Here is a 53,807-nt window from a genome sequence, read left to right as displayed (position 1 = left end):
CTAAGACCATTTAAATCAATGTTTCAACTTAAAAAGGCATTTATTTTGCTCAAATCATCACATTTTTGTAGCACATTTGCCTATTGATTTTTTCTATTTTGAAGATTTTCAATGGTCGATTTTTGGTAAAATTTCAAGACAAAAGTAACGTACACCTTTGCCAAGAAGGAGCCACCTTATATAAATGAAAGCGCCACGAGCGGTGAGCTTATTTTTTCCCCTAAATTGCACCAAAAAAGCAAATAAATGCGTATATTTGTAGAAATATTTTAGAAGGTAAAGCTATAAAAAATAAATTACAATGAAATTAAACGGACGCAGAGAAAGCAATAATGTGGAAGACCGAAGAGGAATGAGTACAAGAACCAAGGCTGGTATTGGAGGTATCGGAGGTATTGTGTTAATCGCTTTATTCACCCTTATGCAGGGTGGTGGCATTGGTGACATTGTGGGAAATGTGATTCAACAAGGTGGACTCAATACCCTTCGCGAAGAAGTTGCTCCACAACAGAGAGAATTTACTGCTGAGGAGGAAGAGCTGGCAAAGTTTTCAAGACAAATCTTGGCAAGTACCGAGGATGTTTGGAGTAAAGTGTTTCAGGAAATGGGACGTACCTATACCCCACCGACATTGGTGCTTTTCACCGACAGAGTGAATAGTGCGTGCGGTTCAGCCTCTTCTGCTGCCGGTCCATTTTATTGCTCGGGCGACCAAAAGTTATACATCGACCTATCTTTCTTTACCAGTATGAAGCGGCAACTCGGTGCCAGTGGAGATTTTGCTTATGCTTACGTCATTGCGCATGAGGTTGGACATCATGTAGAATATTTGTTGGGGACGCTTGGCGAGGCACATCAACAAATGAGTCGCTCGAATAAGGTTGATGCCAATCGTATCAGTGTACGACTGGAACTGTTGGCAGATTACTATGCTGGTGTGTGGGCGCATCACGATGATGCCGAATATAATTCGTTAGAAGATGGGGATATTGAAGAGGCGATCAATTGTGCCGAAAAGATTGGGGACAACTACCTGCAAAAGAAAGCACAAGGATATGTCCAACCAGAATCGTTCACGCATGGCACAAGTGCTCAACGGATGAAGTGGCTAAAATTGGGATTAGAAAAAGGAGATATGAACATCAGCACGTTTAATGTGCCCGAAAGCGAATTATAAATAAAAGCTTAAAAAGAAGTACACCTTATATATATATCCCTTGAAGCATTGCGTGAGGATGGATAATTCACAGTTATAAGACTGTTGACACAAGGAAATAGCACCATATATCCACAAAAACAACACCATCAAGCAGCGAACTTGCACAAAAAAATCGTTGATATAACGCTAAAATGAGTAGAGACAAACAAAAGAAATAAATATTTAACATATTTTTACTCGCTGCAAGTAATTGGTAGATAGCATATTACAAAAAAGTTACAGTTAAAAAGAAAAAAAATCACAAAAAGCTATATCACGTATCAAAAAAAACCTTACCTTTGCAATGTTTTAATAAACAAATGATTGTTTTACAGATTAAAAAAGCAAAGAAATGAAGAAATTAGTTTTAATGTTCGTAGCTGTAGCAGCTATCTCATTCGCATCTTGTGGTAACAAAACAAGTCAAACAGACGCTGCTGTTGACTCTTTGGAAGCAACAGCTGACTCTGTAGTAGACTCTGCTATGGTAGCAGCTGACTCTGCTGCTGCAGCAACTGTTGACTCAGTTACAGGTGCTGTTGATTCAGTAGCTAACGCTCAGTAATCAATACGAACAAAAATTGAGAGAACAACCATTACTCTTTCGGGAGTAATGGTTTTTTTGTGTCCTTACTTGAACAGTCAAGATGCTAAGCAAGAGTTGCTTATCGCAGGACTGCCGAATCATATTCAGTAGAGTTCAACAAATGAGAGGATGTAGATGATGGACAACAACACGGTGTCATCCATTCAGTCTACATCCTCTCATCGCAACATTATCGAATGGTCGCTTCGAACAATTCGATGTTTACGCAGTGCATTTATTTATATTCGTCCCAAGCTTTGATATCAATATCATCCAAGCTGAGTGTGCAAAAGGCTGAAATAAAAGCACTTGCCAATCGACTATTGGTAATCAAAGGAACATTTAAGTCGATAGCAGCTCGGCGAATTTTATAACCATTGGTCAACTCGCGAGGCGACAAGTCCTTGGGGATATTCACCACCATATCAATTTTCTTCTCATGAAGTAGCGAAAGTGCTTGCGGCTCCTTTCCCTCTTCACTGGGCCAATACACTGTGGTGTTTTCAATACCGTTATCACTTAGATACTGACTTGTGCCACCTGTGGCATACAACTCATAGCCATGAGCCTTCAACATCTTGGCAGCATCCAGCATTTCCGCTTTCTGTTTGGCGCCTCCTGTCGACAACAATACGGAATGTTGAGGGATGCGATGTCCCACACTCAACATACTTTTCAGCAGTGCTTGATTGGTATCATCGCCCAAACAACCCACCTCGCCGGTAGAAGACATATCGACACCCAAGACAGGGTCCGCCTTTTGCAAGCGATTAAATGAGAATTGAGAAGCCTTGATACCTACATAATCTAAATCAAACAGATTCTTTTGAGGTTTTTCCACATTGGCTCCCAACATGATTTTTGTTGCTAAATCAATTAGATTGAGCTTCAACACCTTGCTGACAAATGGGAAAGAACGCGATGCTCGCAAGTTACATTCAATGACTAAGATGTCATTTTCACGAGCCATGAACTGAATATTGAAAGGTCCGTTGATGTGCAGAGCCTTCGCAATTTGCCGACTGATTCGCTTAATCCTCCTCACTGTTTCTACATATAGCTTTTGAGGCGGGAACTGAATGGTTGCATCTCCTGAATGAACGCCTGCAAACTCAATGTGTTCGGAGATGGCATAAGCCATAATCTCCCCATTCATCGCAACAGCATCCATTTCTATTTCTTTGGCATACTCTATAAATTTAGACACCACAACGGGGTGGTCTTCACTGACATTCGCTGCCAACTTGAGAAATCTCTCTAACTCTTCTTTATTAGAACATACGTTCATAGCTGCCCCAGAAAGGACATAAGACGGACGAACCAAGACGGGGAAGCCTACTCTTTCGACAAACTCATTAATATCATCCATCGAAGTGAGGGCTCTCCACTCGGGTTGATTGATGCCAAGCTCATTCAACAAAGACGAGAATTTAGCCCTATCTTCTGCGTTATCAATATCTCTTGCCGCTGTTCCAAGGATAGGGACATGCTGCTCATCGAGCCTCATAGCGAGGTTGTTAGGTATCTGTCCACCCGTTGATACGATAACTCCATGCGGCATTTCTAAGTCGATGATGTCCATTACTCGTTCAAAAGTCAGTTCATCAAAGTACAGGCGGTCGCACATATCGTAATCTGTAGAAACCGTTTCTGGGTTATAATTGATCATCACAGAGCGGTATCCCTCACGACGTATGGTGTGCAAAGCCTGAACGCCACACCAGTCAAACTCCACCGAACTACCGATGCGATAAGCCCCCGAACCAAGGACAACGATGGAACGTTTGTCTTGTTCATAGCTTATATCATGGCTCACACCAGAATAGGTCATATAGAGATAGTTTGTTTGAGCTGGATATTCGGCAGCCAACGTGTCAATCTGTTTCACAACGGGCAATATGCCATACTGCTTACGAAGATTTCTCACCACCAACATGGCTTGGTGCATGTTTGCCATTTCATCCTCCAAACCAACGGCACGTGCGATTTGGAAATCGGTGAAACCGTACACTTTTGCATTACGCAACAAGGTCTTATCCAGCACGTTGATACTGGTACAACTCTTCAACGCTTCATCTATATCGATAATATGCTTCAGTTTTTGGAGGAACCACTTATCAATTTTCGTCAATTCGTGAATCTGATCCACCGTATAGCCTTTGTGCATGGCTTTGGAAATGATGAAGACACGCTTATCGGTCGGTTCACGCAAGGCAACATCTATATTCTCTATTTCCAGCTCTTTGTTTTCCACAAAGCCGTGCATGCCCTGCCCTATCATACGAAGACCTTTCTGTATCGCCTCTTCAAAGTTACGACCAATTGCCATCACCTCACCAACCGACTTCATCGAAGACCCCAACTCCTTGTCTACCCCACGGAACTTAGATAAATCCCAACGTGGAATTTTACATACTACATAGTCGAGAGCTGGTTCGAAGAACGCACTGGTTGTTTTAGTGACTGAATTTTTAAGGTCGAAAAGTCCATAACCCATGCCCAGTTTAGCAGCGACAAAAGCCAAAGGATAACCAGTGGCTTTGCTTGCCAAGGCAGAACTTCTGCTGAGACGCGCATTCACTTCAATGACCCTGTAATCTTCACTTTCTGGGTCGAAAGCATATTGAACATTACATTCACCAATAATACCAATGTGTCGAATAATCTTGATTGACAAAGCACGGAGCTTGTGATACTCACTATTGGTCAACGTTTGCGACGGAGCAATCACGATAGATTCACCCGTATGGATGCCTAATGGGTCGAAATTTTCCATGTTACAAACCGTGATACAGTTGTCATAACGGTCGCGAACCACTTCATATTCTATCTCTTTCCAACCCTTTAAGCTCTTCTCTACCAAGACTTGAGGAGAGAAGGCAAAGGCTTTTTCCGCAAGTTTGTTCAGTTCTTCTTCGTTATCACAGAACCCACTACCTAATCCACCTAATGCGTATGCGGCTCTAATAATGACAGGATAACCTAATGTCTTTGCTGCATGCCGTGCCTGTTCGATGTTTTCACATGCCTCACTCTTAATGGTTTTTACATCAATTTCGTTGAGTTTCTCTACAAACAACTCACGATCTTCGGTATCAATAATCGCTTGTACAGGAGTTCCGAGAACACGAACATGGTGCTTTTCTAAGATTCCTTTCTTATAAAGTTCAACTCCACAGTTCAATGCAGTCTGTCCACCAAAAGACAACAAGATGCCATCAGGACGCTCTTTTTCGATGACACGCTCCACAAAATAGGGCTGAACTGGCAAGAAATAAATTTTATCAGCAACCCCTTCAGAAGTTTGCACCGTGGCAATATTAGGATTAATGAGTACCGTTTGGATACCCTCTTCACGAAGAGCCTTTAATGCTTGCGAACCAGAATAATCAAACTCGCCTGCTTCGCCAATCTTCAAAGCGCCAGAACCCAGTAATAGTACCTTTTTTATATTTTCGTCTTTCATGTCTCTTACTTTAATGTTTCTATAAACTTATCAAACATAAACTCCGTATCCACGGGTCCCGAACATGCCTCAGGATGGAACTGTGATGAGAACCAAGGATTGGTTTTGTGGCGAATCCCCTCGTTACTTCCATCATTCATGTTCACAAATAATTCTTCCCAGTCACTGCCTAAGGTCTTTCCATTCACGGCATATCCATGATTTTGACTGGTAATGTAGCAATGATTTGTACCCACCAACCTCACGGGTTGATTGTGCGAACGATGTCCATACTTTAACTTATATATACTGGCTCCACTGGCTTTTGCCAACAGTTGGTTTCCCATGCAGATACCACAGATAGGTTTTGTGGACTTGCTCATCTGTTTTTTGAGAACTTCCACAGCCTCATTGCACATATTAGGGTCGCCAGGACCATTCCCTAAGAATAATCCATCGAAGTCCATGTCTGTATAATCATAGTTCCAAGGAACTCGGAAAACTTCTACCCCTCGCTCCAACAAGCACCTGATAATATTCGCTTTTACACCACAATCAACTAAGACAACTTTTTTACCTGCCCCTTCATTGTAGTGAATAATCTCTTTACAACTAACCTTATCTACAAAGTTCACGCCTTCATAATTTGCTTCAGGAATGTTGTCTGGTTCATCATCAAACAATATCTTCCCCATCATAACGCCATGTTCTCGCAATACTTTGGTTAATTGGCGAGTATCTATCCCTGTGATACCGGGCACTTTCTCTCGCTTTAACCAGTCAGCCAAGCTTTCAACGGCATTCCAATGGCTATAAAACTGACTGTAATCAGACACGATAAGACCTGAGACATGGATTCTCTCACTTTCCATGAATGAAGGAATCTTATTTTCCTGAATAGAAAAAGGTGGCACACCATAGTTTCCAATCAATGGAAATGTGAGTGTCAAAAGCTGTCCTTCGTACGAGGGATCGGTCAAGCTTTCTGGATAACCCATCATTGCTGTATTAAAAACAACCTCTCCGGCAACTGGTGCATCATATCCGAAGGACTTCCCGTGAAAACGAGTTCCATCAGATAATACAAGCGTTACATTCTTCATTATATTGAGCATTTTATCATTATGGTAGCTATATGCGATACTTCAGCAAACATCAAGTCAACTTCATTTGCTTTTGTTTTCTTTATTTCTGCTGATAATTCCTTTCGTAGTAATTGATGAAAGCCTGATTACAAAGTTTCTTTCCATTAGGTGTTGGATATTTACCAGTGAAGTACCAATCACCTCGATGATTTGGAATGGCTGTGTGCAATCCGTCAATCGATTGAAACACCAACTCGATAGGAGTGGTAACTCCCTTTGGACGAAGCATTTCTACTATCTTTTTATTGATTTCCTCGACTGAAAAAGTGTCATAAACATCTCTGACACAATTGCGCATTTCTTCAACAGGCTTCTGCATTTCTCCTAAACAGGCACGATAAATCTCGGTGATTTCCTCTTCCCTTCCTTCGTCTTTCAACAACTGAATAGCTGCGCGAAAAACACAAAATTCATCCAAACTGGACATATCTATGCCATAATAATCAGGATAACGAATTTGTGGAGCACTGGAGACAATGACTATCTTTTTAGGGTGTAAGCGGTCTAATATTCGAAGAATACTTTCCTTCAAGGTAGTGCCTCGCACAATGCTGTCATCAATAATTACCAAATTATCTTGATAAGGAACCAAGCTCTCGTAAGTAATATCGTACACGTGAGAGGCAAGATCGTTTCTTGAGTTACCCTCTGTAATAAACGTTCGCAATTTAATATCCTTCCAAGCTACTTTTTCCATTCGCACTGATTCGGATAAGATATCTTCTAATTCTGCTTGGGTAGGGATATGACCTAAATTCTGTATTTTCTTTATTTTATCTTGGTGGACATATTCCTTAAAACCTTGAAGCAAGCCATAGAAAGCTACTTCGGCAGTATTTGGAATAAAAGAAAACACAGTGTGCTTAATGTCGTTGTCGATAGCTCGAAGAACCGCTGGCGTCAACTGTTCGCCTAACTTTTTACGCTCCTTATAGATGTCGCGGTCAGAACCACGACTGAAGTATATTCGTTCAAAAGAACAAGGCGAATTTCCACACTGGTCAAGAATCTTTTCGATAGAGCAATCACCGTTTCTCTTCACTAACAATGCTTGTCCCGGCTGTAACTCTTGTATATCATCACAGCTCAAATCGAAAGTTGTCTGCAATACAGGGCGTTCGCTTGCCAATACTACGACCTCCTCATTCTTGTAATAAAAGGCAGGTCTAATGCCCCAAGGGTCACGCATGGAGAACATTTCGCCAGAGCCGGTAATGCCACAAACCACATATCCTCCGTCAAAATCTGCCATGGTTGTTTTCAACACATTACTCATCTTCACATTATTTTCTATGTAATGCGTTATATCCATGTTTTCAAGTCCTTGCGCTTTCGCATTGGCATAATTGCGTTCCACCTCTCTGTCCAATCGATGGCCCATGTACTCCAACATCAGATAGCTGTCGCTATAGATACGTGGACACTGTCCTTGCTGCTTTAGTTTCTCGAAAATGACATCAATATTGGTCATATTGAAGTTGCCGCATAGACATAGATTCTTGGCTCGCCAATTATTGCGACGCATGAAAGGATGAACATAAGACAATCCTTTTTTGCCTGTTGTCGAATAACGGAGGTGCCCCATATACAACTCACCGGCGAAAGGGAGCTCTTTCTTGATGTAATCCATGTCTGACAATTGCGCTGCAGAAGCATCCTTAAACTGCTTTCTAACATGCCCAAAAATCTCGGTGATAGCATTTTTCCCTTCTGCTCGCTCTCTAAACATGTGTTCATAACCAGGCTCTGAACCCAACTTAATACATGCCATGCCTGCACCCTCTTGTCCTCGATTGTGCTGTTTCTCCATCATGAGATACAATTTGTTGAGCGCATATTGCCATGTACCATATTTCTTTTGATAATATTCTAAGGGTTTGAGCAATCGAATCATTGCAACACCACACTCATGCTTTAAAGGTTCCATCTATCGTTTGTCGTTTATTTCCTATAAGTTCGTATTTTCACCTCTTTCAACGAAGTTGGGTAATATATATAAAGTAAAAAAATGAAGAATACCAAAATTATATTCTGCTATTCTTCATTCTTATATTTCAACATTTTTCTCGTTTCACCAATTATCTTAATACATTGAACAGGAGTGATGCTACTGAAGTAACTATGCCCACAAAGGAGAACCATAAAGTGGTTGAAGGACCAATACCAGAGTTTCTGGCTTTCACATTGTTGGGTTCAACGTATAGAATATCGTTTTGTTGTAAATAATAATAAGGAGAGTTAAGCAAGTTAGCATCATTCAAATTCAGTCTGACCATGCTTTTTTGTCCTGTCTCATCCTCACGTATCAACATAATGTTATCGCGCTTACCGTAAACGGTTAAATCTCCTGCTTGCGCCAATGCTTCGATGACACTCATCTTTTCGGTTGACACAGGAATAACTCCCGGTCTGTTTACCTCACCCGTTACAGTCACTCGGTAGCTCGACATTCTTACCGTAACGATAGGATTTTCCGTTGCTGCCATATAAGGTAACAACTTTTTATGCACCAAGTCCTGACATTGAGTCTTCGTCAATCCCTGCACATGAAGTCTGCCTATAACGGGAAAATTGATGTTTCCGTCATTGTCAACCAAATATCCTTGGAGATTTCCTGCACCATTAGACAACTGTCCTTGTCCCCCTACCGAAGAACCAACCGATAGATTAAAGGGTGCCGCAGCAGCCGGATCGGTAGTACTTACCGTAATGGTAAGCATGTCTTTTGGCATAATTTTGGCATCATAGAGACCTTTAGACCCTGCTAAACTAATTTCATCGATATTTTGGAAATAGGGAACTTTCTTACCACTGGCACAACTTCCCAATAGTAGAATTACACAAAGTGTAATCACCGAGACCAAGAAATTCTTCATACGGTTTGATTATATGTTTGTAAACAACGGCAAAAATAGCTCTATTTTTTGAATTTGACAAATAATTTAAGTAATAATTGCTATTAAAATATACTTACTTCAGAATTTCATCGAAGCTATCCTTTCTCTTCAAAAATTTCAGTCAGTTCATTCGTTCCTATGCAACACAAAAATGATGGAATGTGTATATTTTAACAAAAAAAATGTCACGAATCGAAAAAATATATTAGTTTTGCAAACTGTAAATTTTAATATCTAACGATTTCAATCTATGAAAAGAGGTTTTATCACAACCCTGATTGTAGCGACTGCTATCTCTTCAGGTGCTCAGACCAAAATGCCAACATGGCTCAACAATGTTAAACTTTCTGGATATGGGATGACTCAATACCAATACCGGTCACAAGAAAATGCGGAATCCAACTCCTTTAATATCAGAATGGTACGCTTATCTTTAGACGGAAGAATTAAAAACGACTTTTATTGGAAGACACAACTCCAGTTCAATGGCAATACCAATTCCTTAGGGAGCAGTCCTCGCATTGTTGACGCATTTGCCGAGTGGCAGAAATACGATTGTTTTCGAGTAAAAATCGGACAGTTCAAGCGTCCTATCAGCTTTGAGAACCCAATGCACCCTATGGCTCAAGGTTTTATGAGCTATGCCCAAAGCATCTTAAAACTAACAGGATTTAACGACAGGGCTGGCGGACATGCCTCTAATGGACGAGACATAGGATTGCAAGTTCAAGGCGACTTCTTGCGTAATAGTCATGGACGCAACCTCTTTCATTATCAAATAGGTGTATTCAACGGACAGGGCATCAATATGAAAGATGTCGACCAGAAGAAAGATATTATTGGCGGTATGTGGGTAATGCCTGTTGCTGGACTGAGAATAGGAGCCTTTGGCTGGACGGGAACGTACGCAAGAAAAGGAACATGGAACGAAGTTGATGAGCATCAGCAACCCATCATGACGGTTGACGATAAAGGTAACCCAGTGCATAAGACACAATCTGGCATACGTTCTTTGCGCCAAAATCGTTACGCCTTTTCGGCAGAATACCTTGTTAACGATTGGACATTTAGGACAGAATATTTGCATTCTACCGGTTGGAGCTTTACAAAGACAGAGCAGTCGGCTGCCACGGCTACCGATGCCAACATCAATTACAAGGCTGGCGACCAAGCTGACGGTGCTTACGCATTGGTGATAGCCCCCATAGTGAAATCAAAGCTTCACGCCAAAGCACGCTATGACATGTATCGTCCTACAGGAGAATGGAACCAATCTAAAACCCAATACGAAGTAGGAATGAACTACTGGTGTACCAAAAATCTACTCATTAGCGCAGAATATGCCCTCGTCAACGATCGTTCTCTGAAAGAGGACAGCCACAACTATTCTGTCGTTGACATACAGGTAGACTATAGATTCTAAGCATAGACGCTCCTCTATCTACAATGTTCATAGTTCGCAAGAACTATGAACATTTATTTTTTAGCAACGTTTCATCTGTTTTCATGACCGCATACGCTGGAAAACGTTTCGTCAATGAACAACTACGAGTTGGTTTGCCTGTTCCACAGCTCATGACGAACACCAAGACAAAAAGCCATTCGTATTTCTGAATTTTCTTTACAACAAGGGTCTCAAAACTCGCATATTTTCAAACAACCTTGCTTTAGCTCGAAAATACGAGAGTTTTGCGAAAGTTTTGTAACTTTTTGTCAATCAACGCACTACGAAAACAGTGCGATAATTCATGACCGAAAAACGCCCTTTTTCTTTGTTAAAGCATTACTTTAAGACCGTTAGATACATGTTCTAATCCCCTTACTGCATGGTCATAACACCTCAAAGTCATGTTTTCAGCAGCATAAATCCATTGCTTTTGTCAAAAAACGACCATAAACGAGACAAAAAGTCCATAAAAAGTTGAACATCTACCTATCTTTTTTCTCTATTTCATCTTTTTCAAACAGCTCTTTTTTTGTCATTTTTTCGAACAAAATACGCATCGAAACCTGCATCAAATAACATCATGACAGCCCATTTTTTTAACAACGAAAAACACAAAAGAAAAAATACGTTGCTGCAAAAGATATTTCACACAAGAACATCTCATTCGTTGTTTTCTTTATATCACACGCCCATTTCCGTCTTTTCTGTTAATTTCGCTGTTGATTTCTTCTGCGTTGTGTACAAAAATAGAAAGATTATCCCCCAACGAAACAGCGGGTGTGATAACGATTGTTAAATGTTATTTTTATAATTAGGTGTTATGATATTTTTCGTACTTTTGCAATAATTATTAGAAGATTGTATGTTTATGAAAGAAAGCATGACGGAGAAAGCGAAACGACAGAATATTTTTTTTGAAACTTATCACACATTACACCATACCTTTCCTTTTGACAAGCTACGTTTTGAGGATTACGAAGAAGCTTTCATGGAAGGAATACGACGGGACAATGAAATCATAGAAAAGACGATTAACGACCCCGAAGAACCTACCTTTGAAAACACTATCGCACGTGTAGACGTATCAAAGGGCGAGGAATATTATGACTTATTAGACAAAGTTTCGACGGTTTTTTCGTGTATGCTATCCGCTGAGACCAACGACCAATTGGATGAACTGGCACAGAAGCTCAGTCCTATACTGACAAAGCACGCCAACGATGTACAGCTAAACAAACGCTTGTTTGAACGTGTCCAACAGGTGTACCATCATCATCGTGAATTGACACCCGAAGAACAAATGCTGCTCGAAAAGACATACGATAGTTTTGTACGCAGCGGTGCACTCCTCAACGATGAAGAGAAAGCACAACTAAGGAAGCTAACGGAGGAAGCGAGCATGCTAACACTGCAATTCTCGCAAAACTTACTCAAGGAAAACAAAGCCTATACACTGCATATCACCGACGAGAAACAGTTGGACGGTTTACCCGACACGGCACGTGACGCTGCTGCCCACACTGCCAAAGAGCGCAACTTGCAAGGTTGGGTGTTTACGTTGGATGCGCCCAGTTATTCGCCTTTCATGACCTACTCTACTCAGCGTGATTTGCGACACCAAATGTACATGGCACGCAACACGGTAGGTACGCACGATAACCCGGAGAACAATCTAAAGATTTGCCAGCAATTGGTAAACTTGAGACGTGAGATTGCGCAGCTCTTGGGCTACGACACCTATGCCGACTATATCTTGAAGCACAGAATGGCGTCTGATACTGACCGTGTGTACCAACTTCTTAACGACTTGATAGAAGCCTATAAGCCTACGGCGATGCAAGAAAAGAAGTCCTTAGAAGAGTTGGCAAAACGATTAGAAGGAAGCGAATTTGAGATGCAGCCGTGGGACACCGCATACTATTCGCACAAATTGCAAATGGAGCGATACAACTTAGATGCAGAGATGTTGCGCCCTTACTTTCAATTAGAGAATGTGATTAAGGGTGTATTTGGATTGGCTACCCGACTCTATGGCATCACGTTCAAGGAGAACAAAGACATCAAGGTATATCATCCTGATGTAAAAGCTTTCGAAGTGTTCGATCGTGATGGTTCGTACTTAGCAGTGCTTTATGCGGATTTCTTTCCACGGAAAGGAAAACAGAGCGGTGCATGGATGACGGAGTTTCAGGGTCAGTGGATTGACCGCAAAGGGAAGAACGTGCGGCCACACGCTTCGATTGTCATGAACCTTACCAAGCCTACCGCTACGAAACCTGCCCTACTCACTTTGGGTGAAGTAGAGACATTCTTGCACGAGTTCGGTCATGCACTGCATGGCATGTTTGCCAACACACGCTTTGAAAGCTTGTCTGGCACCAATGTGTGGTGGGACTTCGTAGAACTTCCCTCGCAATTCATGGAAAATTATGCGGTAGAACCCGAGTTTTTACAGACCTTTGCTTTCCATTACGAGACAGGCGAAGTGATACCTCATGAACTCATCGAACGAATACGAAAGAGTCGCAACTTCATGGTAGGCATGGCATGCTTGCGGCAAGTGAGCTTTGGGCTGTTGGATATGGCTTATTACACGCAGCGTAAAGACTTCCACGAGGATATCATCCCCTTTGAAAAGGAAGCTTGGAAGAAGGCGATACTTGGCAAGCAGTTACCAAACACCTGCATGACAACCCAATTCTCGCATATTATGGCAGGCGGTTATGCGGCAGGATATTACAGTTATAAATGGGCAGAAGTACTGGATGCTGACGCTTTCAGCGTGTTCAAGAAAAACGGCATCTTTGACCACAAGACGGCAGAAAGTTTCCGTCAAAACATCCTTTCAAAAGGAGGCACGGAACATCCGATGACACTTTACAAGCGATTTAGAGGACAAGAGCCGACCATTGATGCACTCTTAGAGCGCAACGGTATCAAAAAATAAACAGAACAACAAAACAATCTTTGCAAGAATCGTCATAGAAATACGACTCTTGCAACAGGCGATATAAAATCTGATGATAACAAAAGACAAGCAACACCAATTAGATCAACGCTATTTACGCATGGCACGTATTTGGGCAGAGAACTCTTACTGTCAGAGACGACAAGTGGGCGCATTGGTAGTTAAGGACCAACGCATTATCAGCGACGGATATAACGGCACCCCCAGCGGTTTCGAAAATCAATGTGAAGACGAACAAGGTGTTACCCATCCCTATGTGCTACACGCTGAAGCCAACGCCATTACCAAGTTGGCACGCAGTTCGAACAACAGCGACGGAGCAACTCTTTATGTCACTGCCTCTCCCTGCATTGAGTGTGCAAAGCTCATTATCCAAGCAGGCATCAAACGAGTTGTCTATGGAGAGAAATACCGTTTAGATGATGGTCTTAACTTACTGAAGAAAGCTAATATTAAAGTTGAGTATTTGGAATAATAACTTAATAACTAAAAAACTCAACAACTCATTAACTCAAGAACTCAACTCAATAACTTATCAACTCATTAACTCATCAACTCACCAATGAATAATAAGAAGTCAAATCGTTTTATGCCGCTCATGATGGCACTCTGTGTGGTCATTGGAATTATCGTTGGCTCATTCTACTCCAACCATTTTTCTGGCAATCGATTGAGCATCATCAATACGGGAACCAACCGTATTAACAACTTACTGCACATCATCGACGATCAGTATGTAGATAAGGTTAATCTGGATTCCTTGGTAGAGGACGCAATGCCAAAGATATTAACCGAGCTCGACCCGCATAGTGTGTACATCAGTGCGAAAGATGTGGAAGCAGCTAATCAAGACTTGCAAGGTTCATTCTCTGGTGTTGGCATTCAGTTTGTGATACGACAAGATACTATCCATGTACAAAATGTCATTCAGAACGGACCTGCTGAACGTGCTGGTATTTTGGCTGGCGATAAGATTGTAATGGTAGACGACCAGACTTTTGTTGGAAAAGCGGTTACCAACCAAGAAGCAATGAGGCGACTCAAGGGACCAAAGAACACAAAAGTAAAGATTGGAGTGCTACGATATGGACACAGCAAGCCGCAATCGTTTGTCGTAACGCGTGGCGACATCCCTATTAAGAGCGTATCAGCCACTTATATGATTGACGACAAAACGGGCTATATCCGCATAAAAAGCTTTGGAGAAACAACCTATGCAGAGCTGTTGGTGGCATTAGCAAAGCTTGGAGAGTCAGGCTTTCAGAACTTAATCATTGACTTGCGCGATAACACGGGCGGCTATTTACAATCGGCAGTACAAATGGCGAATGAGTTTTTACCTAAAAACAAACTGATTGTGTACACCGAAGGACGCAAATCTCCTCGACAAGATTTTCGTTCGGATGGTCGTGGCAGTTACAAACAAACGCCATTGGTAGTACTGATTAATGAAGGTTCAGCCTCAGCAAGTGAAATATTTGCAGGTGCAATGCAGGACAACGACCGAGCTACAGTCATTGGACGTCGCTCGTTTGGTAAAGGATTAGTTCAAAAACAAATAGAGTTTTCGGATGGAAGTATGGTTCGACTCACAATTGCACGCTATTATACTCCTTCGGGAAGATGTATCCAAAAGCCCTATGTACACGGTGAAACAGATGATTATGCACAAGATTTGATGAGCCGATACGAACACGGAGAGTTCTTCTCACAGGACTCTATCAAACACACGGGTCCTAAATATCATACCAGTAACGGACGTGTAGTTTATGGCGGAGGAGGTATCACGCCTGACATCTTCGTTCCTGAAGACACCACTGGCTTTACTTCGTATTATAAACAAGCCACGATGAGTGGACTCATCTTACAATTCGCATTTACCTACACTGATGATAATCGTCCTAAATTGAACAACTTCAAGGAGATGATGGAATTAGCAGACTATCTTAAAAAACAAAACCTTGTTGACAAGTTTGCCACCTATGCAAACGACAAGGGACTGAAACGGCGCAATCTCATGATACGTAAATCTCATTATTTGCTCGACAGATTCATCAATAGTCGCATCATCTACAATATGCTTGATGAACAAGCGTGGCTGGAGTATGTCAATGAAGATGACGCAACTATACGGGAGGCACTAAAGACTTTCAGAAACAATGCAGCCTTTCCAAAGGCTCCAGCAAAAAAAGTAGCCAAAGCAACATCGCTGCAACGCCAGCCTGAGATAAGACAAATGCCACAAATATATCAAGCATAAACGAAGACACCGAGTCTTCTTGTAAGTAAAACTGGCTAAAAAAATCATGATGGTTATGGATAAACAAACGCTAAGAAAACAAATACGACAGTTAAAACGCACATTTACACCCGAACAATTGCGCGAAATGTCGACACCCATTACAGCAACTTTGCTCGAACATCCTCGCATAAAAGCTGCCAATACCATTTTGCTATATGCATCTTTGCCAGACGAAGTTGACACCCATTGCCTGATGGAACAGCTACTGGCGCAGGGGAAAAACATTCTGCTGCCTGTTGTGGTTGGTGATCATGACTTGAAAATATGCCCTTACAAGCCATCTTCTCAAGTTGCTCAAGGACCGTTTGGCATAATGGAACCGCAGGCAGATGCCTTTACTGCATTTGATGAAATTGATGTGGCACTCATTCCTGGCATGGCATTCGACAAGCAAGGAAATCGATTGGGACGTGGAAAAGGCTACTACGATCGTTTCTTGAGCACCGTGCCCCACCTATATAAAATAGGTGTATGCTTTCCATTTCAACAGGTAACCGAAGTACCCACAGATGAAAACGACATCCGCATGGACGAAGTTATTGTATCTACAAATAATATCTAACCCACAAAAAAGGACTTATTAAAAATAAAATATGAATATTCTAAAGAACAAAAAACACTTATTAGGATACTCCTTAGCAATAGCGTTGCTCATCACTGGAAGTAAAAACAATACCATTTGCGCAGGTAACAAACCACTAACAGCACCGCAAGCGCAAACAAATGTGTCTACCAACAAAAATGCAGTTATGTCTCGAGCCGTGCAGATAAATCCAACGACGGTAGAAGTCTATGACACCGACGGCAAGCACATCACCATTGATTTTTACGCTAACAACATCTTTCGTCTTTTTAGAGACGACACGAACCCCGTTGTTCGTAACCCACAAGCTACACCACCTGCGGAAATATTGGTGAACAATCCACGTCTGCCCCTTACCGATTTTACCCTAAAAGACAAGGGAAACAGCATCATCATCTCTACACGTAACGTCACACTAAGCATTGACAAAAGAGATGGTAGGATGAACGTTACTAATAACCTCAACGGAAAGAATGCTCTCGAAAACCTCATGGTGGCAGATATCAACGCACAAGGTACCACTGTTACGATGAAGGCGCATACAGATGAATACTTCTTTGGCGGAGGTGTTCAAAATGGACGCTTCTCACACAGAGGACGAAGTATCGCCATTGAAAACACCAACAATTGGGTTGACGGAGGTGTAGCATCGCCGACACCTTTCTATTGGAGTAACAAAGGCTATGGTGTTCTATGGCATACCTTCAAACAAGGGCGATACGATTTTGCTGCAGCACAACCACAACAAGTGAAACTACATCATCAAGAAGCCTACCTCGATATGTTCGTGATGGTAGACGAAACACCTGTGGCACTGCTCAATGACTTCTACCAACTAACAGGACACCCCGTACTGATGCCTAAGTTTGGATTCTACGAAGGACATCTCAACGCATACAACCGCGACTATTGGAAAGAAGACCCCAAGGGAAACATCCTTATGCCCGATGGGAAAACATACAAAGAAAGCCAAAAAGACAACGGAGGCATCAAGGAAAGTCTCAACGGAGAGAAAGGAAATTACCAATTCTCAGCAAGAGCTGCCATAGATAGATATGTGAAAAATGATATGCCCTTAGGTTGGTTCTTACCCAACGATGGCTACGGAGCAGGCTACGGACAAACCAACACGCTTGATGGAAATATTGAGAACTTGAGGAAGTTTGGCGACTATGCAAAAGCAAATGGCGTACAGATAGGACTATGGACACAAAGCGACCTGCATCCAAAACCTGGCATTGAGCCTTTGTTGCAACGTGACATCGTAAAAGAAGTGCGAAATGCTGGGGTACGTGTACTCAAGACTGATGTAGCATGGGTGGGCAACGGCTACTCATTTGGTCTCAATGGTGTGGCTGATGTCGCTCACATCATGCCTTACTACGGAAATAATGCACGCCCTTTCATCATCTCACTCGATGGTTGGGCAGGAACACAGCGTTACGCTACGATATGGAGCGGTGACCAAACAGGAGGTGATTGGGAGTACATTCGTTTTCACATTCCTACTTTCATTGGCTCTGGATTGTCAGGACAGCCCAATATAACCTCCGATCTCGATGGTATCTTCGGAGGGAAAAACCCTATTGTGAACATTCGCGAATTTCAATGGAAGACGTTCAATCCTATGGGACTCAATATGGACGGTTGGGGTAGCAATCCTAAATATCCGGATGCACTTGGTGAACCAGCGACAAGCATCAACAGACATTACCTGAAATGGAAAAGCCAACTCATGCCCTACACCTATTCTATAGCTCATCAAGCCATTGATGGTAAGCCAATGATACGTGCTATGTTCTTGGATGACCCGAACCCTTACACGCTCGGCACCAGCACAGAGTACCAATTTATGTATGGTCCTTCATTGCTCGTTGCACCTATTTATAAAGATACACAAATGGACAAGGAGGGAAATGACATTCGTAACCGAATTTATTTGCCTGAAGGAAAATGGGTAGATTATTTTACAGGACACACTTACCAAGGAGGATGCATTATCAATAACTTTGAGTCACCCATTTGGAAGCTGCCAGTATTTGTAAAAGCCAACGCTATCATTCCCATGACCAATGCCAACAACAATCCTACACAAATAAAGAAGGACTTGCGCATTTATGAAATATATGCAACGCCCAACAACGAAAGTCACTTTGAAGAGTACGATGATGATGGACAAACACAGGCATACAAATGCGGTGAATATGTCACCACCGACATTCATGCAGAGACTGACGGCAAACAAAACCTTACCATCACCATGGAACCCACCAAGGGCGCATTCAAAGGATACGAACCCAATAAACAAACACTGTTGCGCATCAATGTGAGCCAGCAACCAAAGAAGGTTACAGCAAAGGTGAATAACAGAAACTTAAAGCTGAAATGGGTAAATAATCTTCAAGAATTCGATGCCAGCGACAATGCTTGTCTTTACCTAAAAGAACCCAATCTAAACCAGTTCTCCACAGCAGGTAGTCAAATGCAACACGTGCAAATGACAAAGAATCCACAACTATTGGTAAAGATAGCCAAGACTAATGTAAGCCAAAATAAGATGGTGGTGAAAGTTAAAGGATTTGATTTTAGCATCACTTTACCCACACTGGCTCAACACACAGGTTCCTTAAAGGCTCCTCTCCCACAAATAGCACAAAAGTCAATTGGCGCCTTCTCACTTACACCTACATGGGAAAAGACAGCCAATGCAGACTATTACGAGATATTGTTCAATGGAATGACTTACTCAACGATTCGCCAAAACCAGTTTACTTTCAACGGATTGCAACCCGAACAAACCTACTCGTTCATAATTAGAGCTATCAACAAAGACAATCATTCTGAATGGCAGGACTTCATAGGGAAAACAAAAGCCGATCCGCTACAATTTGCCATCAAGGGCATCAAGGCACAAGCTACCTGCGCCAATCAACCAGGACAAGGCACGGATAAATTGTTCGACTTCGATGAGAAAACCACATGGCACTCCAAGTGGGGAAAGGGCGAAGCCATACCTGCCGATCTTATCATTGACTTAAAGTCCGTGAACACCCTTGACAAATTAGAATACTTGCCTCGCGAGGATGCAGGCAATGGAACGTTGTTACAAGGCACTATCGCTTACGCCACCAACCGACAGAGCTGGAGCAATCCCACAGCCTTTGAATGGAAACAAGACGGAGAATGTAAAACATTCACATTCAAAGAAAAGCCGCAGGCTCGATACCTTAAACTACAACTCACTAAAGCTGTTGGCAACTTCGCTTCAGGAAAAGAAATGTACGTGTTTAAGGTGCCTGGCACAGAAAGTACATTGCAAGGCGACATCAATCGTGACAAGTTTATCGATGAAAACGACCTCACCTCGTACATGAACTACACGGGACTACGCAAGGGCGATAGCGATTTCGACTACATCAAGATTGGCGACATCAACGGCAACGGACTCATTGACGCCTATGACATCTCATGCGTAGCTACAGAACAGGACGGAGGAGTGCGCAACTCTAACGACAAGGTTGACGGGAAATTGGTATTAATTCCCAACAAGAAAAGTTTCCAAGCAGGTGATATCATTGAAGTGAAAGTCGTAGGCAAAGGCTTACATTACGTCAATGCATTGAGCTTTGCCCTACCCTACAACACCAATGAATACGAATACGTAGGTACACAATTACTGAACATGAAAGAGATGGTGAACCTTACCTACGACCGTCTGCACACCAATGGACAAAAAGAACTCACGCCAACATTTGTCAATCGTGGCAACAACTTCTTGTTGGACGAAGGCGATGTAGAACTGTTTATCATCAAGTTGAAAGCAAAGAGGTCGGGTACGTTCAATCTAAAAGCCATCGATGGCATGTTAGTAGACAGAAACTTAGGTTGCGTAACTTTCTGATAATGTTTACTTGTCAACCTAAAAACTCGTCAACTTGTAAACTTGTCAACTCGTCAACTGATGAACTTAAAAACTCAAGAGCTTAAAAACTCGTCAACTTGTAAACTTGTGAACTCGTCAACTGATAAACTTGTGAACTCGTCAACTAACCTCAGTACACCTTTACATCGCTGATGACAAAAGCCCCCACAGCAGCATTGAGTCTCTTCACCAACTGCGAACGCATCATAGAAAGATCCTGCCTTAGTGCAGGATTTTTTATTTTTACAAACAATGTCTGGTTACGAATAAATTTCTCGCCAGTATAAGCATTGACAGTCTGCCCAACAACTTCAGACCACGCATCAATGAGTCGTCGTTGGCGAAGCGGGGTTTCAAGTCCACCCTCACGCAATGCCTTTTGCAATATTTCATCTAAAGATTGTACCTGACGCTTAAACATATTTTACTTAAAAAGTGAAGTTTCTTCATCAAACCATCACAAGTTTGTGTTTGAGTATATGGAGGAAAATAAATAATCACAGCGAACTATTCCTTGAATTCTATTTCAGAACACTACTTACTCCCTCTATTTTCGACAATATCCCCATTATTCACCACAAACAATTTATAATCAAACGAATGACTACTTAATATTCTATCTAAATGAGCTCGATTGGTATCAGTCATGAAAATTTGTCCATAAGTCGTACTGGTCACTAAATCCACAATACGCTCTACCCTCTCTGCATCTAACTTATCAAAGATGTCATCTAACAACAGTAATGGTTGAGTGGCAGAAGACGTACGCTGCAAGAAATCAAACTGCGCAAGCTTCAGCGCTAAGACATAAGTTTTGTTTTGTCCCTGACTCCCTTCACGCTTCATCTGATAATCCCCTATCATCATTTGCAGGTCATCTCGATGAACACCATGCAGCGAATAACCCACCGCTCTGTCCTTCATTCGGTCACGCTGAATAACGTCCAATAGCGGTCCCCTTTGTGCGTGCGATATATACTGCAATGACACCTCTTCATGATGTCCTGAAATGCTGTCATAGATAGATTGAAAAACAGGAATAAACTCTTCGATAAACGATTGCCTTATTGCAAAGATTGCTTCGCCTTGAACAGCCATTTCTTGCTCAAGAATTTCCAAGAGAGATACATCGGGAGCATCCTCTTTCTTCAAAAGAGCATTACGTTGAGCTAAAGCTTTATTATATCTGCTCAAATGTTCTATATAGGTTCGATTTAATTGCGAGATGACCATATCCAAAAAGCGTCTGCGCTCTTCGCTCCCTCCCTCAATCAATATCGTGTCTGAAGGGGACACAAAAATCAGCGGTATCAATCCAATATGCTCTGAAAGTCGCTTATAATCCTTGTCATTTCGCTTAAATCGCTTCCTCGCTCCACGCTTCAATCCACAATGAATCAGTTCCTCATCACCATCGTCTCGCAGATAAGTTCCCTGCAAAGAAAAGAAATCTCGTCCATGAAGAATTAATTGCGCATCAATGGGATTAAAGGCACTCCGACAAAACGATAAATAATAGATAGCATCTAATAAGTTAGTCTTTCCTTCTCCATTATGCCCTATGAGACAATTCAACTTGGAGGAGAACTCCAAATCTGCCACTTCTATATTTTTGTAATTAAGGATTGAAATCTTCTTTAAAAGCATGAACAAGCATTTATAAATCGAAAAGCTGATGAATCGATAAGTTTTGCAAAGTTACCTTATTTGATAGTCAAAAACGAAAAAAGTAAGTAATAAATTTCAATATATCGGATAAATACTTTAATTTTGCAACGCATCATGGCTTGGGATGTCATCTTAGCACGTTTCATGTCAAAGAATGAAAACCGAAAAAATAAATATAAATATTATCATAAAATGGCAAACAAACAAGTGAAGGGAGTAGAAGAAACGAATGAAGCTCTCACCAAATCACAAGCTTTCTTCGTTAAGAACAAAAAAGCTATTATCATTTCTGCTGCAGCAATTGTAGTTATTATTGTTGGTATTTTCTTGTACAATGCTTATGTACAGAAACCACGTGCTGAAAAAGCAAGTACCGAATTGGGAAAAGGACAACAATACTTCAATGCAGGCGATTTTGAAAAAGCATTGAATGGCGATAAAGTTAATTATACAGGCTTTGTTAAAATCGCAAGCGATTACAGTAGCACCGATGCAGGAAACTTAGCCAACCTCTATGCTGGCTTGTGTTATGCCAATATGGACAAATGGAACGAAGCAGTACAGTATCTTGACAAGTTCAATGGAAAAGACGATGCCATGATTAGTCCGGCTGCGTTAGCTGCATTAGGCAATGCCTATGCGCACACTAACCAATTAGACAAAGCCGTTAGCACCCTCAAGAAAGCTGCAGAGAAAGCCGATAGCAAAGCAGAAGGAAAGGTAAATTACAGTCTTTCACCAACCTTTATGATGCAAGCAGCAGAAATCTTAGAAAGTCAAAACAAAAAAGAAGAGGCACTCAAGATTTATCAAGACATCAAGAAAAAGTATATCAACTCGGCAGTCGTACAAAGTTCCGAGATAGATAAGTACATTGAACGTGCGTCCAGATAAGCTTATGTCGACTACATTACATCATTTATCCGACTATGACGCCAGCAAAGTACCCGATGCCAGTAACATGTGTATTGGCATCGTGGTATCCGAGTGGAATCCCGAAATCACAGGAGCATTACTTGATGGAGCGGTTTCCACGCTTGAAAAGCATGGAACGTTGCCCGAGAACATCCATGTGAAGACGGTACCGGGCAGTTACGAGTTGGTGTATGGCGCACACCAAATGGTACTCAATGGCGGCTACGATGCCGTGATTATCTTAGGATGCGTCATTCGAGGCGAAACGCCCCACTTCGATTATATCTGCCAAGGAGTCACCAATGGGATAGCTACCTTAAATAGTAAAAGCGAGATTCCTATTATCTTTGGTCTGCTCACCACTAACGATTTGCAACAAGCCAAAGATAGAAGTGGCGGAAAATTAGGAAACAAAGGCGACGAGTGTGCGGTAGTAGCTATCAAGATGGCAAAGTTTTAACGCACAAGATATGTTTGATAAGCCCATTCTATGATTTTGTTCATGGGCTTATCAATCCTTCCACAAATAACCTCTTATCAACCCTACCCTATCATGGAACTATACCAATTGCTTCAAGCTTACGATTTTGACGAACTCATGCCCGTTATCAACGACATGTTTCCTGGCACCAGTAAGTTTCGCCCCGAACTCAAGCACGCTTACGATTTGCTACTATCTATGCAGCCAGTAGCATCGAAAAAAGCCATTCGCTACAAGATATTACCGGGCGACACTGCCAATCACTCGTACGTTGGAGCCGAAGATACTTGTTTCAATGCCACTTGGGAAGTATGTTTAGGAAAAGACGTGTCTCGTGAACGTGGAGTGGATCTCAGTGATATTGAATTGGTAGCAAATAGCTTGGTCAACTTATGCTTGCAAGCTAAGTATCCCAAAGTGTTCGAAAAGGATCACCAAACACTGTTGAAAGGCTGAAAAAACACCTTATCTCTCTTTACCGTTGCCAACTCTCTTTTATATCATTCATCTTGATATAAATGCCATCATACGTCAACGTAATATCATAGGTGTCTGTCGTTCGGTCAATTGCGTCTATGGCAATAAGCCTCAAATCACCTTCGTAACTCGATACATAGGTCTGATTTGCATCTCTGCTCCTTATATTCTTTGCATCAAGGTACTTGGGCAAGGTGATAACTTCGAATGGCTGAGTGATAGAATACAGCAATTTTAGTTGAGGAGTTGCACAACTCTCCAACTCTCCCTCTCCTTTTAATGCAAAGTGTGGATAATCCGAGTAACTACTCCATGTTACTGTCAACGGTTTATTTTTCATGAAGAAAGCCTTACGAGAAAGGCGATTACAAACATTGGTTGCGTCTGTACTATCACTTTTTACTACTGTTGACTCCTTTGCATCACTCCAACTCTTTTCAATCGTCCACTGATTAGAATCAACATCCTTTACTTGTAAATGATAATACAGTTTGCCATCACCACTTGAAACAGCAGCATCAATTTTCCAATCAGTCGAAGAGGTATTGAAAAAAGAGATGATATAGAGATTCTGTCCATATTCATTTTTTACCAACATATTATAAAAAAACTGATTGTGCTGTAGGTCACGTTCCCTTAATATTTTAATATTTCTAAAGTAAAGCGCATTGACAGAGTCTCGACCCTCAACAGTGGTTTGCCTTATATATTGCCTGAACATTTGTGTATAGGCAACAATATTCGTCAAACTTTTCATATTTGTTTCCATATATAGGTAAGCTGTTCTACCTGCCTTCGTCTTATGCCATTGGTCATAGTCTTCTTCCTCCCTTTGGCATCCTGCCAAGATAGTTGCCATTACCATAAGTATGCTTATAAGTAGTTTTGTCTTCATCTGCGTATTGTTTATTTTGTATGTGGCTGTATTACATTTTCCTAACCATGAAGTGCCTCTTGTTTTTTCCCAAGGATGTACTGTTTTCGTTTATCTTATTACCAGCGATATCCAACACCTGCCCTTACTAATCCACGGACATTCGTTGTTATTTCACTGAATCCATAAAATTTTGTACCTACCAAGAAACCAAAAATGGTGGCATCTTCTATCATATATGTTTTTGCGGTGTACTCGGAAGCATCATAATGCTTATACAACTGTTTGTTGAAACCTAACGATATGCCGCTATAAAAGCTATATTTTTGGTGTATGCAATAATAGTAGCGCAAACTCCACAATGCAATGAAGTCATGCAAATCTAACTTTCCGTCTTTTTGCGCTGTTAGCGATCGATACCGTTGACACATACTATATCCGTAACACCCCTGTAGACCAACAGCCCAATGTTTGCTGATATGATGAAAAATGTTTACCCAAACCGTTGGACTTGATTTCATTTCATCGATATAAAATTTTCCAGCATGATAATCGTCCATTGGGGTTTCTCGATTTAATAAAGGTGAGGGATAATTACTATCATATTCATTTCCATAACTATTGTGCAAAGCGATGCCCACTGAAAGCTCGGTACGCTCGTAGGGATACCCTTTTTGAGGGGTCTCCTGCGCTTGTACGCCCAACCGAATCCCCATGAGTAGTAACATCGTGACTAAATATCTAAACATCTTTTTTGGTATTTATTTTTATTATTTTTAATTCCTTACTGTCTTTATAATGAAGAAAAAGTAAAAATCTTGCATTTCGCATGCAAGATTTTTTTATTTTAACGTTATTAGAGTATAAAACGATTTTGCAAATGAAACCACTCTTCTATCTTTTCATAGGAATGTTGTTGACGGCATGTACCTCATACAACGACGATCCGTTAAGCGACTCCTTATATAGCTCAAACAGACAAATACCGTCCTATTTCGGGAAATATCAGGGCATTTGGACTTATCAAGAGAAGCAAATAGGCACAGCCCAATTAGAATTAGGTATACACCAAAGCTACACTTACATTCCTCTTTTGCCTGATGCTAAAGTGGCTATCATGCGCAAATTGGGACTCACCACGCTTCAAGTCGTACCAACTAATGCCTACCATGTACTCTATCAAGAGACAGGCTATTCGGCAACCACCATTTATATGGTGGCACTACCCAGCGATTACACCTATTCCTTCACGGCGAATGGCAAGAGCCACTCCATTCAAATCATCATCCAAAAGGGGAATGCAGCGAGTGCCTATAACGAACAAAACGAGACTTTCTCATCGGTATTTTACATAGAGGCAGTCAAAGTGGACAACAGTACCATCGTCAACTACAAAAAACCTCAAGCCGTTCAATTTCATACTCTCAAGAAAAGTGCCACGGGTGGAAACTGAAAAACAACTTCTGACAGCTATTCTCAACGGCAACCAGCAAGCCATGCGACAGTTGTACGAGCGCTATTGTGGCTATGCCATGACCATTGCACTAAGATACATCCCCGACCGTGATGCGGTGCAAGATGTGCTGCAAGACAGTTTTGTCAAAGCCTTTTCTGCCATCCAGCGGTTTAAGTATCGGGGCGAAGGCTCTCTCAAAGCGTGGCTCATGCGCATTGTGGCAAACCAGTCGCTGACCTATCTACGTGAAAACCAGCGGCTACAGCTTACCAACGACTTGATAGATGTACCCGATAATGAACACGAAGAAGAGGTAGATACACGACAGCTACCCATAGATGTGCTGCTAAAAATGATACAACAATTGCCCGATGGGTATCGAACGGTATTCAACTTATTTGTCTTTGAACAAAAAAGTCATCAAGAAATAGCCCATACCTTGGGCATCAAGGAAAATTCGTCAGCCTCACAGTTTTTTCGAGCAAAAAACATGTTGGCTCGCATGATTAACGATTACAAGAGAAAGAGTAACTTATGAAACACGATAACTGGATTGACGACTTGCAAAAGCGCATGGCTCAACACCAAGAACCTGTTGAGACTGATTTGTGGGCTAGCATCGAAAAACAGCTCACCAACCCTCCATATACCAAACACGCAACCCACATCAGCCTGTGGCGTCGATATGCTGCCGCCGCTGTCATCTGTATTGCCTTATTGGGTGGAGCCGCTTATGTGCTGTTTCATCAGCAAACCTCCACACCTTCGCTTGCGGTACAAACATCTCAACAACCCTCCGCAAGTGCCAATCAACAAACTTACATGGAGCCTAAAGCAACTACTACGGCACAAGAACAGCAACCTACAACTGCCTTAACACCATGGGTTGCAACGGCAGCCACAAACACAAGGCAGTCTACTGTTGCTGCATCAGAAGCCAAGCTGCAAACACAACGCGAGGAAACCTTACTCGCCAACGTCTCAAAAGATGTTGCTTCGGCTGAAAATGGTGGCGCCTCCCAACCCTCTGTCGAGACATATTCTTCCGCTGAACCTGCCACGCAGCAGCCAAATACGGAGGCACAGAGCACCACCACAACACCAACTGCCCAAGCAACGGACAAGCAAGCAGCACAGCGTTCACGCACGTACGCAACGCATCACCATACAACAACTTTAGGACACAACTCCACCTTATCCATGAATTTGTATGCCAGCAATGCGCTCATGAACTATTCTACCAGTAATCCTATTCATGCAGCTCAACCCGTGATGATGCACAATGGCTATTTCATGTCAAAAGCCAATACGTTTTTTGCGGATGATGTATCGCCCATCCTGAACCAAACGCATGAGGAAGTCATACATCATCAACCCATTTCGTTAGGACTTTCATTCAGTGTTCCGTTGCAACCTCGTTTATCTATCTCTACAGGAGTGGTATATACTAAACTGCAATCTGACTTTATTCAGACAATGGGGACAACTTGCTTCACGACGCAACAGACGCTCCATTACGTAGGCGTGCCCCTGAATATCAGTTACTCGTTTTGGCAAAACAAGCATCTTCGCACTTATGTCATGGCTGGTGGGCAGGTTGACTTCAACGTGAAGGCAAAAAACACCAAAGAGGGGGTGACACAAGACATTAAGAAAACCGCACAGCAATGGTCATCGCAAGCAGCTCTTGGCATACAATACAACGTTACGCCTCATCTTGGAGCCTACTTGGAACCGGGACTTAAATATTACATTCCGCAACATCAACCACTCAACACGTATTGGAAAGACAAGCCACTACAATTCAATTTGCAAATAGGAGTGCGTTGGCAATATTAGTCTTCAACCTCAAATCCCTCTCCCCCACTACACGCTATCGGTTGCACAGCTGCCTGCTATTGCCCACGAGTCATTGTTTGGAGAAAGATATTTGCACCACAAGTGTTTCATTAACATGGTCGTTTGATGTCAAAAACAATGATGTTATTTTGTATCAACAACGAATTTAACCAATAAAACGAATCCTTTTGTTGGATTCAATGAATGCCAGCGTTCACCCAATGAAACAAATTTAGTGAAAACTCACAACATATTATTGTTGGCAAATTTGTGCCATTCGAAGAACGCTTGCGTTCATTACCTTGATGAGTTTATTTGTTTTATTGGTTTTATTTGTTGTTCAACAATTTTTCCCTTAAACGAATGTGCTGTGTATTTGCGCCACGAAACACATTCAAAAGGCAACATTGGTAGAAAGAATGGCACACGATATGAGAGTATAAAAGATGCTGAATTTTCTTTACAAAGTGCCTCTCAAAACTCGCGTGAAAATCACCAACGGCAAAGTGGGTCGCAAATACGCGAATTATGAGCAAGATTTGTAATTCATTGTTATTTAGAACGTTACGTTTGTTCCGCCACTCTTCTTTCCTATTTTTACCGTTTTTTGGCAGCTAAAGCATTGAGATAAGCCTGTTATTTGCATGCTTTAATGGGGTTGAAGCATGTGAATAACACCTCTAATACATGTTTCCAAGGCCGTAAATTCAATGTTCCAGTCTCGAGAGCCGTCTATTTTGTCAAAATCAGCACATTTCTGTCCATCGTTTGCCTATTATTTTTTTCTATTTTGAAGATTTTAGATGGTCGTTTTTTGGTAAAATAATAGGACAAAAACTACAATTAGTTGTCAAAGCGTTTTACTCGTAGCGCACCACTATCAAGCAACGCTTCGTCAAAATTATATTCAAGAACGATAGCTTCACCTCCTGTCAGCTCCACCCGTGCGGCTACCAATTCTTCTGCCTGCCATCTGTTATCCGACAAGTAGAAACCCTGTCCAAAGTCTTTGTTAGGTTCTGATTTCGTCAGGTCGATGTTATCAAAATCCACATTTGTGCCATGATAGAGTATCATCCCAAATGTCCTCCCATTCTTTTGCATAATCCAGCGATGTCGTCCACCATACTTTCAAACGACTGCGTGTGTACAAAGCCATAATGCTTGTCGATGAAGTCAATACCCTTGAAACGGCTCAGATAGCCGAAAGCCTGTTTCATCGTTAGACCAAAGCGCTTGCCAAACTCATGAATGAAAATCATCGTCCATTCCAATTTTTCTTCCTTGCTGTATTCCATAGTGCGTTCTCCTTATTTATATTGTTCGGGGAAGAATTGCCTAATATATTCTCGTTTGAGCATTATTTCTCATCTTATTTGTCACAAAGATAACGAATAAGTAAACAATGCCAATTTTTTGCCGATAAATTTATATAAAAGTCACAAACAGCTTCCAATCCTACTCTTCTTGTTAAAATCTTCCGCATACCTGATTCTGTCCAAAAAAGAGGTAGTAATTAACTGACTCATACTGTGTAGACAGTCCATGGAAGGCTTCTTTTCTTACAAAGAAGGCTATAGATAAGTTTTAGCGGACTACAATAATACTAAAAAACGCTTTCCTGCGTTTTATATGCAACCTCATGTAGGGGCGTCTTACTATTAAATAAAGATGAGAAATTAAAACGAAAGCACATCATGGAATATATGTCGCAAGAAGGCTACGACAAGTTAGTGGCTGAATTAAAACAACTTGAAACGATAGAACTACCACGAGTTAGAGACGCCATAGCGGAGGCGCGAGACAAAGGCGACTTGAGCGAAAACTTCGAATATCATGCTGCCAAACGCGAACAAGGTCGTTTGCTGAGCCGAATTAGATTTAAGCAGAAAGTCTTGGAGTTTGCTCGTGTGGTTGACACCTCTCGTTTATCAGCCGATAAAATAGGATTACTAAGCAAAGTTACGATAACAAATTTAGGAAACAAAGCCAAGATGACCTATCGCATTGTAAGTGCACACGAAGCTAATATGCGAGAAGGAAAGATATCTATTCACTCTCCCATTGCCCAAGCTTTGTTAGACAAGAAGCAGGGAGATGAGGTAACGGTACGTGTACCAGCTGGTACTATCACTCTACACATTGACGAGGTAGAGCTATAAAAGAATTGATGCGGTTGAAGTCTTTTCTACTTTCTGCGCTCATGACTACTTTTTCGGTTAGCTTTTAGCAGCTTGGATAAATGGATATTTCTTGTGTAGAAATAAAAGTTTAACTGATAGCCACTTGAGAAAATACAAGAACACGATTAGAATGGCAAACCAACAGCAAAGTGGAAGGCGAAGTCGCGTTTAAGATTGGGATGCAAAAAAGCGTAATGCTCCTCATTGTTTGTATAAGCTGGATTGATGGCTTTCATGCCCATATCAAATCGAAGGATGAAATAACCGAAATTCAATCGAAATCCCAAACCATAAGCCACTGCTATCTGTTTATAAAATTGGTCTAATTTGAACTGCCCTCCTGGTTGTTCATCATAAGCTCGCAAAGTCCAAATGTTGCCTGCATCAATAAAGGCAGCGCCATTCAGCTTCCAAAACAGCTTGGTGCGAAACTCTGCATTCATATCCAACTTCATGTCACCAGTCTGGTTGATGAAATCAATTCGTCCATCTGTTCCTCTAAAACTTCCCGGTCCAAGCTCGCGAACACTCCACCCTCTCACCGAGTTGGCACCTCCAGAAAAATATCGTTTCTCGAAAGGCAACACTTTAGAATTGCCATAAGGATAAGCAATGCCGAGACCTACATGCAATGCTAACGAATTGTTGGGGTCGAATGGTATCAAACGAGTATAAGCAATGTCGCCTTTGACAAATTGCGCAAAGGCGGTATTAAACAGCTTGTATTGTCCCTCCTCATTCTTTTTGAATCCCAAGGGCTTTGCCACTCCGCCAAAGATGTTGCCCACCGTCTCAATATTTGCAATGACAGCATGCTGACCGTCATTATAGGTGACCCCAAAACCTATCTTCATGAGAAGCAGATTTTCATAATTATATCTCAAAATGGCATTGCGATTGCTCACGCTGTCCAAATAGTCTCGCTTGAAAGTATCCGAAATCCAAGGCATGTGGACATAGTTCAAATCTATCAAATCCAGACGATAGGACAAGTGATGATGAGGCTCACTCCAGCGATACCTGAAGGCAGAAGAAAAGACACGCCGATGAAACTCTGGGCGATTCTGCAAGTTATAACTCAACGAAATTTCGGAAGAAGCACTCCGTTGCCGACGAAAAGAATGGGAAAGGAATGGTGCCAGAAATCGTGGAAACAGAATTTTTGCCTCTGCATTATATTCTTGATAATCTTGATCATTGTAACCTTCTAAGCCCGTGATGGCCTCAAAGGCTCCTCGCAACTGTAAGCTCAACACCTCACTCCCACGAAACAGGTTTCTATTTTCATAAGTGAACAGCACAGCGGCTCCCAAATCACCTGCCGTGTTGGTACCTTCAGGCTGAAAAGAGATGGTTCTTGGCTTTTGTTGACTTAACTGAATGTCACAATCAAGCAAGGTAGTATCGGGTAATTCCCTAAATCTTATATTGGTATATTGGATAGCCTGTAGTTTTGCAAAGTTAAGATAGGTTTGCTGAAGTTTGCTCGCAGAGAACGGCTCCCCCTCAATGAGGGCAGTATTATACATTAAAACAGAAGGGCGCAGATTGATTTTTGTGCTATCTTTCGAGGTATAATGAATCGTTCTAATGGTGTAGCGTGGATGATTGGTGATAGGGGCATCACTATTAGCACGATACTTTAACAGCTTGACTATCAAGTTCACTCCTGTTCGATGACGTGTGGAATCTGCCTCAAATACGATAAAGTCTTTATGAAATTTATAGAACCCACTATCCAACAACAGTTTGGTGATTCGCTCACGTTCTTCGTCTAAACGATCGACAGTAAAGCGCGAACCAGCTTTTAGACCCAACGCAGCATTCTCGGGTCTGTCCAATGCCAAAACTCGCTGAATTTGTTGGTCTTGAATGTCATAGGTTACACTGTTAATATAATAAGGTTTCCCAGGATGAAGCGTGTAAATAGCCGTTAGCGACTTGCCCTTGGTTTTCACATCAAAAGACACTTCTGCATGCATATAGCCCGCATTTTGCAGCGCCGTCTTCAAATCTTTTTGGGACAGACGTGCTTGTAAAGTGTCAAAAATAACAGGTTTTTCACCAATCTTTTGTAACGTCCTGTTGACCCATTTCGTGGTATCTCGACCCGAAAGCGCATAAGTTCCCATTGGAATTTTGAAAAGAGAGAACCACTTGGAGTTGGCTTTCTGGCGGATGTATGGTTCCAACGAAGCTGCATCAAATCCTTTTTGATCGGACTTGATTTGCACCTCTTCCAGCAAATATTCATTTTGTGACACAAAACGTGTTGACGAACAACTGGTTATCAAAATGAATATAGCAAAATATATCGCTAATCTAATCTGTTTCAAGAGTTGCATGATTGATGTTCTTGTTCGCTTTCAAATCAGGTTTTCTAAACATGAGGGAAAGAAGCCACGTGTAGAGAATGAATGCAAATTTAGATAAAATTCCCCAATTATAAGTCAGTTAGCACAAAAAGTAGTTATGACATTCACAGCAACCTCGTTGAGTTTGAACAGAATTGATTAGTCATGAAGCAGCATTTTCAAAGTTTTATCTTAACTTCTTCGTCATGGTGCTGCCATAAAGAGTTTTCACCCGCACAACAACCACTTGCGTGGTAGGAACGTGCAACCTCACCGTATGTTGTCCGTGGGCATCGGAGGCGGCAATCAGGGTTCCGTCGAGTGCGAACACCTGCACATGTGCCAAGTCCTCACCCTGCACGTCAATCCAGTTACCACCTCTCACCATGCGTAGCGAGCTTTGTGTTGCGTCTATATGTGCGGTCTCGCCAGGATAATTATTGTAAATACTGTTCGTAAACGACACTTCAAAGGGAGCGCAATTCTCGTTCCACAAATCACACTCCACACCGTCTACCATGCCCATCAACGCCAATCGGTAGGTACGGTTGTTGATGACGCATAAGTTATCATTGTTCTTCAACCATCCTGTAACAAATATTTCATCATCCCCTCCACCTAACAAGTTGTATTGCTTTTGAGCATTGCTGCCCAAGGATATGCGTCGCTGAGTTTTCGTATCAATCAAGCAAAGCGTCAATGTGCCGTTGTAGGTGGCTTGAGGTGCGAGCGTCATCACCACTCCTATCTTGAGCAATGGATTGCCACTGAGGTCTACGTTCGTGGGCGGTATGGAAGAGCCACTGTTGTCTTGCACCATTCCTTGGAGTTTTACGAAAAGCTTGTCGCTGGGCTTAGCGGCCTCCACTTGCAACGTAGACGGCTCATCGCCATGCACCATGCCCACCGTGGCAATGTTGCCGGCATCATATTGCTTGATTACCTCCACCCTCAGTTTGTATTCCTTGGACTGCAGATGGTCGGGCAAGTGCATGTCCACCCTTACCTCGGTCTCGGCAAACATCTCAAAATCCACTGCCTCTGCGGTTTGTCCCGTAGCCACCACATGATTGTCATCATCCACAAGCGACACCCTCACCGTACCATCGAAGGGCGTACCCGTGAGTTTGCGAATGGTCAAACACAGCGTGGCTTTGTTGCCAGCAGTACACGGTTTGAGCGTATACGGATGTGATGCCAATGCGAAAGGTGCCTTGTCATCGGGTTTCTCAAATAGGCGCACGTCGTTGCCTTGCACCTGAAAGGCTATGCGTGGTGCCGTTTTCATCCTGCACCATGCTCCGTAGGTGTCCTTATCCTTGAGGCTGGCGCATACAGCCTGCAAGTAGTAGCGTCCATCTGCAAGACCTTCAAGATTCACCGTAAACGTGCAAGCATCATCAATCAGCTGTCCCGATTGCAGCACACCACCGTTATACTTGCCGCGCTCTGCGGTATATCCGCCGCTGTCGTGCCATGCCGATGGCACCACTTTTACTTGCTTGCCCTGCTCGTTGTACACGCCCAAGCCAATATCTCCGGCAAACGTTCCGTTGGCTTGGTTCCTAAAGTGGTGATAGCTAACCGTCATGGGTTGCTGTTTGTTGGTGGGCATGCCGCCAACTACGCTCATATTGCCCTCCGAGTTGAAACACAAGTTGGGGGCATCATCGGCAAGTTCGGCATCAATGGGTGCGCTTCCCGGTTTGTTGGGATGCACCAAAACTATCTGCACCTGCTTGTTAAAGGAGAGAGGTTTTCCTCCAAACTCCTGTCCTGTAGTGGAAAGATTCAGTGCTGTAACGGAGAAGTAGCCGTCGCCACCGCCTCCCCAACCAAAGTTCATGTGAAAGAGGTTGTCCTTATCTACACCGTCTACCACCCATGCGTGTCCGCTACCGCCCGACTTCACGCTGCCGCTGATGTACACAGGGAAGCCATTTTCAATCTCCTTTCGCAATATCTGGATGAAAGCAGCTGCACCCTCATCAGACTTGTTGAGCATGGAGGTGGAATAATTGAAGTACGTTTTCAGTGCCTTGGCAGCCATGAAAGTTTGTGCACCGCTGGATGTAGGGGTGTACTGCATGTTCACCGACACGCCCACATCACGCATGAGCAGCGCCACAGCATCGCAAGCCTCCGCATTGGCAAGTGCCATGCGTGTGTTGTATTTGGGTAACATCTTGTCCCATGGGTATACCGACTCACTGAAGTCCACGCTCATCGTGCGGTTGTCATAACTCACCTTGTACGAGTAGCTGCCCTTTCCACGCTCTGGCCAGCGATGATAATACATGATTTGTGCCACCGCCGTAGCCACACATCCCGTGTAGTTGTACCCCGTAAGACGATTGTAAGGGTCGTCTTGATTCCATGCCGTTGTGAGCAACGGAGCCACCTCCTTTCGGTTAGGGGGCGTAGTGGTAACGGTAGCTCTTGTGCTGGGTTGCCTTTGCAATTGATGAAAAGCGTCACGATAGGCACTCAGCAGGAATTTAAGTTCACCACTTGCACGCAACGTGTCGAGCGTTCCTGTGTGCGAATAGCCCAACACTTGTCCCATGTCATCATCGCCTGCCACCACAACAAACCCCCGTCCATGGCGATCGTTATAGATATAATAAGGTGGCGTACCATGCGAAGCCCTCGTAGCATGGTGTTCCGAAAGGCTCACATTGACATATTTGCGGGCAATATTTATCGACTTGTCCACTGTTACTATCTTGCCCAAGGTGGGAATGCTCACCGTCGTGGCAAGCACAATGCCCCATAAGGTGGGGCTTAACCATCTTTTAATTTTCATTTTTTTAATCTTGTTTGGTTTTAACTACGAAAGTCTGATACAAAACCACTAACCACACCGACAACACGAAAGGTGCGGTGAGCGTGACAAAACCCATGTGCAAACCTACATACTGTATCAGCAACGTAAGTATCAGGGCAACCAATGCCTTGACGTAAGTCCATGAGCCAATGCCAAGAATGTTGGCAACTGCCAAAACTGCAAGTATGGCATTGTAGCCATATATACCGTTGTTCACCGAGGTGGTACTGACACCCGGCACCCACACCACGGTGAGACACAGCGCACAGGCGACAAGCGATTCCATGCCCATCTTGCATGAATTAACACAAATGACAAGAAGAAACAACAAGCCAGTGAGCAGATTGTTGCCCTGAAGCATGATTTGTCCAAAGCTCAGTGAGGCAGCTCTCATCAGCGAGAAACTTTCCGCAGTATCGGCAGCTGTCGTTGCTGGCAGCTGTAACTGGGGGAAAATATGACTCAACAGCAGCATCGCCCAGGTGATGAGCACGAAGGGTGCGGTAAGCGCGGGAGCCAACCGTTGCCGCTCGAACAGTCGCGTCACCAGCGTTGACAGCACACATGCCACCACCATGAGCAAAACAGAGGCTACATGGATGGGCATGAAACAGGGTACGGCGATACCTACCAGCGCAGCGTTGAAGCCATACAAGCCATCGCAGATGCGTCCCCCGTCATATCGAAGGGCAACAGCCGTACATGTACCAATGGCACTTCCAGCCAAGGCAAACAAGCACATGAGGAGGGAGTTGCAAGCAATACCTGCAAGCATCAATGCGCCCGACAGCGCATTGCCTTGAAACATGACTTGTCCTACACCACGGAATATACTATTCATCATCTGCATTGAGTTGTCACTTAAGAAGTGTTTTTGTTCGTTTCAGCGCACAAAATTACGTAAAAGTTACAATATATACGTAAAAGAGAACTAAAAAACGGGAATATAATCCTTAATGACTCTCCTTGCTCACGAAATAGGAGTAAAAGTGTACATTTTATTGTTGAATATTTCATTATGCTTCCTTTTTCTCAATTTTTCTTTGTAATATTGTAGTTCCAATAACCAAACGTTGATAATTAAAACCTACTTTATGATGAAATTGAGAACTATCATTTTGTGTTTATTCGCATCTTTGGGGCTTTCTTCCATAGCAGACAACCAGCTGCTCGAAGGCTTTGAATATGGAAATGCGTCTTCGCCAACGGGGAAGGAATGGCAATCGCCAGAGCAATTGAGCTATAATAAGTTGCAACCGCGTGCCAATTTTTCATCTTTCGCCACCGTAGAAGAAGCTCGTAAGTTTCTTCCAGAAAATTCGTCTTATAGAATGAGCTTGGATGGGGAATGGAAATTTCATTTTTCTAAAAATCCAGACGAACGCCCAGTCGACTTTTATAAAACGAATTATTCTACTCAAAACTGGGATAATATCAAAGTTCCTGGCTCTTGGAATTTGCAAGGTGTCCAAAAAGATGGAAGTTTGAAATACGGTGTGCCCATTTATGTGAACCAGTGGGTGATTTTCAAATACAACATCGCTGTTGACGACTGGCGTCTTGGAGTGATGCGAGAGCCGCCCAAGAACTATACCACGTACAAATATCGCAATGAAGTGGGCTCGTATAAGCGCACGTTTACCATTCCTAATCACTGGGATGGGCGCGAGGTGTTTGTGTCGTTTGACGGTGTAGACAGCTTCTTTTATCTATGGATAAATGGCCAATATGTGGGGTTCTCAAAGAACTCACGTGATGCAGCTCGCTTTGATATCTCTCCTTATATACATGCTGGAAAGAACGATATTGCCGTCGAAGTATATCGCTCCAGTGATGGATCGTTCCTTGAGGCTCAAGACATGTTTCGTTTACCGGGCATCTTTCGCAGTGTCGCCGTATATGCAACGCCAAAAGTTCATATCCAGAATTTGGTGGTGAAGCCAACTTTCAAAAATGGCAAGGGAGCATTAAACATCGTAACAACGGTAGAAAACTTGAACAAGAAAGCTGCCAAGAACTACAACATTTCGTATCAATTGTACGAAAACAAATTGTTTGGTGACGAAAACAAATTGGTTTCCACCATGTTATCGAGCCAGCCAATGAACTTAAAGAGTGGCACTTGTATGTCGGTGAACGATGATTTTGAGTTCAATAATATCAAGCCATGGACACCCGAAGAACCCAATGTCTATGTTTTGGTGGCAGTACTGAAGGACAAAAAAAATAAGGTAGCAGAGGTTGTGAGCGTTCAAACCGGCTTCCGCACCGTAGAAATCAAGGACACACCCGCCAATGAAGACGAATTTAACATGGCTGGGAGATACTTTTATATCAATGACCAACCACTGAAGTTGAAGGGTGTAAACCGCCATGATACTAACCCTACAACAGGTCATGCTATTCCACGCGAACAGATGTTTCAGGAAATCATGATGATGAAGCGAGCCAACATCAACCACGTGAGAACATCGCACTATCCCAACGACCCTTATTTTTATTATCTATGCAATAAATATGGTATCGTTCTCGAAAGCGAAGCGAACATCGAAAGCCATGAGTATTTTTATGGAAAAGAGTCGCTTTCTCATCCAAAGGAATGGCGCAAGGCACATGTGGCAAGGGTGATGGAGATGGTACAATCGTTTATCAACGAACCCAGTATTGCTATTTGGAGCTTAGGGAACGAAGCAGGACCCGGGAAAAACTTTGTGGCAGCATACCAAGCACTGAAGAGTGTTGACCAAACTCGCCCCGTACAGTACGAACGCAATAATGACATTGTAGACATGGGGTCGAATCAATACCCCTCTATTGACTGGGTTCGAACAGCTGTGAAGGGAAAGATGAACATCAAATACCCCTTCCATATCTCTGAATATGCACACTCCATGGGTAATGCAGTGGGAAATTTGCAAGATTATTGGGACGCTATCGAATCGTCTAATTACTTCATGGGAGGCGCTATCTGGGACTGGATTGACCAAAGTATGTACAACTATACCAAGGACGGTCAACGCTATTTGGCTTATGGTGGCGACTTTGGAGACACGCCCAACGATGGACAATTTGTGATGAATGGTATCATCTTTGGAGATATGAAACCTAAGCCACAATATTTTGAGGTCAAAAAAGTGTACCAAAACGTGGGCATTTCGTGGGCGAACCAGCAAGATGGCACGCTCGACATCTTCAATAAGAACTATTACACTGACGATTTAACCGACTATGAAGTGCATTGGTCGCTGAGTGCTGATGGCATCCGTGTAAAAAAAGGTGTGTTGCCTTTAGGCAGCGTGCTGCCACGCCAACACAAGACGGTGCGCGTCGATGGACTTTGCGATGCACTGGATTCCGGCAAGGATTACCGTCTTGACGTCAGCTTTAAGCTCAAGGCCGACAAACCTTGGGCAAAGGCTGGCTATGTTCAGGCTGACCAGCAACTGGAGCTTCACAAAGCCATAACGCGCCCTTCGCTTGCATCTACGATGGATAAGAGCCTACAGCCGCTCAAGGTGATGCAACAAGAATCCAAAATCACAGTCACTGGTAACGGCAACACCATTGTGTTTGACAAGTCCACGGGTTCGCTTCATAGTTTGGTATACGGTGGAAAAACCATCATTGCAGCAGGCAACGGCCCCAAGCTCGACGCCTTTCGTGCATGGGTTAACAATGATAATTGGGCTTACCAGGCATGGTATGAGAATGGATTGCACAACCTGCAACACAAGGCATTGGACTGTAAATGGGTGAGCAACCGTGATGGTAGCGTGTCGCTTAGCTTCAAGGTTGAGAGTCAAGGATTGTCTACAGCCAAGTTGGAAGGAGCCGACAAGAATTGGAAGAAGTTGGTAGAAACGGGAAAACGTCCCGACTTCAAGTTCACCACCAACGTCATCTACACCGTTTATCCCGATGGAAGCGTGGAAAGCCAAAGTAGCATTACCTCAAACAAGACACAACTCATCCTGCCTCGTTTGGGCTATGTCATGAAGTTGCCTGCTGACATGAGCATGATGGTTTACAACGGTCGTGGCCCAATAGGTAACTATCCTGATCGAAAAACCGCCCAGCACATCGGTATTTATGAACAGCAAGATGTGGCCGATGAGTTCGTAAACTTCCCCAAACCGCAGGACATGGCCAACCATAACGATTCGCGTTGGGTAGCATTGCAGGGAGAAGATGGACGGTCAGTCATCTTCGCTACGACCGCAACGAATAACATGAGCTTCTCCGCTCTGCCTTATTCCGCCCAGCAACTGGCCATGGCTAACCATCCACACGAACTGCCACAGAGCGATGGTATCTACCTCCATCTCGACCTGGCCATCACCGGATTGGGTGGAAACAGTTGTGGACAAGGCGCTCCCTTGGTGAAAGATAGGGTGAAAGCAGTGCCCCATACCTTCGGATACGTCATTCGTCCCGTCAGCGACATGCGTTCCACGACACTCAATGCGGCAGGAATGGTGAGTTCATCATCAGAAGTTCCGCTTTCAATCACACGCGACAACACGGGTCAGGTTACCATCAAAGGCCAGCAAGGTCATACGGTCTATTACCAACTCAACGGTAAAAACAAGACCATGAAATACGATGGACCGTTCAATCTGCGCAACGGCGGTAAGGTAAATGCGTGGCAGAAAGAATCGAACTTCAAGTATGAGGAATCGTTTGACAAGATAGAAACCATTCCTGTAACCGTCAGTTTTGCATCCAGTGTTGAAAGTGGAGAGGGGGATGCCAGCCACCTTGTCGATGGGAACCCACGCACCTACTGGCACACCATGTACAGCGTTACTGTGGCAAACTATCCGCACTGGTTTGAATTGGATGGAGGAGCCGTAAAGACAATGACTGGCTTTACCTACCTGCCCCGCCAAGATTCATGGAATGGACTTGTAAAGGACTATCGTGTCGAAGTTAGCCAAGACGGAAAGACGTGGACGCAAATAGGGAGTGACGGAACATTCCCAAAAACAAAAGCACTACAGCGAGTAATGTTTAACAAGCCCGTTAAAGCACGTTATCTCCGCTTCACCGCACTTCATTCACACGATGGGCAGGACTTTGCTACTTGTGCAGAATTTACAATTCTCAACTAAGTTGCAGGCAATGCCCTAACCAACTGAACATCGAATACGAATCCGACAGTTGGAATCAAAGAACGCTAACGTTCTTCGAAAGAAACAGCTCTGCCGACATCAACACGCTGTGTGTCGTTGCCAAATCCGTTTCGTTCGGTGATCGTTAGCGTTCATTATAGGCTGGTTCTATAAATTAGCTTTGTTAGATTTTGAGCTTATTTTTGAGGTCAAAATGCAAGAGAGTGAAGAAGTGTAGCGAGCTACACGACTGAACGAACTTACATTTTGAACCAAAAAGAAGCCAAAAGATAACAAAACGTATTTCATAAAAATTTAATGACTATATGCGGTGGTAATTTATAGAACCAGCCTACATTCAAGCCATGCAAAGGCACTTTCTTTTCAACAGAACGGCTACGTTCTTTGGTTTCTTAACATCGCACACATATTTTCGTGCTTTTTGCTAATTTCGTTGTTCATTTCTTCGACGCTGTTTACAACCACAAAATATGTCGTTTTTTATGTGGAAAAGTTGCATTTGTGGACAAGCCCACGAGTGGAAAAACGCTTAACAAAACCAAACATTCTCGTCCAAAAAAATGTGAAATATCTTTACAACACCCTCCTCATAATTCGCATATTTACAACCAACTTGCATCTTCGTCTCAAATACGCGAGAAATGAGCGACTTTTGTATCTATTTGTCTCACAATCTATTACAACAATGTGTCGCAAATTAACGTCCATCTTTCAAACTTTCTAAGCACTAAAGCATTGACCTAATGCCCTTATCTACATGCTTTAGTCCCCTTACTCCATGTGAATAGTCGTACAAACTACTGTTCACAGCAACCTTATTTCAATGTTTTAAGCGAAAAAATCCCTTTTTTCACTCTTTCAAGAGCATCATACACCTGCTTTTTACACATAGTATGCTTATTTTTCTCTCTATTTACCACTTTTTCAACCCCCGTTTTTTTGTCATTTTTTAGGACAAAAAGGATTTCTTCCTTGAATGACTAAATTTGAAATTACTGGTTGACTTTATAGGGAGTCGAGTATTGAGGAGAGAAACTCGTAAAGTTTTCCGAGAATGTTACTTTATAATTTTGGAATTTAATAATTTAGCAGTGTGGTTAATTTTATTAGCGACAATCCCTTTAGTTTAGTTGATTGACTATTTTTCTTTCATAATTATTTATTTTTTCTATAATATTACAAGAACCTGCTCACTTTGTCAACTTTTATCAGTGATTGTTTTATTGATTTTCAAATGGCTATAAAAACAAAGCTGAATGTATCATTCCACACGAGTTTCAATAGCTAACCCACACTAAGACAACTAATACTGGATTCTTACGAGCATATTAAGAAAGCCATATCAAACTCTGTTTTCGAGTGTTGATATGGCTCTTTCTATCTTTTAAGGGAGGGTTTGTTTCAATATTATAGATTCGTACTTATTGCAATGGAGTATTGACGCTCCATCTTGACTCATTATTATAATATTATCAGTACGAAATTCTTAAGAATTATATTCCTCTAATTTGCATCAAAAAATGAACTTTTTGAACATGTTATTTGAGAACATTGTTGTAGAACTCCCAATATATATTTAATGCTGGTCATCATTATGACCTCAGTTTCTAATACTTAAATGTAGCAGTTAATGTTATCTTACGTCCATCAGCATGCGCATACTCTGCATCTCTTGCCATCAACATAGAAGCCGGTGTATAATAAGTATTATTAAGCAAGTTTGAGATACCTAAATTAAGTTCCCAATCCTTTAAACTTATTCCTGTTGAAAAGTTGAGTAAATTTATACTACTAACTTTTCCTTCTCCCTCTTTATATCTACCTTTACCTGTGGTATCAAAGCGGTTACGGTCTCCTGTATGAACGTAATGTAGCTGCATATACATATTCTTAATGGGAGCATAATCAATATACATAGCAAACTTGGCTGCAGGGATAGATATGTTAGACATATAGGTATCCCATTTGTCTGAAGTAGACTTGAGCTTCCCCTCAAACCATGTGAAATTGGCACCTGCTTTTAAGTTGTTTAATATTTGCGCATCTGCATTCAATTCCATTCCATATACCTTTTGAGGTGTTCGGTTGACTACCCAAAAACCAGCTTCATCAATTTTAAGGTCGCTTCCCAACTTTGAATAAGTATAAAAAACAGATCCATTTAGCTGTAACCTATGATTGATATCAGAGTATACACCTAATTCAAAGTTATTTGTCTTTACTGGCTCAGTAATAATCTTGGATAAAACGTCTTCTTTAGCTGCACGCAGCGTCCGCCCTAAATCAAAAATAGAAAAACCTTGCGAAAAGGCAACGAAAGGTTGAAATATCGGCAACTTATTGAAAGATATACCTGCATTAAATGAGAAATTATCATATTTTAGTTTTCCTCCCTTAACATGTACTTCAGGACTGCTGAGTTTTGTACGCAATATATCGTAATCAGGTACATTGACATCTATAACGTCATAACGTCCTCCTAATTTTACATTAAGACATTGCCAAAGAGTTGTCTTTGTTTGCAAGAATGGAGCATGATTACTACTCTGAAGTTTAGGAACCCAATAACGTCCATCTACAAGTGGCTGAGAGGTTTTATCTAAAAGATAATCATATCCATAAGTAAGACGAGTGAAGAGATTGTCAGATATTGACAAGAATGTATTAAATTGAGAACGGAAACCAATCTTTTGATCTTTGATGGTAGCTTGTCCACTTTTTTCTTCCCAGCGCGGTTTTTTCGGGTTATGTTTTCTGAAATCAAATATTGTGTATAAACTTGTACCATATATAGAAGCTTCAAAATCTGTATTTGAGAATAATTTACGAGAGGAAAATTTTAGATACGCATTATGATTATATGGTGTGCCTTCATCAGTGGCCTGTGGGTCTTTTTCACCGAAGATACCTATAGCTGGACTCTTTAGATATTCTCCTTTTTGCTGAACAAGAGCAGTATGCTGCAAGCTCCGATAGAAATTATACATAAATTCTATTTTATTCTTGGCTGATAATGCATAGCCTAATTTAATAAGAGCATTTGACGTATAAGTATCACCTAACCCATAGCGTGGAGAGATATATTCCCCAGAACCATCAATACTACTACCTGTTTTTACAAAAGAACCGCTAACAAGATAGTTTAACTTATCTATAGAACCATAAAGTTGTTGGTTGACACGATAGCCCATTCCTTGTGTTCCATGATAGAAATTATAAGTTGAACCTGAGAGAGAAGACTCACCGGCAATTTTTTTGTTCTTTGTATTCTTTTTTGTGATAATGTTTATCACACCACCGATAGCACCATTTCCGTATAATGCAGTCGAACCCTTTACTATTTCAATGTGATCAATAGCAGAGACATCTATAGAACGTATATCACGGTCTGTAGATCTTAATGGAGTGGATTGTGGAATCCCGTCTATTAATATGAGAGCACCCCTGCCTCGAAGAGATTGTGAGCGTGAACTTGTTGTATTGCTTGCTAACGCCATGCTTGGAGTAAGTAAACCTAAAAGGTGAGATAAATCAGGTTCTGCTTTACTCATTGCTGCAATTTGCTTTTGATCTATAATTGTTACTGTTGCAGCAGCATTTGACTTTATTTCAGGGATACGTGTAGTGTTTATAACGACTTCCTTTAAAAGATACGTTGAATCTGTCTTAATATGCTCTTTGGCATTACCAAATGCATACGTCGTAATAATCATACTAAGAATTAAGTAATTTTTTTTCTTCATGTGAAATAATATTTGTAAATACTATATTAAGCGATTCATTTTAATGTATTTAATGAACGCTAAATTATTTTGCAAAAGTATTAAATGAATAAAAATATTACAATACCTAAAAATCATGATTCTTCATCAACTCTGAGTAAATAGTCAATATAAGCCATCATTCACACTAACATCCACACTATTGTTTGCAAAAGTAAACTTGATTGCGCCATCTATTTCAAGTTGAAGTCGGCTGCCGATACCCATTGCCCTGCGAAAGTGGTGCCTGTGAAGCTCGATTTGGTGGAAACACCGTAGCGAACGGTGCCTTTGGTACTGCGTATATTCTTGAGCTCTATGCGGTTCCATCCATATCCATTGCCATCGTTAGCCTCAACGATATTCTGATAATAGGTCCTGTCCGGATCGGATGAGAGCGAGTCTGCGATGCTCAACCTACGTTTCGCCTCTGCCCAGATATTCCCACTCGTATTGCCATTGGCTGGTATCTCCACCATATATTTGTGTCCATCGGCAATGGCATATACATAGGCTCCTTTGCCATTGGTACGAGCGACCACACTCAAAGTGTATGTGCCAGGGGCAACATCGGTTTTCTCACGCTCCACTTGATAGTTCAGTCCCCAGTCTGAGTAACCGTCCAAATACCGCACATTCTGGTTGCCAGTGTAATATTCTCCATTTGAAGTGTAGTGATCCTCACGATTTGACGGATCGACCAACAAATACCATCCGCCTTGATTCAGGAAATCCCAATCGGTTTCGTTGATGAATACGCCATTGTGTGTATTCTTCTTGATGTACGCCTCGTGTCTCATATCACCTTGTTTCTCCTCGGCAATGGAAATTCTTGCACCAATGGCGATGCCACTGACAATCGCCACAATGAGGCTCGCAGTCCATACGCCCACCCACATCAAGCGTTGCGGAGTACCCATCGGCAGGAGTTTCTTGGTGTTGCTAAGTATTGAGTGAATGCCGCAATAAAGGGGAATGAAAAGCACACCTGCCATACTGACAACACATACCACACTCAATGTTGGACTAACCGCATTTGAATAGAGCGTCGCAAATTCAATGTCGCCAAACAGATCGGGCATGGTCAGCAGCACAATGAGGGCTGCCAATAAAGTAACCAATCCCAATCCGGCAAAAATGCAGACAAGAATTAAGAAGCCTTTCATCAGCAGCAGGATAATTTTGAAAAAACCTCCTACACATCCTATCGCCCCACTCTGCCGAGTTTGAGGAATATCTGCCTGTACGTGTTCTTCGGTCACTTCCTGTGCCAAGCTTTGTGGCGTCACATCCTTTCCTTTCATTTTCAGTCGGTCTTCGGGATTCTGTGCCACTGGCGTGATGATTGAAATCATGAAATAGATGAGCACCAGCCAAAGCGGTGTCCATGTAAACGGCGTTACGTGGAAAAACATGCCAGAAGACAAAGACGTATTGAAAGTGATAAAGACAAGCAGCACACAAGCTAACCGCCACCACAAAGGGTCGCCACCAAAGTAGCGGGCGCATCCAGCCAGCAGTCCAGTGATCTTTTTATCGGAGGGGTCGCGATAAAGGCGTTTGCCCGATTTTCTCAATCGCTCGAAATAAGCAGCAACTTCCTCCTTCAGTCGGTTGACCGTACTCTTTTCCTCCGACTGTTCCGCATCTTGCTCTACCGTCTCCTCGTCTTTCGGCTCATCCTCATCCATCTCTTTGGGATCTCCGATTCGCGTAATGATGTCCTGCACGTGCTGAATATTGATAGCCTCAACTCCCTGTGCCTTAAGGTCGTCAAACAGTTCTGCGATACGAGCCTCAATGTCGTCGGCAATCTCTTTTCCATCGGGCTTATGCGCAAAATAGCTGCGCAGCGTGTCGATATATTGTTGCAACAGTCCGTAGGCGTCTTCATCAATGGCGTAAAGCCTGCCTAACATATTGATGGTAATATTTTTTTTCATAATGACTGGTTGAATAATGAATAACTTATTTAGATTGTTTCAGAAAATTGACAGTGGCGGCAATCTCTCCCCACGCCTTATCCAATTCGCGGAGGAAGACTGCCCCTTTGTCGGTGAGCATATAGTATTTTCGGGGTGGTCCCTGCGTACTTTCCTGCCAGTTATAACTCAGCAAGTGATCGTTTTTCAGTCGTGTAAGCAGCGGATACAGCGTTCCCTCCACCACCAGCAGTTCGGCCTCCTTGAGCCGCTGAATGATGTCAGACGTGTAGGCTGCCTGTTTTTCCAGCAACAACAAAATGCAGTATTCCAACATTCCCTTGCGCATTTGTGATTTCACATTGTCTACATTCATAATCATCAATTTATGGTTGATGATGCAAATGTATGCAAAATACAAGTACCTTGCAAAGCATAGTACTATAATTCTTTTATTTATTAACCTTATTTAACTACTTAGGTGTTGAAAACTGACATTCAGCTGTAAGTGCATGGCGTGGCATTCAACTTCAAATAAGGCTTAATAGCAGTAAAAGAAGTCTTGTTGTGTTTGTTCAGTATCAATGACAAAATGTAAGAACAAGGTTTGTGTGTCGGAAAGTAAGCATTCGACTTTGTTCCCTACTCCTTATTCCCCAGTAAGGGAGAACAACTGTCATCCTCATATCGAATGTTAAATATTCAACAGATATAAAATGCTAAATATACAGCCAAGACAAAACGAACCTGCAAACCAAGAAACAATCTAATCACAAAAAGTAAGCTTTACACTTAGTGTTCAATTCCAATACCCACACTCTAATGTTAACAAATATTAATCTATCAATTCTTTTCTGTATTTATTCTTTTGTTTCTATGAAAACATTTACCTTTGCACTCGCTTTACAATTAAAGTCACATAATCATGTGAAGGAGAGATGGTAGAGTGGTCGATTACAACGGTCTTGAAAACCGTCGCACTGAGAGGTGCCGGGGGTTCGAATCCCTCTCTCTCCGCAATCGCATTAAGCGCAAATCCCTAAGTTACAACAACTTAGGGATTTTTAGTTTCCCCTTGTTTATTTCTTGACCCACTTTTTGACCCACTTTTTGACCCACTTTTTGACCCACTTTTTGACCCACTTTTACTCCGAACACTTTTTAACATGAAATGATTTTTAATTTCTGTAAAGATAATTCAGTATATTTTTTCTTGCTAAATATCAGCGTTTTACGCATTTTCTCAAAAAGGTGGATTTGAACCTTTGTTATCAATCGTTTCATTCGTGTTCTCTGGATGCCGTTTCGCATCCCTATTTTCTTACTTTCCCTTATGTTGTTTAATTTTTGAACGTATCAGTTCTCCAGCACTTATGATAGCCTTCTTATTGAGCACTACACCACCTTTGCTAAGCCCCACACGCTCCAGCGAAGATTGCCTAATGCCAATCTCGTCAGCCGTCAGTGTACTGTAAATGGCAGGGATCGATCCGAAATAATAGCTTTTATGTCTCTGAATCAGGTGAACATGGATTACTTTTGTCATACTTTACTGGTTGATAATCACTCTAAAATTACAAAATAGTTACTATATACGATATTTTGAATGATTTTATTTCAAAAATCTAATCATGATTAGTTTTCTGCTATTCTATAGAAGACCGTCTGGTTTTTCATTTTCCTTTGCAAAGTTAGCAAGGTCGGCAGAACGCAAAGTAACGCCATACTATTTGAGAAGAATTACATAGCAGCCTTCCTCAAATCAAAGATTTGGGGTTTCCATGAAATTCTTCCCAAATTACTTTGTTTATCTACCTGTTGACCTTGCTCCCTCTGGCACGTAAAATTAGAAATCCCGACAGTCTCCTACTGCAAAACAGCAAAGAACTAAAGGGAAATGTATCACTTAAAGCATCACGATTATGGATATTTCAAACAGAGAAATGATTTTAACGTCATTAGGGTTTTTCAAGAACGACTATCAACTTGATAACTTTCGCTCCAACTTTGGCTATGATTGGACGGACGAGGATTTGAACGAGGCTATCGACACCGCAGGGTACGACCTTTCCAACGTGCGCAACTTCTTAATGGAAACACTTTGGCTAAAGGTGATAGAAGAATATGTAGACTATAGAGGTTGTGAGCGTGAAATGTTTGATTGTTATGTGAACTGCACACTTGACACACACTTCTATTTCAATCATTTGGAGGTACAATGCACCGAGGATATAGAAGAACTCTTGAACTAAACAGAACATCAGACACTCACCAAGTAGCACCTATTTGGCGAGTGTTTATAAAAATAAGATAAAATGGAAAATCTATTTGACACATTGGTAGCCAAACTTCGTAAAGGCATCGTTTCTTTCGTTTACAAGAAAAAGGACGGCACGGAACGCCATGCGTGTGGAACCTTGTATGGCATCGGACATACCATAAAGGGGAAATCAAAGCATCATCAGTGCAATTATACCCTTGCTTACTATGATGTGGACTGCAAGGGATGGAGGTCATTTATCATAGAGAACCTTGTGGAGGTGGGTGAACTTCGGCAAGAAACCATGGACGAGCATCACGACATCTGTCTTGCGCTTATTGTAAAGCTCAAGGAAAAGATGAAGAAAGAGGGCAAGACTGCCTTCGCCTATCGTAAGGCAGATGGAACTATCAGATATGCACATGGCATTCTGTCTGACGGCATAGATGTTTCGGGAAGATATTTTGCCTATTTCGATACCGACAAGGGCGAAGATCGCAAATTTCGCATTGATGCTTTTATCGGTATCGGTGAACCAGAAGATTTGGAAGGCAATAGCATATCCTTTTTTGACGAGACACCGATGACAACAAGCTGCAGTAAGTCATACAACGACTGCAGCACTTTGGACATCAAGTCTATTCTTGCCAAGCGAGGTGTGGCGATTGAGGACACAGAGAACTTTATGGTCATAGACTTGCTACCCGAACTTAATAAGGGGCAGTTGAAAGACCTTATCTGCAAAGCTGCAGAAAGGCTTGCATCACTCTAATCAAAGGTAATGCCCCGACTAACCATCGGGGCGCAAATACGTCCATTATGCTACGTTATCCAAGAGTTGAAATCATCAAGAGAAAGACTTTCGTACCCATCTATCAAGAGCAATACGAAGTACAGACCATGCGACCTAACCGACCTATGAAAAGCAAGTTTGGAATGAATAAGAGTCAGGCAATGGCTTATTCAAGAAGAGAGATAGCCCTGTTGAAGCAGGAAGGATATACCAAAGTAGTATATCAGTCTATGATGGTGAACTTAAAAACCTTTCGCTCATAAAACGCTATTGTGGTGGAATGATGGTGCAAGCATGGTGCCACATTCCACCATTCGCCGTGTGCTGCTCACACAGCTCGCAGCACCCTCCATTCCCCCAAGCCCTATTGTCAAGACTATGCCCTAAAATTGCAAGTCACTACCGAGGTAGCCACTTCTTTCACCCATTGCAAAAACACGCTAATGCAAGTTTTTGTTACTACTTCTTTCCCTTTCGGCTTGTTCCTCACGCCTGCTCCGCCAGAGTTCCATCACGCTGCAGCCATCTTCGTCTTTGTCCTGTTCCTCTTTCGCTCCACTGCGACAGCGGCGAAGATGGCAGACTGCTTAATGGAACACTGGCTACGCAAAAACCCTTAAAACAGTTTCTGCTGTTTTAATCCCATGAAAGACACAGTTTCTGACCTTGCAGGATCGCCAACAGAGTCTTTCAAGGGACTTCGGGAGAGCGGTAGTATCAGTATTCTATGCTGATGCCTTCATAGGCAGTCTTTGCTTCCTTCCCTTATCTCATTCTTCCTATATCCCTATGTGAGTCGTTTACTCTCCTGCAATCACTGTCTGGATTTAATTTTACTTAGCTAAGATAGCAAGTCCGGCAGAACGCCGAAGTACCGCTGCGCTATTTTGCGATATTCTCACGGCAGCCTTCCACCAATCACAGATTGGGGTATTCCATGACAATATCTCAAAATTACTTGGCTTATCTGCCTCATGGACTTGCTGACCACTTGCACATAAAATTTGAAATCCCGACAGTGATGCTGCAAAAGCAGCAAAACTAAGGGGAAATGTATCACTTAAAACATTACGACTATGCACGCATGGATTTATCAGATTTCAGACACTCCAATTAAGGAGACTATCAACGAGGACACACTATATCAGGGTGACGGCACAGACTACGACTATTGTGCAGAAATTTCGGAAGAAGGGCGCAAGAGTGCTATCGAAACACTGAAAGGCTACATTCTATCTTCTGGTATGTTTCGACAGATAGATGAGACAACCTTTGAGTATCAAGGTGGTATCGATGAGTGGAAGGAGCAGTGGGTAAAGCGTATTCAAGACCTCGCATCGGAGTTGAATGTCGAGAATGTTTTGAAATTTGTTGGGCATTCCTACAAGCTCGAAAGGGTGCTAAAGAACCCACTCGACACCGCATCGCAGTTCTATCTGAGCGCAGAGACCGACCAGACCTATGCCGAAGAGTCGGTGGAGCTGATGCGCTGGATTGAGAATTTGGAGGTAGGCAGCAAGATTTATGTTGGAGGTATCATAGATTTTCACTTCTAACGTTTCTATGATGAAAACAAAGGTAATTTACTTGGTTTACCGAACAGACGAATGGCACTCCCTCGCATCGAGGGAGCTTGTCTGTATCGGTGAAGATATGGAGGACATTATCGCACAACTGATAGTGCATCGGGGTATGACCGAGGACGATGCCAAGGCGATAAGGTGCATCTTGCAGACACAATGTAACAAACGAGGATATGAGTGGGAGTTTGAGGCGCAGCGTCTCAACGCTTTTACTAACTAAGACAACATATTGATAACATTCAAAACTTTAGAACTATGGCAAATTGGGCAAGTACAAGCTACGTTATTGAGGGTAGCAAAGAAGATGTAAGCAAGGTTTATAAGGTGATTGACGACTTTATGAAAGGTCGTAAAAAGCCTCTCACAGAGACTGCAAGCGACGATTGGGAGGGCAACGTCGTGAAGGCGTTGGGAGCCACCGATAAGCAGATGAAAAAGTATCTTCGGGGCTTCATCGAGTATTACGATTTCGATGGGCAGGTGCTTCGCATCGACGCAGAAGAGGCATGGGGAGCCACCGACTTCTATGAGGTCTTATCAGAACTGATGCCTGACCTTACCATCTACTACATCGTCGAGGAACCCGGATGCGAGGTTTATGCCACGAATGATGCCGAAGGCAAGTATTTCTCTGACAGATTCTATGTAGAGTCTGCCATAAACAATCAATACGACCATGAGTATTTTACAGAGGAAAAGGAAGCTTTGGACTATGTGGCGAAACTAATAAACAGAGAGCACGTGACAAAGGAAGAAATAGACAAGTGGAACGAAGAACAGGAAGAAGATGATGTTTACATCTATGTTCATGAGTACAAGGTAGTAGCTTAACAGAGGTAACGGCAGGGCTAACCACCCTGCCACAATTCAAAAGACAAATGACACAGACAGATTTTTTACAACCGACAAGCAGCGTACAGCAGCAGAATGTACGCTCCACTATCCATTCAATAGCCGACTTGCCATTGACGATATACTCATACGCCTTGTCGGGTATATTCGAGACTGTTATTTTATTCTGTTTGGTTCAATGCCCTTTGATCGGAGCCAACGATAAACCGTTGACTTCGATTTGATGGCAAGACTGGTTTGTATGTCCTCTATGCTTTCGCCCGACTTGTAAAGTACAGCGCAAGCATCAATCTTCGTTGTAGGCAATCCTTTCGGTCTGCCAAACTTCTTTCCCTTTAGTTGAGCTTCCTTTCGCCCAGCCGAACATCTTTCGGCAATCACCGATCGCTCAAACTCCGCCAATGCTGCCATCAAGGTCATCATGAGTTTGCCTGTGTTGGAATTGCCGTCAATGCCGTCTTTGATTGATATGAGGGCGATGCCTCGATTGTGAAGCGAATCGAAAATCTCCAGCAGGTTTTTGAGCGACCGCCCCAATCGGTCGAATTTATAGACCACGAGCGTATCACCTTCCCTAAGAAAGGAAAGGCACTTTTCAAGCTCTGGGCGTTGCCTGATGCCCGACACCTTCTCTTGGAAGATAGTCTGGCATCCCTTATCCCTCAATGCCGTGAGCTGCATATCAAGATGCTGCTCTTTGCTTGATACCCTTGCATATCCAATATTCGCCATAGAGAGTTTTCGATTATTATTTGTTTGCAAAGATAATGCAAATCGAACTCAAAAAAAACTCTAAAGCGGTATTTCTGCATCTAATTTTAGAGTTCGATTAACTTTTATCTTTTTCGTACTGTGTCCGACCTTGATTTCCAACCTGCGAGTAAGCCCCAAATCAGTTGGCAGTATTCAACGTACTGCCAACCTACACAACCCTGGTATCTTTGCCTTTTCCCTAAAGTCTTTTCTTCATTTCGTCAGAGCCAGTGGCACAGACTTCATGATAGCCCTGCAAAACACACTATCGTAAGTTTTGTTCTTATCCCAACCCCTCTATTACTCCTGCGGAGTTATTTATTCAGTAAGCGTTGCCTACTTCTTACCAGGTAGCTGCCAGTATTGATTTTATTGTGCAAAGGTAGTGTGGTCTCCATTCCTGCGAAAGTACCGCAGAAGCTATTTTCAGGGAATTTTGGACAGACCCTCCACAATTTCTATCAAAATTGGGTATCCATCCAAAATTCCCTGAAAATTCCTTGCGCATCCATTGCATCCCCACTGTTACCATGCACATAAAATTCAATCCCGGTCAGCTCCCACTGGCAAGCAGTGGGAAACTAAAGACCTGAATTCGGGATAAGAAACTGATAAAAAAGTTGGTAATCACGCTATATTTTTGTACCTTTATATATAATTATCAACAAGTTACAAATGTTATAGCGATGATTACCAAAGACAAAATTACAGAGATTTTTTGTATTGCAGATGATTTCTGCAAGGAATTTGATGTTGAAATAGCAAAACTGGCTCTGCAAGAGCCTGACGGCATCAAGCATAGAAAGCGTAAATGGCGAATGAGCCGTGCTGAGATCATGACTATTCTCATCTGTTTCCACTTCAATGACTTCCGCAATTTCAAGCATTACTATCTATTTTGAGACCTCTGCAAAACCTTACCCCATTCTCTATCATTCTTGTTTTTGAGCACTATTGGCTCACCAGCAGTCAATATTTTTGATTTTTAGGCTGTATATGCCCTATTTCATCTCATATTCTCCCCTTATTTGAGAGAATTAGACACAATTATCCCTGGAGTTCGATATAAATTGTAGGCAATAGCCTCCATGATGTGTTGTGCGTGAGTCTTATCTAAACCTACATATCTGGCTATGCCACCATGAAACCATCTGTGAATAGATCCAAAGGTACGTTCCACTTTG

The 53,807-nt window shown here is 42.3% G+C and carries 41 protein-coding genes, 1 tRNA gene and 2 pseudogenes; 24 read left to right on the top strand and 20 right to left on the bottom strand.

Annotated elements, in window-relative coordinates:
• Positions 1–301 precede the first annotated feature (301 nt).
• Positions 302–1,177 (top strand): KPN_02809 family neutral zinc metallopeptidase, encoded by an 876-nt coding sequence (ypfJ, locus tag BN35_RS00570; protein ID WP_025072261.1) that lies wholly within the window; start codon positions 302–304, stop codon positions 1,175–1,177.
• A gap of 373 nt (positions 1,178–1,550) precedes the next feature.
• Positions 1,551–1,763, top strand: a complete 213-nt coding sequence (locus tag BN35_RS00565) for a hypothetical protein (RefSeq protein ID WP_025072260.1) — start codon at positions 1,551–1,553, stop codon at positions 1,761–1,763.
• 256 nt (positions 1,764–2,019) lie between these two features.
• Here the strand turns inward: BN35_RS00565 and carB are convergent, their stop codons facing one another.
• The 4 genes from carB to BN35_RS00545 form a co-directional block, all read right to left on the bottom strand.
• Positions 2,020–5,250, bottom strand: a complete 3,231-nt coding sequence (carB, locus tag BN35_RS00560; RefSeq protein WP_025072259.1) for a carbamoyl-phosphate synthase (glutamine-hydrolyzing) large subunit — start codon at positions 5,248–5,250, stop codon at positions 2,020–2,022.
• Between the two features lie 5 nt (positions 5,251–5,255).
• On the bottom strand, positions 5,256–6,332 hold the full coding sequence (gene carA, locus BN35_RS00555) for a glutamine-hydrolyzing carbamoyl-phosphate synthase small subunit (RefSeq protein WP_025072258.1): 1,077 nt from the start codon (positions 6,330–6,332) through the stop codon (positions 5,256–5,258).
• 82 nt (positions 6,333–6,414) lie between these two features.
• On the bottom strand, positions 6,415–8,301 hold the full coding sequence (locus BN35_RS00550) for an amidophosphoribosyltransferase (RefSeq protein ID WP_025072257.1): 1,887 nt from the start codon (positions 8,299–8,301) through the stop codon (positions 6,415–6,417).
• 151 nt (positions 8,302–8,452) lie between these two features.
• Entirely contained in the window at positions 8,453–9,250 is a 798-nt protein-coding gene (locus BN35_RS00545; protein ID WP_025072256.1) for a polysaccharide biosynthesis/export family protein, read from the bottom strand.
• 271 nt (positions 9,251–9,521) lie between these two features.
• Here BN35_RS00545 and BN35_RS00540 point away from each other — a divergent pair, with 271 nt between their 5' ends.
• The 6 genes from BN35_RS00540 (at position 9,522) to BN35_RS00515 (ending at position 20,472) form a co-directional block, all read left to right on the top strand.
• Positions 9,522–10,694, top strand: coding sequence for a porin (locus tag BN35_RS00540; protein ID WP_025072255.1), 1,173 nt, complete (start codon positions 9,522–9,524; stop codon positions 10,692–10,694).
• A gap of 892 nt (positions 10,695–11,586) precedes the next feature.
• Positions 11,587–13,665, top strand: coding sequence for a M3 family metallopeptidase (locus tag BN35_RS00535; protein WP_025072254.1), 2,079 nt, complete (start codon positions 11,587–11,589; stop codon positions 13,663–13,665).
• 73 nt (positions 13,666–13,738) lie between these two features.
• Entirely contained in the window at positions 13,739–14,161 is a 423-nt protein-coding gene (locus BN35_RS00530) for a deoxycytidylate deaminase (RefSeq protein WP_008125741.1), read from the top strand.
• 87 nt (positions 14,162–14,248) lie between these two features.
• Positions 14,249–15,946, top strand: a complete 1,698-nt coding sequence (locus BN35_RS00525) for a S41 family peptidase (RefSeq protein WP_025072253.1) — start codon at positions 14,249–14,251, stop codon at positions 15,944–15,946.
• Positions 15,947–16,001: 55 nt separating this feature from the next.
• Positions 16,002–16,550 (top strand): 5-formyltetrahydrofolate cyclo-ligase, encoded by a 549-nt coding sequence (locus tag BN35_RS00520; protein WP_025072252.1) that lies wholly within the window; start codon positions 16,002–16,004, stop codon positions 16,548–16,550.
• A gap of 31 nt (positions 16,551–16,581) precedes the next feature.
• Positions 16,582–20,472, top strand: a complete 3,891-nt coding sequence (locus BN35_RS00515) for a TIM-barrel domain-containing protein (protein WP_028901056.1) — start codon at positions 16,582–16,584, stop codon at positions 20,470–20,472.
• 151 nt (positions 20,473–20,623) lie between these two features.
• Here the strand turns inward: BN35_RS00515 and BN35_RS00510 are convergent, their stop codons facing one another.
• Entirely contained in the window at positions 20,624–20,914 is a 291-nt protein-coding gene (locus BN35_RS00510; protein WP_025072251.1) for a DciA family protein, read from the bottom strand.
• 113 nt (positions 20,915–21,027) lie between these two features.
• Positions 21,028–22,140 carry a DNA replication/repair protein RecF gene (recF, locus tag BN35_RS00505; protein WP_025072250.1) on the bottom strand — a complete coding sequence of 371 codons (1,113 nt, stop codon included), beginning with the start codon at positions 22,138–22,140 and terminating at the stop codon, positions 21,028–21,030.
• Positions 22,141–22,353: 213 nt separating this feature from the next.
• Between recF and BN35_RS00500 the strand changes: the two genes are divergently transcribed.
• From BN35_RS00500 to BN35_RS00490, 3 genes are all read left to right on the top strand, one after another.
• Positions 22,354–23,055: a tetratricopeptide repeat protein gene (locus BN35_RS00500; protein ID WP_025072249.1), complete on the top strand. Its 702-nt coding sequence runs from the start codon at positions 22,354–22,356 to the stop codon at positions 23,053–23,055.
• 4 nt (positions 23,056–23,059) lie between these two features.
• Positions 23,060–23,536: a 6,7-dimethyl-8-ribityllumazine synthase gene (gene ribH / locus BN35_RS00495; protein ID WP_025072248.1), complete on the top strand. Its 477-nt coding sequence runs from the start codon at positions 23,060–23,062 to the stop codon at positions 23,534–23,536.
• A 93-nt stretch (positions 23,537–23,629) separates the two neighbouring features.
• Positions 23,630–24,013 (top strand): hypothetical protein, encoded by a 384-nt coding sequence (locus BN35_RS00490; protein ID WP_025072247.1) that lies wholly within the window; start codon positions 23,630–23,632, stop codon positions 24,011–24,013.
• Between the two features lie 19 nt (positions 24,014–24,032).
• Here BN35_RS00490 and BN35_RS00485 read toward each other — a convergent pair whose 3' ends face one another.
• Both BN35_RS00485 and BN35_RS00480 read right to left on the bottom strand, forming a co-directional pair.
• Positions 24,033–24,929, bottom strand: a complete 897-nt coding sequence (locus BN35_RS00485; RefSeq protein ID WP_145992908.1) for a hypothetical protein — start codon at positions 24,927–24,929, stop codon at positions 24,033–24,035.
• A 98-nt stretch (positions 24,930–25,027) separates the two neighbouring features.
• Positions 25,028–25,657, bottom strand: a complete 630-nt coding sequence (locus BN35_RS00480; RefSeq protein ID WP_145992907.1) for a hypothetical protein — start codon at positions 25,655–25,657, stop codon at positions 25,028–25,030.
• Between the two features lie 131 nt (positions 25,658–25,788).
• On the opposite strand from BN35_RS00480, the gene BN35_RS00475 reads away from it, so the two are divergent.
• From BN35_RS00475 to BN35_RS00465, 3 genes are read left to right on the top strand one after another with little or no spacing between them, the layout of a single operon-like run.
• Positions 25,789–26,361, top strand: a complete 573-nt coding sequence (locus tag BN35_RS00475; RefSeq protein WP_159099991.1) for a hypothetical protein — start codon at positions 25,789–25,791, stop codon at positions 26,359–26,361.
• The gene (locus tag BN35_RS00470) at positions 26,351–26,902 is read left to right on the top strand and encodes an RNA polymerase sigma factor (protein ID WP_025072243.1); all 552 of its coding nucleotides are present in this window, start codon (positions 26,351–26,353) and stop codon (positions 26,900–26,902) included. The genes BN35_RS00475 and BN35_RS00470 overlap by 11 nt, the downstream gene beginning before the upstream one ends.
• Positions 26,899–28,203, top strand: coding sequence for an outer membrane beta-barrel protein (locus BN35_RS00465; RefSeq protein WP_025072242.1), 1,305 nt, complete (start codon positions 26,899–26,901; stop codon positions 28,201–28,203). The genes BN35_RS00470 and BN35_RS00465 overlap by 4 nt, the downstream gene beginning before the upstream one ends.
• An 843-nt stretch (positions 28,204–29,046) precedes the next feature.
• Here the strand turns inward: BN35_RS00465 and BN35_RS00460 are convergent.
• On the bottom strand, positions 29,047–29,307 hold the full coding sequence (locus BN35_RS00460; protein ID WP_234396699.1) for a DUF3990 domain-containing protein: 261 nt from the start codon (positions 29,305–29,307) through the stop codon (positions 29,047–29,049).
• Entirely contained in the window at positions 29,277–29,501 is a 225-nt protein-coding gene (locus BN35_RS00455) for a DUF3791 domain-containing protein (protein ID WP_025072240.1), read from the bottom strand. Before BN35_RS00455 ends, BN35_RS00460 begins: the two co-directional genes overlap by 31 nt.
• Before the next feature lie 399 nt (positions 29,502–29,900).
• Between BN35_RS00455 and greA the strand changes: the two genes are divergently transcribed.
• Positions 29,901–30,365, top strand: coding sequence for a transcription elongation factor GreA (gene greA / locus BN35_RS00450; RefSeq protein WP_025072239.1), 465 nt, complete (start codon positions 29,901–29,903; stop codon positions 30,363–30,365).
• Positions 30,366–30,511: 146 nt separating this feature from the next.
• On the opposite strand, the gene tamL is transcribed toward greA, so the two are convergent.
• The 3 genes from tamL to BN35_RS00435 form a co-directional block, all read right to left on the bottom strand.
• Positions 30,512–32,731 carry a translocation and assembly module lipoprotein TamL gene (gene tamL, locus BN35_RS00445; protein ID WP_028901057.1) on the bottom strand — a complete coding sequence of 740 codons (2,220 nt, stop codon included), beginning with the start codon at positions 32,729–32,731 and terminating at the stop codon, positions 30,512–30,514.
• A 196-nt stretch (positions 32,732–32,927) separates the two neighbouring features.
• A complete protein-coding gene (locus BN35_RS00440) occupies positions 32,928–35,546 on the bottom strand; it encodes a C10 family peptidase (protein WP_025072237.1) in 2,619 nt (872 codons plus the stop codon).
• Between the two features lie 4 nt (positions 35,547–35,550).
• Positions 35,551–36,411 carry an urea transporter gene (locus BN35_RS00435; protein ID WP_234396698.1) on the bottom strand — a complete coding sequence of 287 codons (861 nt, stop codon included), beginning with the start codon at positions 36,409–36,411 and terminating at the stop codon, positions 35,551–35,553.
• Between the two features lie 250 nt (positions 36,412–36,661).
• Here BN35_RS00435 and BN35_RS00430 point away from each other — a divergent pair, with 250 nt between their 5' ends.
• Positions 36,662–40,678, top strand: coding sequence for a glycoside hydrolase family 2 TIM barrel-domain containing protein (locus BN35_RS00430; RefSeq protein ID WP_025072235.1), 4,017 nt, complete (start codon positions 36,662–36,664; stop codon positions 40,676–40,678).
• 1,628 nt (positions 40,679–42,306) lie between these two features.
• On the opposite strand, the gene BN35_RS00425 is transcribed toward BN35_RS00430, so the two are convergent.
• The 3 genes from BN35_RS00425 to BN35_RS00415 form a co-directional block, all read right to left on the bottom strand.
• The gene (locus BN35_RS00425) at positions 42,307–44,442 is read right to left on the bottom strand and encodes a TonB-dependent receptor (RefSeq protein WP_025072234.1); all 2,136 of its coding nucleotides are present in this window, start codon (positions 44,440–44,442) and stop codon (positions 42,307–42,309) included.
• A 212-nt stretch (positions 44,443–44,654) separates the two neighbouring features.
• Entirely contained in the window at positions 44,655–46,403 is a 1,749-nt protein-coding gene (locus tag BN35_RS00420; protein ID WP_025072233.1) for a PspC domain-containing protein, read from the bottom strand.
• Positions 46,404–46,428: 25 nt separating this feature from the next.
• Entirely contained in the window at positions 46,429–46,758 is a 330-nt protein-coding gene (locus tag BN35_RS00415; protein WP_025072232.1) for a PadR family transcriptional regulator, read from the bottom strand.
• Between the two features lie 556 nt (positions 46,759–47,314).
• Here BN35_RS00415 and BN35_RS00410 point away from each other — a divergent pair.
• Positions 47,315–47,399 (top strand) — tRNA-Ser (locus BN35_RS00410).
• A 304-nt stretch (positions 47,400–47,703) separates the two neighbouring features.
• On the opposite strand, the gene BN35_RS00405 is transcribed toward BN35_RS00410, so the two are convergent.
• Positions 47,704–47,928, bottom strand: coding sequence for a hypothetical protein (locus BN35_RS00405; protein ID WP_008123969.1), 225 nt, complete (start codon positions 47,926–47,928; stop codon positions 47,704–47,706).
• 376 nt (positions 47,929–48,304) lie between these two features.
• Here BN35_RS00405 and BN35_RS00400 point away from each other — a divergent pair, with 376 nt between their 5' ends.
• The 6 genes from BN35_RS00400 to BN35_RS00375 all read left to right on the top strand — a co-directional run bounded on the left by BN35_RS00400 (position 48,305) and on the right by BN35_RS00375 (position 51,849).
• Entirely contained in the window at positions 48,305–48,634 is a 330-nt protein-coding gene (locus BN35_RS00400) for a myo-inositol 2-dehydrogenase (RefSeq protein ID WP_174362006.1), read from the top strand.
• Between the two features lie 63 nt (positions 48,635–48,697).
• The gene (locus tag BN35_RS00395) at positions 48,698–49,414 is read left to right on the top strand and encodes an SH3 beta-barrel fold-containing protein (protein ID WP_025073164.1); all 717 of its coding nucleotides are present in this window, start codon (positions 48,698–48,700) and stop codon (positions 49,412–49,414) included.
• 47 nt (positions 49,415–49,461) lie between these two features.
• Positions 49,462–49,698, top strand: a complete 237-nt coding sequence (locus BN35_RS00390; RefSeq protein WP_025073163.1) for a hypothetical protein — start codon at positions 49,462–49,464, stop codon at positions 49,696–49,698.
• Between the two features lie 813 nt (positions 49,699–50,511).
• Positions 50,512–50,991 carry a hypothetical protein gene (locus tag BN35_RS00385; protein ID WP_025073162.1) on the top strand — a complete coding sequence of 160 codons (480 nt, stop codon included), beginning with the start codon at positions 50,512–50,514 and terminating at the stop codon, positions 50,989–50,991.
• 7 nt (positions 50,992–50,998) lie between these two features.
• Positions 50,999–51,238, top strand: coding sequence for a type 2 periplasmic-binding domain-containing protein (locus BN35_RS00380; protein ID WP_234396810.1), 240 nt, complete (start codon positions 50,999–51,001; stop codon positions 51,236–51,238).
• Between the two features lie 35 nt (positions 51,239–51,273).
• A complete protein-coding gene (locus BN35_RS00375; RefSeq protein WP_025073160.1) occupies positions 51,274–51,849 on the top strand; it encodes a hypothetical protein in 576 nt (191 codons plus the stop codon).
• Positions 51,850–51,949: 100 nt separating this feature from the next.
• Here the strand turns inward: BN35_RS00375 and BN35_RS14320 are convergent.
• Both BN35_RS14320 and BN35_RS00370 read right to left on the bottom strand, forming a co-directional pair.
• Positions 51,950–52,030: pseudogene (locus BN35_RS14320) on the bottom strand (type ISP restriction/modification enzyme); the annotation flags it as partial.
• Positions 52,027–52,602, bottom strand: a complete 576-nt coding sequence (locus BN35_RS00370) for a recombinase family protein (RefSeq protein ID WP_025073159.1) — start codon at positions 52,600–52,602, stop codon at positions 52,027–52,029. The gene BN35_RS00370 and the pseudogene BN35_RS14320, both read right to left, overlap by 4 nt.
• A 707-nt stretch (positions 52,603–53,309) precedes the next feature.
• Between BN35_RS00370 and BN35_RS00365 the strand changes: the two are divergent.
• Positions 53,310–53,522 (top strand): annotated as a pseudogene (locus tag BN35_RS00365) (IS982 family transposase); the annotation flags it as partial.
• Positions 53,523–53,647: 125 nt separating this feature from the next.
• On the opposite strand, the gene BN35_RS00360 reads toward BN35_RS00365, so the two are convergent.
• Positions 53,648–53,807: transposase (locus BN35_RS00360; RefSeq protein WP_044071092.1), on the bottom strand; the 160-nt coding region annotated here is incomplete at its 5' end.

Source organism: Hoylesella timonensis 4401737 = DSM 22865 = JCM 15640 (assembly GCF_000455445.1).
Classification (GTDB): Bacteria; Bacteroidota; Bacteroidia; order Bacteroidales; family Bacteroidaceae; genus Prevotella; species Prevotella timonensis.
The sequence above is the reverse complement of the archived record's forward strand: the minus strand, read 5'-3'. Positions and strand labels throughout refer to the sequence as shown.

Coding starts and splice junctions, on each gene's coding strand:
- BN35_RS00520 (WP_025072252.1), top strand. CDS start 16,002: ATGGATAAACAAACGCTAAGAAAACAAATACGACAGTTAAAACGCACA.
- BN35_RS00390 (WP_025073163.1), top strand. CDS start 49,462: ATGCTACGTTATCCAAGAGTTGAAATCATCAAGAGAAAGACTTTCGTA.
- BN35_RS00540 (WP_025072255.1), top strand. CDS start 9,522: ATGAAAAGAGGTTTTATCACAACCCTGATTGTAGCGACTGCTATCTCT.
- BN35_RS00545 (WP_025072256.1), bottom strand. CDS start 9,250: ATGAAGAATTTCTTGGTCTCGGTGATTACACTTTGTGTAATTCTACTA.
- greA (WP_025072239.1), top strand. CDS start 29,901: ATGGAATATATGTCGCAAGAAGGCTACGACAAGTTAGTGGCTGAATTA.
- BN35_RS00405 (WP_008123969.1), bottom strand. CDS start 47,928: ATGACAAAAGTAATCCATGTTCACCTGATTCAGAGACATAAAAGCTAT.
- ribH (WP_025072248.1), top strand. CDS start 23,060: ATGTCGACTACATTACATCATTTATCCGACTATGACGCCAGCAAAGTA.
- carB (WP_025072259.1), bottom strand. CDS start 5,250: ATGAAAGACGAAAATATAAAAAAGGTACTATTACTGGGTTCTGGCGCT.
- BN35_RS00400 (WP_174362006.1), top strand. CDS start 48,305: ATGGATATTTCAAACAGAGAAATGATTTTAACGTCATTAGGGTTTTTC.
- BN35_RS00515 (WP_028901056.1), top strand. CDS start 16,582: ATGAATATTCTAAAGAACAAAAAACACTTATTAGGATACTCCTTAGCA.
- BN35_RS00430 (WP_025072235.1), top strand. CDS start 36,662: ATGATGAAATTGAGAACTATCATTTTGTGTTTATTCGCATCTTTGGGG.
- BN35_RS00485 (WP_145992908.1), bottom strand. CDS start 24,929: ATGAAGACAAAACTACTTATAAGCATACTTATGGTAATGGCAACTATC.
- ypfJ (WP_025072261.1), top strand. CDS start 302: ATGAAATTAAACGGACGCAGAGAAAGCAATAATGTGGAAGACCGAAGA.
- BN35_RS00510 (WP_025072251.1), bottom strand. CDS start 20,914: ATGTTTAAGCGTCAGGTACAATCTTTAGATGAAATATTGCAAAAGGCA.
- recF (WP_025072250.1), bottom strand. CDS start 22,140: ATGCTTTTAAAGAAGATTTCAATCCTTAATTACAAAAATATAGAAGTG.
- BN35_RS00525 (WP_025072253.1), top strand. CDS start 14,249: ATGAATAATAAGAAGTCAAATCGTTTTATGCCGCTCATGATGGCACTC.
- BN35_RS00395 (WP_025073164.1), top strand. CDS start 48,698: ATGGAAAATCTATTTGACACATTGGTAGCCAAACTTCGTAAAGGCATC.
- BN35_RS00455 (WP_025072240.1), bottom strand. CDS start 29,501: ATGGAATACAGCAAGGAAGAAAAATTGGAATGGACGATGATTTTCATT.
- BN35_RS00535 (WP_025072254.1), top strand. CDS start 11,587: ATGAAAGAAAGCATGACGGAGAAAGCGAAACGACAGAATATTTTTTTT.
- BN35_RS00465 (WP_025072242.1), top strand. CDS start 26,899: ATGAAACACGATAACTGGATTGACGACTTGCAAAAGCGCATGGCTCAA.
- BN35_RS00425 (WP_025072234.1), bottom strand. CDS start 44,442: ATGAAGAAAAAAAATTACTTAATTCTTAGTATGATTATTACGACGTAT.
- BN35_RS00480 (WP_145992907.1), bottom strand. CDS start 25,657: ATGTTTAGATATTTAGTCACGATGTTACTACTCATGGGGATTCGGTTG.
- BN35_RS00440 (WP_025072237.1), bottom strand. CDS start 35,546: ATGAAAATTAAAAGATGGTTAAGCCCCACCTTATGGGGCATTGTGCTT.
- BN35_RS00420 (WP_025072233.1), bottom strand. CDS start 46,403: ATGAAAAAAAATATTACCATCAATATGTTAGGCAGGCTTTACGCCATT.
- BN35_RS00530 (WP_008125741.1), top strand. CDS start 13,739: ATGATAACAAAAGACAAGCAACACCAATTAGATCAACGCTATTTACGC.
- BN35_RS00370 (WP_025073159.1), bottom strand. CDS start 52,602: ATGGCGAATATTGGATATGCAAGGGTATCAAGCAAAGAGCAGCATCTT.
- BN35_RS00385 (WP_025073162.1), top strand. CDS start 50,512: ATGCACGCATGGATTTATCAGATTTCAGACACTCCAATTAAGGAGACT.
- BN35_RS00435 (WP_234396698.1), bottom strand. CDS start 36,411: ATGATGAATAGTATATTCCGTGGTGTAGGACAAGTCATGTTTCAAGGC.
- BN35_RS00475 (WP_159099991.1), top strand. CDS start 25,789: ATGAAACCACTCTTCTATCTTTTCATAGGAATGTTGTTGACGGCATGT.
- BN35_RS00490 (WP_025072247.1), top strand. CDS start 23,630: ATGGAACTATACCAATTGCTTCAAGCTTACGATTTTGACGAACTCATG.
- BN35_RS00415 (WP_025072232.1), bottom strand. CDS start 46,758: ATGAATGTAGACAATGTGAAATCACAAATGCGCAAGGGAATGTTGGAA.
- BN35_RS00565 (WP_025072260.1), top strand. CDS start 1,551: ATGAAGAAATTAGTTTTAATGTTCGTAGCTGTAGCAGCTATCTCATTC.
- carA (WP_025072258.1), bottom strand. CDS start 6,332: ATGAAGAATGTAACGCTTGTATTATCTGATGGAACTCGTTTTCACGGG.
- BN35_RS00375 (WP_025073160.1), top strand. CDS start 51,274: ATGGCAAATTGGGCAAGTACAAGCTACGTTATTGAGGGTAGCAAAGAA.
- BN35_RS00550 (WP_025072257.1), bottom strand. CDS start 8,301: ATGGAACCTTTAAAGCATGAGTGTGGTGTTGCAATGATTCGATTGCTC.
- BN35_RS00460 (WP_234396699.1), bottom strand. CDS start 29,307: ATGCAAAAGAATGGGAGGACATTTGGGATGATACTCTATCATGGCACA.
- tamL (WP_028901057.1), bottom strand. CDS start 32,731: ATGCAACTCTTGAAACAGATTAGATTAGCGATATATTTTGCTATATTC.
- BN35_RS00380 (WP_234396810.1), top strand. CDS start 50,999: ATGATGAAAACAAAGGTAATTTACTTGGTTTACCGAACAGACGAATGG.
- BN35_RS00500 (WP_025072249.1), top strand. CDS start 22,354: ATGGCAAACAAACAAGTGAAGGGAGTAGAAGAAACGAATGAAGCTCTC.